This is a genomic window from Treponema sp. (assembly GCF_045641405.1).
Lineage (GTDB): Bacteria > Spirochaetota > Spirochaetia > Treponematales > Treponemataceae > Treponema_D.
In genome coordinates this window covers 1-56,005 of the sequence record NZ_JAZUGX010000035.1, presented here as the reverse complement: position 1 = coordinate 56,005, position 56,005 = coordinate 1, and the positions used below count along the sequence as shown (strand labels likewise).

The window sequence follows — 56,005 nt, the reverse complement described above, 5'->3', positions numbered from 1 at the left end:
ATCACCTTATTAGTTATTTTATGGTCTTTATTTTCAGGTCCTTTTGGATTCGTTAACGGAGTGTCGTATAAAAATTCATCAAAATCAAACCAATCCCAACACCATTCATATACATTACCCGTCATATCATATAAACCAAGCTGATTACATTTCTTTGTTGCAACAGGAGAAAGATCATATTTAATCATTTTCGCATCGACTTCCCTTGAATTGTTACTTCCACTAAAGGAAAAACCTTCGTCATATTTTCCTCCGATTGCAGCATAATACCACTCTGCTTCCGTAGGAAGTCTATAACCATCTGCAGAAAAATTACATGAAACATCTTCTCCATCAAAAGAATAGCATTTTTCAAAGCCGTCTTTTTCACTCAAACGGTTACAAAATTCTACAGCCTCGTACCATGTAATAAGTTCCACAGGATAATCTGGACTATAGAAGTCATAATCGTCTCTTTCGCCCATAAGCTGTTTATACTGGCTTTGAGTTATTTCCGTAGTGCTCATCTTAAAGTCATCAAGTGTTACTTTTCTTGGTACTGAACAAAGCTGAATTATTCCGTTTACATTCTCATAGTCAGTATATCCCATCATAAAGGCTCCACCTTCAATGTAAACCATATTCAAAGGTGTAACTTTTTCTTGTTCCTGTTCAACTGGAACTTGTTTTTTCTGACATGAAATAAAAAATAAACCTATTGTTAATATTAAAATTATTTTTTTCATATATTTTTCATAATCACGCCAGTGGCGTGTGAGCATATCATAATCTTAAACAGTTTGCGGCTTGTCCGCAAATCTGCTTTGAACTGCTTGTTATGTGATATATTCCCCATCGATTTTACATTAGAAAAACTATTTACCCAGCTGCAATGAGTTTACGCTTACGAATGAACATCCATCTAAGTAAAATTTATACCAATTTCTTATTTTATAATTCTTTGAAATTATTAGAAAATCCATATCATTTAAGAAATCAATTTCCGAAAGACTTCTACTTATTTCATGCAGCTGATCCCAAGCGTTTTCATCATATGAATCAATGTAATAGTCCATATTTGCTAAAACAGACTCAAGGCTTTTTTCAAGGGCATTATCATAATTTAAAAAATTAATTTTATTTTGAATTCTTTCTAATTCTTCATTAAGAATAGAATAATCATAATACTGAGAATATTCCAGTTTATAAAAATATCCATTATTATGTTGCCCTTTTAATTCAGGAAAAACTTTCCAGAATAAATCATAGCATGGTGAGTCTTCTGTAATATGGCTGATTTTTATATTTACTTCTTCTATGTCTTCTTTCGTATTATCACATTTAAAAGCATAATAAAAATACTGATTATATTCTGTTGAAGCATAGAATATCAGATTGTATTCATTATCAACAAGCACGTATTTTTTTATTTTCCGAAAGGATTCTTTAATATTTTTTTTATCACACAAATTAGCATTCGGATTCTTCAATCTGCTTTCTATTAAATTTTCTATAGCCATATATTTTCTCCTCAAAAAGTGCACCAGTGGGCAATCCACATGACAAAAATTCTAACTATCCTCACTGTTTTTGACAGCATAAAATTTAATAGATACGGATATTTCCTCATTATATATGTAAATATAATCCGCTTCTATGGTGACATCTGTATCCGCATAAGTTACAAATCTACTGCCATCAACTTCAATTTATCTCTATGTTTATTGTAGACTTCGGCAATTCAATATATAATTGCTATTTATGATAAATGCCGAGAATCCGCTTATAGTTCAGTCTGACAGGACGCTTCTGCTTGATGTTCATGCACCAAGGGCAGAAGAGTGCCGCAACGCATTGATTCCTTTTGCTGAACTTATCCGTTCTCCTGAACACCTCCATACATACCAGATTTCTCCACTTTCGCTTTGGAATGCCGCAAGTGCAGGTTTTACGGGCGCACAGGCTTTGGAAACTTTAAGGGAATTTTCACGTTATGAAATTCCTCAGGCTGTGGGAGTATGGATTTCCGAGACGGCGGAAAAATTCGGCAAGCTTCGTCTTGTGGAAGCTCCAAAAGAAAAAAATGAAAATGGTCAGGAAGAAGAATTCCTTTATCTGGTCTCAACTTCTCCTTTCGTTTTCAAGCAGATAGAAGCAAATCCTTATGCAAGGAAACAGCTGGTTCCATGCGATTATGTTGCGCCAGAAAATGCAAGCGTTGAACTTACGGAAGACGAAAAGAAATTCTGCTTCCGCCTTTTGCTTGTTGACCGCGGAACAGTAAAGCAGAACCTTCTGAAATTGGGATGGCCTGTTAAGGATGATGTTCCTCTTGTTGACGGAGCTCCCCTTGAAATAAACCTTAGGAAAACAACTGCTGCAGGAAAGCCTTTTGAAATCCGCGGATACCAGAAGGAAGGTGCTGCAGCCTTCGTTGGCGACAAGGGTCCTGGCACCGGTTTTGGAACCATCGTTCTTCCTTGCGGTGCGGGCAAGACAATCGTCGGCATGACCATCATGTCCATGCTCAAGACCAACACATTGATTGTCACTACAAACATTACGGCAGTCCATCAGTGGATTGACGAGCTTCTGGACAAGACGGACCTTACAAAGGAACAGATTTCAGAATACACGGGGGAATCAAAGACAATTTCTCCTGTAACTGTTGCAACATATCAGATCCTTACCTGGAGACCAGAAAAGACAGGTCCTTATCCTCATTTTGATCTTTTCAGAAAGAACAACTGGGGCCTCATAATCTATGACGAGGTCCACATGCTGCCAGCTCCAGTATTCCGTGTTGCGGCAGAAATCCAGGCTGTGCGTCGTGTAGGCCTTACTGCAACTTTGGTTCGCGAAGACGGATGCGAAGGAAATGTCTTCTCCCTTGTTGGTCCTAAGCGCTACGATGTTCCGTGGAAAGAGCTTGAAAAAGCCAAATGGATTGCAACTGCAGAATGTGTTGAAGTTCGCTTTGGCCTCCCGATGGACCGTGAAATTGAATATGCAGTTGCCGCAACCCGCGAAAAGCACCGCATAGCAAGTGAAAATCCACTCAAGGTTCAGATCGTAAAGGAACTGGTTGAAAAATATCCAGAAGACAAGATCCTTGTCATAGGGCAGTTTCTTTCCCAGCTGGATGAACTTTCAAAGGAACTAGGTGCGCCGATCATTACGGGAAAGACAAAGAATGCCGAACGCGACAAGATATACGCCGATTTCCGTGCAGGCAACATACATGTCCTTGTTGTAAGCAAGGTTGCAAATTTTGCCATCGACCTTCCGGATGCAAGCATTGCCATTCAGGTAAGCGGAACTTTCGGAAGCCGTCAGGAAGAGGCCCAGAGACTTGGAAGAATTCTCCGTCCAAAAGAGAGGACTTCAAGATTCTTTACCTTGATCACAAAAAATTCTGTGGAAGAAGATTTCGGCACAAACCGCCAGAAGTTCCTTGCGGAACAGGGGTACAGCTACAGGATCATCAGATACAACGACAAGAGCAGCTTTGACGAACTGGACGAGCCATTGGCGCTTGAAGGATGTGGATTGTGAAGCTTGATCCAAAAGTAGAGCGCATAATTGAATGGCGCGAAAGTTTTACTTCTCTTCCAGACGATTATTTCTTTGATGTAATCCACATGTATCTTGGAGAAATCAAGACTCCATACAACAAGCCTAAGCTGATAGAAGAGTTGAGTGTGATTCTTCGCAAAAAAGAAAACAAGGAAACCCTCGTTGCATATCTTGATGAGGTGGATATAAAGATTCTTACTGCAGTGCGTTTCATTCCAGAAGTGGATGTGACCAAGCTTGAGAAATTCTTTGTGCCTGCCATGAGCCAGGGTGATCTCTATGAAGAAATAGCAAGCCTTGAAGAACGCCTCATAATCTACAACCGTGAAAACAAGACGACTGGAAAGAAGTCCATAGCCTTGAATCCCCACCTTGAGGAAGAGCTAGAAAAGGTTCTTGAACTTGGAAATCTTATTGCAGAGGAAGAAAAGCCTGAGTCAGAGGTTTTGCCAGGTGGTATGACTTTAACTCCACAGATTATCGCCGTGTTCATCTCCTATGTTCTGTCCCATCCTGATTTCTGCAAGGCAAACGGTGACCTTAAAAAGAAGACCGATTCCGACCTTAAGGAAATCTGTGGAATTGAATCCACGGAAATTTTCGCAAGGCTTTTCATAGGCATGAGGAATCTGGTGCTCCTTCGCGAGCTTGATGACGGCAAGGGCTGGGAACCAGACTGGAAGAGGCTTGAGGCATTCTGTGAGCTTCCGTTCAAAAGCCAGGCAGTATATCTATGTGCTGCGGGAGCAGGAGTCTTTTCCCGCCGTGCTCTGGTTTCAAATGCATCATTCTTTGCGAGCACCATTGATTTTGCCAGAGGGAAATATTTTACAAAGGAAAAGCTGTTTGCCGTTGCGTTCCTGATCAAGGAAAAAAGCGGAGATGAGGATTTCAGTACAAGAAGATTTTCTAGAATTCTTTCAGGCTCAGGTTCCAGGGAAGATGAGAACCTTGGTTCCGCAATGATTGAATCCATGATAGACAGTGCCATTGCCTTTGGACTCATGTCTGTCAGGGGCAGTACCAGTGATGGCAGCCAGTTGGTCTACACGGAATCTGACGGCTACCAGGAAAATACTGCCATGGACAGAAAAGTCCTGAGTGTTGATACAGGATACACCGTTACGATTCTTCCAGGGCTTACTACGGGAGAATTCATTCCGCTGGTAAAATTCCTTGATGTCGTCCGCTGCGATGTGACCAGCAACTTTGAGATAAACAGACAGTCCGCAATACGCGGATTTGACCTTGGATATACAAAGGAAAGCATGGAAGAAATCCTTTCAAGGTATTCCTCGTTTCCTCTTCCACAGAACCTTAAGGTTTCCCTTGATGAATGGGCTCTGTCCTATGGTTCAGCTTCATTATACAAAGGCTATGTACTCAAGCTTTCGGAGGACAATGCCTACAGAGCCGAAAACAATCCTCTTTTCAGCGCTCACATCAGGGAAATTCTTGCACCAGGAGTATACCTTCTTGATTTCATCAGTGATGCTGAAGCTCAGGATGCGATTAAAAAAACAGGAATCGATGTAAACGGAAGGATAAGATCAGTGCACAAGGAAGATGAAGTCATGGGGCTTCCTCCTGCAAAGGGAACTTCGGTTTCCCTTGATGACGGCGGTATTGGCAGATTCATCATCGACAGCAAGGTGCGTGTTGGAATCCTCGATAGGTTCAAGTCGATCCTCGATGGAATGGAAACAACAAGCGACCAGAAGGACGGCTTGCTTGACAGAATTGCGCGTAGAATTATCATTGAAGAAGATCAGCTTAGACCTGAAAGCGTTCGCTTTGAATTGATGGAAGCCTTCGGCATGAACTTTACGGGCAAGGTCCATGTTCTTGAAAGCGCCATCCAGAAGAATTCCCTTGTGGAGCTTGAGCTTACGGGGCATGATGAAATCATACTTGGCATTCCTAAGGGAATCGTAAAGAATACAGAAATTCCTGTTGTATTCCTTTCTGTGGAAGACAAGGATACAAATGAAATTACTGACATTGAGATAGAAATAGCAAAAATTTCACGCGTAAGAAAGATCAGGAATGCTCTTTCTCTTCGCAGACAAAAATAAAAAAGACGGAGTACAAAAAAATGGAAAGACCAAAGATTTGTCTTACCTTGACAGGAACAACAATCAAGGAGAACCTTGATACCCTTGAAAAATACAGGGACAAGATTGACATGGCAGAGCTTCGTGTCGACTATCTTAATACAGATGAACGTCTTTATGTGCGCCGTTTCCCATCCCTTGCAGGAATTCCTTGCATCCTGACAATCCGTAGACAGATAGACGGTGGAAAATTCGTTGAAGGTGAGGCTGCCCGTACAGTTCTCTTTGCACGCGCACTTTCCTTTGCCGACGAGGACAAGTCCCAGAATTTTGCCTATGTTGACTTTGAGGAAGATTTCCATATTCCAAGCCTTGAGGATGCAACCCTTGCGTTCGATACAAAGGTAATCAGAAGCTTCCATGACATGCATAATCCTGTCTCTGATGTGATCGGAAAGCTCAAGCAGATGACAACTTCTGGATTTGAAATTCCTAAGATCGCCTTCATGCCGCACAGTCTTGATGATGTTACAAATCTTTTCAAGGAAGCATCCAAACTTCGTGACAACAACCACATCCTTCTTGCCATGGGACCTATGGGAATCCCTTCAAGAATCCTCGGAAACAAACTCAAGAATTTTTTGACCTATACTTCTTCTCCTGAATCCATCGCCAATACGGCAAACATCGCCCATCTTGATGCTGTAAAACTGAATGAGATCTATAGAATCAAGAGCATCAACGAGAATACAAAAATATTTGGAATTACTGGTTGGCCTCTGTCTGGAACTTCAAGCCCAGAACTTCATAACACAGGCTATAACCGCCACGATATGAATTCTGTTTATATTCCATTCCCTGCGGAGAATTTTGAGCAGGCAATGAATTTTGCAGAGACCGTCGGGGTGCAGGGATTTTCAATTACGGTTCCCCACAAGGAAGCGGTTCTGGAGAAGGCAAGTTTCATTTCTCCAGAAGTTCTGGATATCGGTGCAAGCAACACCATGGTTCTCGATGAAGGTAAGTGGTCCTGTTACAACACCGATGCAGACGGATTTGCAAGATCACTTTTTGAATTTACAGAGCTCAAAAACCTTAAGCATAAGAAGGTCGCCATCATCGGTGCAGGAGGAGCTGCAAAGGCAATCGCATACGCAGTTCACAAGGCTGGGGCAAAAGCCTGTGTATTCAACCGCACGCTCGGAAAGGCAAAGGCCCTTGCGGAAAAATATGATTTTGAATACGGTCCACTTTCACCTGAGGCTGGCAAGCTTCTACGAAAATATTCAGACATAATCATACAGACAACTTCAAAGGGAATGCACTGCAAGGAAAGTGCCAATGCAGAAAATGATCCAATATATTTCTATGAATTTTCTGGAAAGGAAGTTCTCTTTGACATCGTCTACATGCCGGAAGTTACACCGGTGATGGCCCGTGCAAAGGCTGCCGGTTGCCATGTCTGCAACGGATACTACATGCTTCGTTACCAGGGGTACAAGCAGTTTGAATTATTTACAGGAGATGAATACTAATGGGTATTTCAAAGGATGAACAGAAAGTGCTCGCTGCCACAACAGCAGTGGACACATTGATTGCTGAAGAAAAAATTTTCAGCGGAATGAAGATCGGTCTTGGAACAGGATCAACTGCAATGCCTGCAGTTAAGCGCCTTTCGGAACGCATTGCCGACGGAACACTCAAGGATGTCAAGGCTGTCGTAACAAGTTTCCAGACACAGCTTGCCTGCGAAGAATACGGTATTCCAGTCTACACCCTTAATGATAAGGCAATCGAAGGTCACCTTGACCTTGCAATCGACGGTGCGGATGAAATTGACCAGAAGAACAACCTCATCAAGGGCGGCGGTGCAGCTCACCTCCGTGAAAAGATCGTTGAATACAATGCAGGTTTTCTTGCAATCGTAGCAGACGGCTCAAAGGATGTTGATACACTCGGAACAAAATTTCCTCTTCCTGTGGAGATCATCGCCGATGCCCGTGTTCCTGTAATCAAGGCCCTTGAAAAACTCGGTGCAACATGTACAGTGCGCGAAGGCGTAAAAAAAGCAGGGCCTGTAATCACAGACAACGGTAACATGATCGTTGACTGCGTATGGAAGTCTCCAGTAGACCCTGCCGAAATGGAAGATAAGATCGATGCAATCACAGGTGTCGTTGAATGCGGTTTCTTCACAAAGAACAAGCCTGTGGCATTCATCGCAAAGGAAGACGGTTCCGTGGTTCGCCGCTGATCGGATTCCGCTGGATGTCCCAAAAGCATAAAACAGGGAGGCACTGCCTGAGGTGGCTTTGTCATCCCTGTTTTTCATTTAGCTGCACTTAGATCGTAGATTCATCGACAAAAAAAACGGCTGCCCGAATTGAGCAACCGCTAGATATGTCAGATTGTCGATGGAAGGATGTTTCTTACATCCAAAGTTCCGTCACCTGAAAGATGGGTTTCATACCCCTTGCCTTCATAGATGATGAAAAGATTTTTGCAGAAGGCGATGCCTGGTTCTACATGGAGCAATGCATTTTCAAGCTTCAGGTCCTTCCATTCGATGTCGCATGTGATGTTTCCCATAAGCTGAACGTTCTTGAGCGAACCGTTTTTCCAGTCTTCAGGAATTGATTCAAGAAGCGTTATTTCAACCCTGCCGTTGTTCATCCTGCACTTGATGATGGAATCCCTTGCAGAACAAAGCCAACCGTCAAAATCTTCGGTGTCGGTTGTTCTATTTTCTGCACTCTGGCATTCAGCTACATCCAGCTTTTTCTCTGCATCGGAAATGTCAAATGCCAGGGAATCTGAATTTTTACCAAGGTATTTCATTGCGCGGAGGGTAAGTGCAAAAATGTCCCTTATGGCTATGGAATCCTCCCTTGAATTTTCCGCCATGCAGGATTCGGTGAATGCAGGGGTAAGGACGAGGTGCTTTTTTTCATCGACAGGAACAAGCTGGTTCAGGAAGAATGTGGAAGCTGCCTTCAGGATTTTGAAATATTTTTTCAGAACCTTCATGTCCAGTGTATATTCATAGTATTCAATCAGAGCCTTTGCAAAAGCAAGTGCGCCCAGAGGAGAATAGGAAGTCGAAAGGTCTGTTCCACATGGTGCGGCATCACCCCAGATGTCTGTTGAACCATGGCACACAAAACCTTCGGAACCATACATCGATTCTGAGGTCGCCTTTCCGTGCCTGTAAAGTCTTGCTGCAAATTTAAAGAGGGTTCCGTTGAGCCTTGAAAGGCCTGCCATTCCTGCGGCGTGCCTATAGATGGAATTGTCGGTCAGACAGAATCTCTCTCCTCCATTTTCCGACCAAAGTCCATACTTTGTCTTTGGAAGGGTTGCCTGAGGATGGAGGTCGCAAAGGAGCTTGTATTTTGCATATTCCCACTCAGGGTTTTCCTTCCCGTCGATGGAAAGAATTGCCTGGGAATTCCATGAGGACCAATCCGCAATATGGTCTGACTTAAGGTTTTCGTATGAAGTTCCAGATGCAAAGCAGATTCTCTTGAGGGCGAGGTCTGCGCATTTTGAAGCCGCCGCAAGAGGTTTCTTGTGGACATCGCCCTGCTTTGACCTGAAGTGGCCTCTTCTGTATCCCGTCTCAACATCGATGTAAAGGGTAACATAGTCTGACTTTTCAACGACAAGGTATTCACCTTTTACGGAAACCGCTCCTCCAGAAGCAACTGCCGTCATCATTATGCATGAGGGAAAACCGTTTACATCAAGGACAGAAATGGTGTCGTTGGTAAGGGCATACTTTTTTGCGCATCCAGATTTCACTATGGAAGCACGTAAGTAGATGCTTTTTGGAACGCTTGATGAGATGTGGTAGACAAGAACGTTGCCGCTGCCACTGGCAAAGCATTCCCGTGTGTAGGTGATGGATCTGTCAGATGAACCCCTTGAAAAATCCTTTTCACCAGAGATGGAAGACTCGATGGAAAATTCGGATGTGACTATTCCTGTCTCAAAGTCTATTTCCCTCCTGTAGGAATCATGCTTGTCAAAGCCTTTGCTTTTGCTGTGCTCTGCATCGTAAAAGTCCAGATGTATTTCACCAGAGGGGCAGCAGCATGCCTGTTCTTTAGGTATTCCACTGAGGCTTTCGAGTACCTGTTCCTGTGCTTCCACAAGGCGGTCCTGGGAAACGAGGGTGCGTATGTCCTTTATTGCCTTAAGGCTTTGAGGGTTGTTTCTATCATAGAATGCCTTTGACCAAAGGGACTCCTCGTTGAGTTTAAGTATTTCATGACCTGGATTTCCGTACACTTTTGCGCCGATTCTTCCGTTTGCGACAGGGAAGGCGTCCTTGAAATTCTGTGCAGGTGTCTTATCGATAAGTTTGCTCATACTGACATTTTATCATAGTAATGTTGCAATTTAAACCGTGAAAATCAAAGCAAAGGATTCCTTGACTGAATCCAGGGAGTATGAAAGGAAAATTTTATTTTCTCACTCTGAGTATGTCTACCAAATGGCTTCCAGCCCCTAAAAGCTCTGGGCGTTCTGCATTTACCATCTGGTACCGCACAAAGCGGCTGAAGGTTTCTTCGCTCATGGCGTTGAGTTCCCTCCTCATGTAGTCGGAGGGACCGTCAGGAGAAAAGATTTTGATGCGCTCCAGTCCTGCAAGGGAATTCAGCCTGTCCACATCCTCAAGCCTGACATACTCATAGAGTTCCTCTTCCGAAGGTCTTACATGGAAGGTGTCGTCTATGTGTCCCGTCTCAAAAAGGCCGTTCATTCTTTCTTCCCTGAAACAGTAGGTTATTACGCTGTAGTCGTTCATTACATAGGCCGCAAGGATTATTCCGTCAGGCTTTGTTATTCTCTTTACTTCGCTGAAGGCATTGAGCCTGTCTTCATCGCTGTGCAGGTGATAAAGTGGTCCGAAAAAAATCGTCAGATCAAAGGTGTTGTCGGGCAAAAAAGAAAGATCCCTTGCATCGCCTGGCCAGCATTTGACTTTCGCATGCTTGCTTTCAAGGATTTCAAGATTGTGCTTGACGAGCTCCACGGCAGTGACATCATAGCCTTCATTCGCAAGCGCCACGCTGTAGCGTCCAGTTCCAGCTCCGATGTCTGCGATTTTAAAATCCTCCGTATGTTCTGGAAGATAGTCGTGGATGTATTTCATTGAAACAAGATATTCCACCATGCCATGTCTGGTTGTCAGGCGATGGTCTTCCTTGTGCTTGTTGTAATATTTTTCTATTGGAGTCATAGGATCATTTCTGCAGGGTGTTCTGCTTCTTCTTGTTCCAGAACCAGGTCCCGATGATGATGGCAATTCCGCCCGTAATCATGAGGAAACAGAGTATCTGCCCTGTGCTTATGTTGAGAAGTGAAGTGTTGGTATAGAGGGCGGTGCTTCCGTCCGCAGAAATTCTGTATCCTATGTCCGCGTCAGGTTCACGGAAATATTCGATTATGAAACGAACGAGTCCGTATCCGACCGTGTAGCATCCACCGAGGAATCCATCGAATTTCTTTGCCTTGCGGAGGTTCCAGAGGACGATGAAAAGGAAAATTCCTTCAAAGAAAGCCTCGTAAAGCTGGCTTGGGTGGCGTGGAAGGTTTACAAGCTTGCTGTTCAATTCCATTCCGATGGAAGCTGCAAATTCCTGCACCCATCCAAGGCTTGAAGAAAAATGTTCAGCCCTTGGGAAAACGACTCCCCATGGCATTGTCGTGATTCTTCCGTAAAGCTCACCGTTGAGGAAATTTCCAAGGCGACCAAAGGTATAGCCAAGTGGAATTGCAACTACCATAGCATCGATCCATTTCCATACAGGCTGCCTGTGGATCCTGCACCAGACGATCATTCCGATCAGACCGCCGATGAAGCCTCCGTGGTAGCTCATTCCTGCAAGCCCCGTAAATCTTTTTGTCACCGTGTCAAAAGGCCAGAAAATAAGCCATGGCTTTTTCCAGTATAGTCCGCTTGTATCATAGACCAATGTGGAGAAAACCCTCGCACCGATGAGGAGAAAAACGATTCCACATGAAATGAAGCTGAATATGTCGTCTTCCGTCGCCTTTTTTTCAGGCGTATCAAGGGCACCTTCCTTGAGCAGCTTCTTGAGGACAAGGAAAGCTCCTGAGAAGGCAAATATATACATTAGTCCGTACCAACGGATCAGACCAAGCAAAGGAACTCCTGGGAAAATCTCAGGATGGATCCATGAAGGATAGTTTACATATAGAAAGTTGGTCATACCTTGAATCCCTGTGCGGCCGCTTCCAGAAGCTTCTTCTTGAGGAGGTTGTTTTCGTTCTTGAGAGCGGTGAGCTCGTACTGTTGCTGTTTCAAAGTCTCTGCAAGTTCCCCTGGTGTGAGTGCTCCAGTACCTGCAAGCTCCTCGATGTAAGCCATCTTCTGACCGAAGTCATCCGTTGCTTCTTCCGTTGCGATTTCAAATGAAGTTTCCGCTGCCTGAGTCATGTCATAGTCTTCGTCGAACTTTAATGTCTCGGACTGAATGATCTTGTCTGCCACGCGGAATATGGCCTGTCCGATGATGGACTGAGGTTTATATACGATTACAGGAAGCCTTGATGCAAGGGCCTTGTCCTGAAGTGTGTCACGGTATACAACGCCAAGGTGTTCCAGGTCCAGGTCAAGGTACTGCTGGCATGAGCGTCGGATCCTGTGGGCGCGTTCTGCGTCCTTTGGATCGTCAATCATGTTGAGTACAAGGCGTGGATGGAATTCCTTCATCCTGCGCTTGAAGAGTTCCGTTGCCTCTGGGTCTTCCTTCTCAAGGATCTCTATGAGCTTTGGAATGTAAAGCCGCTGCAGCGAAGCGGAATCCTTTTTGAGTGTCTCAAGATAGTTGTATGCAGGAGATCCCTTCTTGAACGTGTTGTACATCATGCGGAACACGACGTTCTTGAGGAAAAGGTAACCATTCAAAGTTGCCGTCACCGTAGGAGCTGTAACGACGATTCCCTGAGGTGAAAGAAGGAACATGTCCAGGATTGTCAGGTGTGTACCTGCGCCAAGGTCAAGTATAAGGTAGTCGTAGTTGCCGTCTACCTTGTTGAAGCTCTTTATGAGCTCATTCTTCTGGCTTACCTTGAGTGATGTTAGGCCTGGAATTTCAGAATCGCCCGCAATGAAGGATACGTTCATGTAGTCAGTCTGGTGGATGATGTCCTCAAACCTGGACTGTCCCGTAAGGAATGTTCCTATGCCTTCCTTTGCACCTGGGTGCCCCAAAACAAGGTGGAGGTTGGATGCTCCAAGGTCAAGGTCAACCAAAAGGACCCTTTTCCCTGCCTGACCGAGCGCAATGGCAAGGTTCGCACTCAAAAGACTTTTTCCGACGCCGCCTTTTCCGCTGGCTACTGGTATTATCTGCATGAAAATATCTTAACATAAATAGTATGGTCTAGCAATTGAGAAACCCGTTCTCCATGTGGAAGTCAATTTTCTTGTAAATTCCCCCAAAACCATCTAGAATGAAGCATATTGTATTTTAAAGACAAGAGGATCTAGAGGTTATCTTAACAATGAAAATCATCAGAAAGTACTTTTTCGTAGCGGTAAATATATTTTTCCTTTCCATATTTGCATCACAATGCTTTGCCCAGTCCCAGTCGGCGACGGCAGATTCATCAAAGGCCCAGAACAGCAAGTACCTGGGAATCATCAACCAGCTTTATTATTTCATCCAGCAGAACTACGTTGAAGAAGTGGATCCTCAGATTCTCTATGAAGGTGCCCTGCGCGGAATGCTTCAGGCCCTGGATGACCCCTACTCAGTCTATATGGACAAGTCTGAGTGGCGTAATATTTCCGACACAACCCAGGGAAGCTTTGGTGGTGTTGGACTTCAAATTTCAAAACCTTCAACATCGACAAAGGATAAGCCTGCATATGTAGAAGTTGCCCAGCCTATAGATGATACTCCAGGTGCACGTGCGGGCATTCAGCCTGGTGATTTCATCATCAGGATTGACGGTGTGGATACAAGCACCATCACAATGGATGAAGTTCTTGGCATGCTCCGCGGAACAATTGGCGAAAGCGTCACCGTAACGATCAAACGCAAGACCGTTGAATTCGACCGCGTTCTTGTCCGTGCCCTTATTGAAAATCCAACCGTAAAGTTCGGCATGATCGACAGCATCGGTTACATCCGCCTTTCGGAATTTTCTACAAATACCGCAGGACATGTCCAGGAAGCCATAGATTCATTCAAGAAGCAGAAGAAGCTTGCGGGCATCATTCTTGACCTAAGGAACAATGGTGGAGGACTTCTTTCTTCCGCAGTGGAGATTGCGGACAAGTTCATAGACAGCGGGATCATCGTTCAGACAAAGAGCAGGATCGACTATGAGAATTCCGTTTACCATGCAAATGCAGGCAAGACAGAGGTAAAGGACATGCCTGTGGTCGTGCTCATAAACAGAGCCTCGGCAAGCGCAAGTGAAATTCTTACAGGTGCCCTAAAGGATACACGCAAGGCATACCTGGTTGGAGAGAAGAGCTACGGAAAGGGCAGCGTCCAGATTCCAAACGGGCTTGTAAACAAGGACGGGTTCAAAATCACCGTTGCCCGCTATTATTCTCCGCTTGATGTCAACATCGACAAGCGCGGCATCAGGCCTGATCTTGAGGTCCTCTATCCTGAGTTCACCGATGAGCAGAGAAAGGAATGGGAGCGGCTTGAAAAGGACAGCGTCGTTCCAACCTATGTAGAATCCCATGCGGACATGACGGAGCCTCAGATCGCAGCCTATGCAAAGCAGCTTAAAAAGACATATAACCTTGAGGAATCTTTCCTCCGTAAGATAATACGCAACGAGGTGGGCAGGACAAAACCCGCACTTCTCTATGACTTGGACTATGACATCCAGCTCAACGCCGCCATCAAGGTGATCAAGCAGGGCAACTTCGACAAGCTTATGAAGGAAACAAAGACCCTTAAGGATCAGCTTGCTGAGGATGAAGCAGACAAGAAAGAAGAATGAGGCAGTTCGTAGCAGACTGCGGTCTTGAAAAAGGCTGTCTATATGTCGAAGGAAAGAAATTTCGCTATCTCAATTCCGTTCTCAGGGTGGAAGAAGGGGATATGATAGATGTCCGCCTTCCTGGTGGAACTCTTCAGCCTATGACCATCGCCAAGATTGACCGTAATGCCAGAAAAATTGTCATGCAGGTTGCGGGCGTAGAGGTTTCGGATGATTCCTTTGGTGTCCACGCAAGGGCCGCGGGTTCTGAGCTTTTTCCATACGAGCTTTGGTTGTTCCAGTTTGTCGCAAAGCCACCAAAGATGGATCTTATAATCCGACAGGCTGTGGAATGCGGAGTTGCAAAGATCGTTCCTGTGGAAGGAATTTTCTGCCAGAAAGGAAATCTGGAATCTGCAAGAAAAAAGTCGGGCGGCGATGATGACCGCTGGCAGCGCATCGTTACGGAAGCAAGGGAACAGAGCGGTTCCCCTGTGGAAACGGAGATACATCCCTGTGTCACTGTGGAAGAGGTCTGCAGAATGGCGGAATCCTTTGACGGTGAAAAGGCTGGTGTGGTTCTATATGAGCGTTCCGAGGAAACCCTTTCGATGAAGGAGGCTCTTGGCAGCCACGCTGATGCGAAGAAAATTTTTCTTGTGGTAGGTGCAGAAGGTGGAATTTCACCTGAGGAAATCGACCTGCTAAAGAAATCAGGCTTTTATGCCGTCCATATAAAGACAAACATCCTTCGTTGTGAAACGGCTGCGCTTTACGGGGCGGCTGCGGTTCAGACAGTGATGGATTCAGTATTAGGAGAATGAATAAATGTCGGTTCAGCGCATCAATATTCTTGGCGTTCCTGTTGACGTATGCCAGAAACCAGAACTTGAAGAAAAAATCCTTGAGCTCATGGAAAAAGACGGGCCTGCCCAGATAATCTTCCTTTCGATATGGGATCTCATCAAGGCCCGCGGAAAGAATGAGTATGCTGAATGCGTTAAGAATGCGGATCTTGTTCTCCCTGTGTCAAAGAGCATCCTCAAGGGAGCAAGGTTCCTCAAGAAGACCGTTCCTGTCCGCTATAATCCATTCGACGCAACCATCAGCATCCTTGGTCTTCTCGAAAACCGCTACAAGTCTTTCTATATGTTCGGTGGAAGAAAGAAGGCGCTTGTCGAGGCTGAAAAAAATGTAAAGAAAACCTTCAGGACCCTTCGTGTTGTGGGCCGCTATGTAGGCTATTACAAGGCTCAGGCGGAGGAAGGAATCATAGAGGCAATCCGAAAATCAAGTCCATCCCTCGTCCTTCTCAGTGAAGGCGTAAAGAACAAGGAGCTTTGGCCATACCACAACCGTGACAAATTCACTACAAGCATCTTCATGTATTATCGTGACGCGGTTGGAATTTTTGGCCGCAGAATCAAAAGGGTGAATCCAAAGACGTTTGAGAAGGGAAATGAAATCTGGGGAGAGGTCGTAAGAAATCCCCTCAAGTTGTTTTTGCTTTTCCCATACAGTTGGTATATAATTTCCCTCGTCTGGAACCGTCTTTTCAAAAAAGAAGACCAGTAAAAAAAGTTGATAAAAAGAAAACTTCTACTCATTTCTGACAACAGGGAATTGTACTGGTTCTGTTCAAGAAAGCTTTCAGGACGCTGTGAAATTCTTCATGCTGAACTTAAGCATTATGGTGAAGTTCTGTCGGTTTACGATGCCCTTTCGATTTTTTGTGTTCTTCTGGACACTTCTTCCCTGGATTCATCAACGGTCAACGGGATAAGGAATTATGTGGCAGACAGAATGGACTGTCCTTTCTTTACCATTGATTCCAATGACGGATCCTTTCCATCCCAGGTTGAATTCATGTGTGCTTCAGTCGGAGAGGAACCATCTCATCTTCTGGAATCTCCTATTTCATCTTTTTCAGCGGTTCCAAGAAAACCTTATCTCATCCAGCTGGAAAAATTCGCCGCCCATGAGGAACCCGTTCTGCTCCTGGGTGAAAGCGGCTGCGGAAAGAGCCATGGAGCAAGTCTGATTCATCTTAATTCTTCAAGGAGCTCTAGACCCTTTGTCCATAGGAACATTGCGGAACTGAATCCTTCCCTCATCGAGAGCGAGCTTTTTGGCTGCGTTAAAGGTGCATATACCGATGCCATGGAACGGGAAGGACTTTTTGAGAAGGCAAAGGACGGAACGCTGTTCATTGACGAGATAGGGGAGCTTTCCATTGAAAACCAGGCAAAGCTTCTCGGAGTCCTTGATACAGGTAAATTCTGCAGAGTGGGAAGCACAAAGGAAATTCCCGTGCGTTGCAGGCTTGTGTTTGCCACGGACGCCGATCTTGAGGCCAGGATGAAGGAGCATACTTTCAAAAAGCAGCTTTACTGGAGGCTTTGCAAATTCGTTGTCAGGATTCCGCCTTTGCGAGAAAGACGCGATGAAATCGTTCCTCTGTCCCTTGAATTTGCCAAGGCATGTGGAAGGAAGCTTTCAGAAGATGCCCTTGCTTTTCTTGAGTCTCAGGATTGGGAAGGAAACATAAGGCAGCTCATGTTCTGCATCCAGCGTTCTGCGGTTCTCTCCGACAGCGAAATGATCTTCAGAAAGGACCTGGTTCTGTAGGGGACTATTTTTTCTGTGCAAGACCCGATGCCTTGTCAAAAATCTTTTCAAGGTATTGGGCCTCTCCTTCGCTTAAGGCGGCGCGGGAAAGGATGTCTCTCCAGAATCGTTCCATGTCTCCTCTTCCCGTCACCTTGAAGAATCCTATTTTCTGGAGGTTGTCGGCGATTGAAGCAACGGTACCTTTAAGTCTCTTTTTGTCGATAGGTGTGTATCCAGTCTTTCCTTTTCCGTCGTGGCGGAACAGTGTGTAGCAGATGATCTGGACTGCATGGCTAAGGTTCATGGAACCGAATTCATCGCTTGAAGGAATCGTTACCCCCATGGTGCATTCGAGAATTTCATTGTCATCGAGACCTGTCCTTTCGTTTCCGAATACGACAGCAACCTTTCCGCCCTGGTCCTTTTTCTTTCCTGTGGTAATCTTGTCGGCGGTAATGGCAAATTCTTCGGGCAGCAGCAGCTTTCCCTTGCGTTTCTTTCCACGGCGGCGTGTCGTTCCAGCTGCACATACGCAGTCCGCGGTTGCTTCCGTGATCGAAGGAAAGAACTCAGCGTTGTCAAAAAGATAGGCTGCATGGATCGCAAGGACGTGGACCTTCTCTATGTCGATTTCTTCCTTTTTGCCTACGATGCGCAGGGTGTGTATGTTGCTGTTGGCCATGGCACGGCATACGGCGCCGATGTTGCGTGGCTCTTCTGGTCTGTCTAAAACTATTACAATGTTGTCTAGATTCATGAGATTTTCCTTAAAGTAAATATAAAACCAGCTCCCGCATGGAACCGCATCAAGCCTGCTCCAGTGCGCCCAGGAGTTGGCAAAAGCTTCGGGACAAGCCCTCAGGGTGCAGATGGGTTGCAAGTCGCAATTTGATGCGAACCCATGCTCCGCTGGTTTTATAGTCCAAAAGCAGTACGGCAATCAAGAGCAGGAGCGAGAAGCTCCCGCATGGAACCGCATCAAGCCTGCTAAAACTTGCCTCTAAATAAAAAAAGCGCCCTTAAGGACGCCTTTGTAAATCCATGTTTTCCGACATCAGCCGAGGAATACATTACCGCTCTGGTCGATTGCGAGGATTGCCTTGCAGTCAGAACACTTGAATCTTCCGCTTCTTGCAGCCTTGAGTTTTCTTGAACACACAGGACAGCTGAAAACCTTAGGGAACACAGATGTCGTTCCGACTGTGTTGTCCTGCTTGAAGTGTGCTACTGCATCTTCAATCGTTTCCTTGATGTTGAAGAACTGACTAAAGCCGAGAAGCTGGAAAACTTCGTAGACCTTTGGCTGTATGTTGAGGAGGACGATGTCTCCATTCTTTGGCTTTACAAGCTTGAGAAAGGCGGTGAAAGAACCGATACCTGTCGATGAAACATAGTTGAGATTGGAACAGTTGAAAATGATGTTCACAAGTCCCGCACCTACAATTTTGTTAACCTGTTTCTGGAAATAGACAGAATTATAAGTGTCGATATATCCGTTGAGAATTACTAAAACTGCATTATCAATTCCGTCAATTTTCTCGAGAGAAATCTTAAGGCTGTCGTCCTTTTCGTCGTTGAAGCCTGGAACTAAATCGTTGCTATTCATAAAAATCTCCACACCAGGAAAAACACTCCCGGATTCTACACTTTAAATAACTAAATAATAAGAATAGTATAATTCAATTATTGTGTCAAACAAGCATTGAATATATAGAAATTAGAGTTTCTGTAGATTTTTTCGGCATAACGCACGATTTTCTTTAGTTTTTTTCCCTTAGAAATTGCAAAATAAATGAATATTATGTATTTTATGGCGTAAAATCATTGACCTAGACGGAGTAAATGCTATGAAAGAAATGGAATTGAAGTATGGCTGCAACCCTAACCAGAAGCCAGCCCGCGTTTTCATGGAAGAGGGAGAACTTCCTGTTACTGTCCTGAACGGAAGACCAGGTTTTATCAATCTTCTTGATGCCCTCAACGGATGGCAGCTTGTAAAGGAACTTAAGGAAGCAACAGGGATGCCTGCAGCAACATCGTTCAAGCATGTTTCTCCTGCTGGAGCTGCCATCGGCCGTCCTTTGAGCGATACACTCAAGCAGATCTACTATACAGATGATGTAGAGCTTACACCTCTTGCCTGTGCCTATGCCCGTGCCCGTGGCGCAGACCGCATGTCGTCTTTCGGTGATTTCATTTCACTTTCGGACAAGTGCGACAAGGCGACAGCTCTCCTCATCAAGAAGGAAGTCTCGGACGGAATCATTGCTCCAGACTACGACGACGATGCCCTGGAAATCCTTAAGGCAAAGAAAAAGGGCGGATACTGCGTCCTCAAGATCGATCCAGACTATGTTCCTGCCGCAACAGAGAAAAAGCAGGTTTTCGGCGTGACTTTCGAACAGGGCCACAACTTCATCAAGCTTGATGAAAATGCCCTTTCCAACATCGTTACGGAAAACAAGTCCCTCACAAAGGAAGAAAAGGACAACCTCATCATTGCCCTCATCGTCCTCAAGTACACTCAGTCAAACTCAGTCTGCTATGTAAAGGATGGTCAGGCCATCGGTATCGGTGCGGGTCAGCAGTCTCGCATCCACTGTACCCGTCTTGCAGGCGACAAGGCAGACAAGTGGTGGCTCCGTCAGGCTCCACAGGTTCTCGGTCTTGACTTCAAGGCAGACATCAAGCGTGCTGACCGCGACAACACGATCGATGTGTACACGAGCGACGACTACGATGACGTTCTTGCAGAAGGTGTATGGCAGAACTTCTTCAACACAAAGCCAGCCGTATTTACACGCGAAGAGCGCAAGGCTTGGATCGCAAAGAATACGGATGTTGCCCTCGGTTCGGACGCATTCTTCCCATTCGGTGACAACATTGAACGCGCACACCGCAGCGGCGTAAAGGTTATTGCACAGCCAGGTGGATCGGTTCGCGATGACAATGTCATTGAATGTGCAAACAAGTACAATATGACGATGTGCTTCAACGGAATCAGGCTTTTCCACCATTAATCTGTTGATTCTCCACTTTTTGTGCGCAAAAGTTGCGCATATGTTAAAAAAGTGTGAAGATTTTCTTAAAATAGTATTGACTTAAAAGGATGTCGGAATTATATTGTAGGCGGCTTGTAAAAAGCTGATAAACTCTCTCCGATGTCCGAGCAATCGGACGGTAGCAGCGCCGGAATTTTTCTGGTGCTGCTATTTTTTTTGTCCGTACAATCTGATATAGTGTATCAGTCATTTGCAAAACAGGGGTGTAGAATGAATACAACGATCGACAGTGCCGTTCAGGGAATTCTTGATTCCTATGAAAAATACGGTGGAATCAACCTTGAGGAGTCAAAAAGTTTTCCCAACAGAGAGAATGTCATTTCGGTCCTTCATGACCTTCAATACCTGATTTTTCCAGGCTATAGGACTGCTGAGGAGCTGGATTCTGTGACCTTGCGCTTTGTCACTGGAGAACGCGTCAACCGTATTCTTTCAATGCTCACAAGGGAGATAAAAAAGGCTCTTTTCTTTGTGATACAGGACAGCAAAGTTGAGCAGACCCATTGCTTCAACCTTGCGGAGAAGGCTGCCCTTGCCCTTATAGAAGAAATTCCTGAAATCAGAAGAAAGATTGGGCTTGATGTTCAGGCGGCAAATGCTGGGGATCCAGCTGCTAAATCAAACGAGGAGGTGATCGTTTCCTATCCAGGTCTTGAGGCAATAACGGTCTATCGTCTTGCAAATTTCCTGTGCCGCAATGGAATTCCTGTCATACCGAGAATCATGAGTGAATATGCCCATAGCCGTACAGGAATCGATATCAATCCTGGCGCCACTATAGGAGAAAGCTTCTTCATCGATCACGGAACTGGTGTTGTAATCGGCGAAAGCTGTATCATCGGCAATAACGTCAAGATCTATCAGGGAGTTACCCTAGGTGCCCTTAGTGTCAAAAAGGAGCTGATGAACAAGAAGCGTCATCCTACTATTGAAGACAATGTGACGATATATGCAAACGCGACTATCCTGGGTGGTTCCACTGTGATCGGGGAAGGAAGCGTGGTCGGCGGCAATACCTGGATCACAAAGTCGGTTCCACCGCATACTACAGTGCTTCAGAACGAGCAGTAACGGTCGGCTGCGGGAATTTGAGAGGAATTCCTCGAAATTCAGACTGAATTTGGATGAATTTCCTGTGAATTCAGAGAATTCTTATTGACTTAATTATTTTGTTAATATATATTTTCGAAACATTCATTTTTACGGGATTATTGTAACCCGAACACGCTCTTATAGCTCAGTCGGTAGAGCACATCGTTGGTAACGATGAGGTCAGCGGTCCGATTCCGCTTGGGAGCTATAGGAAAAAAAGAACTTTTAGGAGTAAATAAAATGGGAAGCAAGAAAAAGACTGCTGTTGAAATCATCGCTTTGCAGTGCACAGAATGCAAGCGCAAGAACTACACAACATACAAGAACCGCAAGAACATCACAGGAAAGCTCGAAAAGAACAAGTACTGTCCATTCTGTCGCAAGTCTCTCCTTCACAAGGAAACAAAGGCTAAATAATATAGCCATCAGCTAAAGAAACTAATTTATATTCATATAAATTAATTTAGGTCAGTAGCTCAGTTGGTAGAGTCCCGGTCTCCAAAACCGGTTGTCGCGGGTTCGAGTCCTGCCTGGCCTGTTACTATTTTTCATATTAGAGGATGAAGATGAAAAAGTTTATTCAGTTTGTAAAGGAATGCGCAGGTGAACTCAGAAAGGTTACATGGCCTACACGCAGCGATGTTCTTTCTTCAACAAAAGTAGTTTTCATCTCTACAATTGTTGTAGCAGTAATTCTTGGTCTTCTTGATTGGCTCTTTACAAAGGGTCTCATGTTGGTATTCTAATTCAACCGTAAATTTACAAGGAAAAACTTATGGCAAGAAACTGGTATATCGTTCATGTCTTCACAGGGTACGAACAGAAGATTTTCCGTACTCTCTCAGAAATGATCACAGAAAACAAAATCGATTCCTCAGTTCTTATCCAGGTTAAGGTTCCTACAGAAGAGATTACTGAAGTGCGCAACAACAAGAAGCACACAAAGAACAGTCTTCTTCTTCCAGGCTACATCATGGTTGAAATGGACCTTCCTCAGATCGGCTGGAAGGATGTTTGTTCGCAGATCCGCCGTATCCAGGGTGTTACAGGTTTCGTAGGTACAAGTCCTTCGGAAAGACCTCGCCCAATTTCAGCAGAAGAGGCAAAGAGAATGCTTCAGGCTGCAGGTGAGCTTAAGGGAGACAAGACGGTTCGCGTTAAGCAGTCTTACGATGTCGGCGACAAGGTTAAGATTACTGAAGGTCCTTTCGCAACATTCAGTGGTTCCGTAGAGGAAGTTATGGCTGAAAAGAACAAGCTTCGCGTAAGCGTTCAGATCTTCGGTCGCGTAACTCCTGTAGAAGTTGACGTTCTTCAGGTAGAAAAAATCTAGATTAGCATAAGCTCGCATCGATGCGGGCTTTTGTCGTCTATGGACGAGATATATGACACATCCAGTGTCCTGATATTTGATAAGTAATTGATGATTGACCGCCAGGTTTCTCATCTTTTTCTTAATATTTGGGAGAAGTACAAGTCCGTTGGACAAAGGTGCTTCGCTAGAATCTCTTCCGCATGGAAGGGAATTCACACCAATTCTTAAGGAGCTATATTATGGCTACAAAAAAGGTACAGACTTACATCAAGTTACAGTGCCCAGCAGGCGCTGCTACTCCTGCACCTCCAATCGGCCCTGCTCTTGGACCTCACGGTGTTCCTGCACCAAAATTCGTACAGGAATTCAATGACCGCACCAAGAACATGGAAAAGGGACTCATCATCCCTGTTGTTATCACTGTTTATCAGGATAAATCATTCACTTTCATTCTTAAGACACCTCCAGCAGCTGTTCTCATCAAGAAGGCAGCAGGTATCCAGAAGGGTGCTGGAAATCCTCTCCGCGACAAGGTTGGAAAGATTTCTGCTCAGGCTCTTGAAGACATCGCAAAGCAGAAGATGCCTGATCTTAACGCAACAGATCTTGAAGCAGCAAAGAAAATCATCGCCGGTACTGCACGCAGTATGGGTGTAGAGGTGGAGGCTTAAAATGAAACACGGAAAGAAATACATGGATTCATTGAAGAAGTATGATCCATCTAAGGCTTATGATGTTCCAGCAGCTTGCCAGCTCGTAAAGGATCTTCACTACGTTAAGTTCGACGAAACAGTTGAACTTTCTGTAACTCTCAAGCTCGAAAAGAACCAGACTGTACGTGATACACTCGTATTCCCACACCAGTTCACAGCTGAAAAGCGTGTTCTCGTATTCTGTAAGGAAGAACGTGCAAAGGAAGCTCTTGATGCAGGTGCTACATACGCTGGTCCAGAATATCTTGAGAAGGTTAAGGGTGGTTGGCTCGACTTCGACGTTGCAGTTGCTACACCTGACATGATGAAGGACGTTGGACGTCTCGGTATGGTTCTTGGCCGCAAGGGTCTCATGCCAAACCCAAAGACAGGTACAGTTACACCAGACATCGCAGGTGCTGTTGCAGAACTCAAGAAGGGACGTACAGAATTCCGCGCTGACAAGACAGGTGTTGTACACATTCCAGTAGGAAAGGTTTCAATGGATACTGCTAAGACAGCAGAAAACGTTGACACATTCCTTTCTGAACTTCAGAAGAAGAAGCCTGCTGATGCTAAGGTTGGATTTATCCGCTCAGTATCAATCAGTTCATCAATGGGTCCTGGCGTATGGATCGACTTCAAGGAGGCAGAATAATGGCTATCATGGGTAAGACACAGCCAGCTAAGACAGCTGCTATTGAAGAAGCAAAGAAGATTCTTAGTGAATACAAGGAATTCATCTTTGTTGAATACCGCGGACTTACAGTTGAACAGATCACAAAGCTCCGTAAGTCACTTCGCGAAAAGGATGCAACAATCAAGGTTATCAAGAATAACTTTGCACGCGTAGCATTCAGCGAAATGAACAATAACGATGTTGCACAGTTCCTTTCAGGACCTACAGCAATCGCTATGGTAAAGGATGAAGCAAACGAATCTGCAAAGATCCTCTTTGACTTCATTAAGGAAGCTCCATCACTCGTAGTAAAGGGTGCATGGGTTGAAAACGAAGTATACGATGCTGCAAAGATTGAAGCTCTTTCTAAGCTCCCTGGAAAGAAGCAGCTTATCGCTATGCTCATGTCTGCTATCAATGGACCTGCTCAGAAACTCGCAGCTACATTGCAGGCATATGTTGAGAAGCTTGAAAAGGAAGGACCAGCAGCAGCTGCACCAGCAGCCGAAGCAGCTCCAGCCGCAGAAGCTCCAGCACCAGCAGCTGAATAGTCAGCCGCTAAAACAACATATTTTCAGAGCTGATTTTTCTGTTCTGAAAAACTGCAGTTAGGCTTCTATGTGCTGATTACTATCTGCAGATAAATAAACTGTATGCGGGCAAAGGAAAGCCGTAGGCTTTTTTCCGCAACAAAACAAAAAACCCTTGAAAGGGTAGCCCTTAGGGCAAAGGAAGACAATTATGGCACTTTCAAATGACGAAATCCTCGAAGCAATCGCAGCAATGACAGTTCAGCAGGCAGCTGACCTCGTAAAGGCTATGGAAGAAAAGTTTGGTGTAACAGCAGCAGTTGCAGTTGCAGCAGCAGGTCCAGCAGCAGGTGGAGCAGCAGCAGAAGAACAGACAGAATTCACAGTTACTCTTGAATCATTCGGTGACAAGAAGATTGATGTTATCAAGGCAGTTCGTGCAATCACAGGTCTCGGACTTGGTGAAGCAAAGGCACTTGTTGAAGGTGCTCCAGCTGTTCTCAAGGAAAATGTATCAAAGGCAGATGCAGACAAGATGATCGCAGACATCGCTGCAGCTGGTGGTACAGCATCAAAGAAGTAAGCTAAAGCTTGCTGTGAGCAGGCATTTCCTAGGATTTGCCTGCCTTGTTTCTACATTTCTATATGTAAATCAGGCTTCAGGGTAGTGCTAAATTATCCTGAAGCTTTTGTCGTATAAAACGGCATCCATCAGGAACGGAAGGTTTCCTGTGAGGACACTGGATCTCGTGCTGAGCGAAGTTTTTGCTTGTAGCGGTTCCTTGTGTACCAAACCTTCAAAGATATTAGGGGACCGTTAATGTTTGCTAAAAGCAAGACAATCAAGCGTACGTATTTAGGCAAAGACATCCAGGATTTCATGGAGTTGCCTAACCTTATCGACATCCAGCTTTCATCTTTTGAGTACTTCATTCAGCGCGAAAGACTCGAAAAAGGTGAACCTCTCTTGAATCAGGGACTTCAGGAAGTTTTCACTTCTACATTCCCTATTGAAAGCCCAGACGGAACCATGTCGCTCGAGTTCGATCACTATGAGATTGATTTCAAGAATCCAAAATTCTCAGAACTCGAATGCAAGAACAAGGGTGTAACTTACAGTGTGGCACTCAAGGCTATCATCAACCTTCACTTCAAGGAAACTGGTGCCATCATGGAAAGAAACGTCTTCATGGGTGATATTCCTCTCATGACAGACCGCGGTACATTCATCATCAATGGTGCTGAACGCGTTGTTGTTTCTCAGATCCATCGTTCGCCTGGAGTTATCTTCCAGAATGAAAAGGGCGTTCTTTCAAGCCGCATCATCCCTTATCGTGGATCATGGCTTGAATTTGAAATTGACCAGAAAAAAGAACTTATCTATGCAAAGATCGACCGCAAGAAGAAGATTCTTGGTACAATCTTCCTCCGTGCTCTCGGATACACGACTCGTGAAGACATCATCAACTGCTTCTATGTGACAGAAGACATCAAGATTCCTTCTGATGCAGAAAAGCGCGAGGAACTTGCAGGAAAGGTTCTCGGAAAGAACATATTCATAAAGGACGAAGAATCTGGCGAAGAGAAGAAGCTCTTCCGTGCAGGTGACAAGCTTCATCCACATGATCTTGATGCCCTTGTTGCAAACAACATCAAGGAAATCAATGTCATCAAGTTCAACACAAAGAAGAACAAGGACGACAGGAATCTCTCTCTTGACAGCGAGATGATCGTAAACTGCTTCGACAAGGAAGAAATTACATTCTCTAAGGATGGCTGCGCTACTCCAGAAGAACCATCTAAAGAAGAATGCATTTCAAAGGTATACTCAGTTCTTCAGCCTGGAGAACCAATCACAATTGAACAGGCAGAACGTGACCTTACAACAATGTTCTTCAGCATCCGCCGCTATGACCTCGGTCGTGTAGGACGCTACAAGCTCAACAAGAAATTCGGATACGAAAATCCCGTGGAAGACCTTACTCTCACAAAGGAAGACATCATCAACACAATGAAGCACCTTGTGGAAGTATATATCCGCGCAGAGGATACAGACGATATCGATCACCTTGGACGCCGTCGCGTTCGTTCAGTTGGCGAACTTCTTACAACATCATTCAAGGCAGCTTTCTCCCGCATGGAACGCATTGCCAAGGAACGTATGAACGGTAAGGAAATTGAGACACTCAAGCCTCAGGACCTTATCTCAATCAAGCCTTTGCAGTCGGCAATCCGCGATTTCTATGCTTCAAGCCAGCTGTCACAGTTCATGGATCAGTGTAACCCACTTGCTGAGCTTACACACAAGCGTCGTATGTCAGCCCTCGGTCCAGGTGGTCTTTCACGCGAACGCGCAGGTTTCGAAGTTCGTGACGTTCACTACACACACTATGGACGTATGTGTCCTATCGAAACTCCTGAAGGTCCAAACATCGGTTTGATTGTTTCTCTTTCAATTTTCACAAGAGTTAATGATTACGGATTCCTTGAGGAACCATATCGTAAGGTTGTAAACGGTAAGGCTACAGATGAAGTTGATTATCTTGATCCAGATGATGAAGACAAATACTACATTGGACAGGTAACAGAAGGAATGAAGAAGGACGGTTCGTTCCCAACAGACCTCGTTTCTTCACGCCGCCGTGGTGACTATACAAACCGTTCACCAAAGGATATCCAGTACATGGATGTTTCTCCACGCCAGGTTATCTCTGTTTCAGCATCCCTTGTTCCATTCCTTGAACACGATGATGCTAACCGTGCCCTCATGGGTTGTAACATGCAGCGCCAGGCAGTTCCTCTCTTGTTCCCAGAGCCACCACATGTTGGAACTGGCATGGAACGCAAGACAGCATATGACTCAGGCGTTCTCGTAAAGGCTCGCCGCGCAGGTGAAGTTGTTTGGGTAGAATCAGACCTCATCAAGGTTAAGCCAGAAGGTGTAAGAGGACAGATTGATGAATATCCACTCCTCAAGTACCAGAAGAACAACTCGGACACATGTAACCATCAGCGTCCTGTTGTCCAGGTCGGCGAAAAGGTAGATGCAGGAGCAGTTCTTGCAGACGGACCAGCAACATTCAACGGAGAACTTGCCCTCGGTCGCAACCTTCTTGTTGGTTTCGTACCTTGGAACGGTTACAACTACGAAGACGCTGTTCTCATTTCACAGCGTGTAGTTAGAGAAGATATGTATACATCTATGCATATCCACGAATTTGAAATCGATATCCGCGAAACAAAGCTTGGACCAGAGCGTATTACTCGTGATATTCCAAGTGCACCAGAAAAGCTTCTCGATAACCTCGACTCAGAAGGTATCGTACGCATCGGTGCAAAAGTACGCTCAGGCGATATTCTTGTCGGTAAGGTTACACCAAAGAGTGAAACTGAAACAACTCCAGAATTCAAGCTCCTTAACTCGATCTTCGGTGAAAAGGCTAAGGAAGTTCGCGATTCTTCACTCAAGCTTCCACACGGCAGCCAGGGTGTAGTCATCAACATCCAGCGTCTCAAGAGATCGGAAGGCGATGAGCTTTCTCCAGGAGTTGATGAAAAGGTAAAGGTTATCATCGCAGAAAAGCGTAAGCTCGTTGTCGGTGACAAGATGGCTGGTCGTCACGGAAACAAGGGTGTTGTTGCACGTATCCTTCCTATCGAAGACATGCCATACCTTGAAGACGGTACTCCACTCGACATCTGTCTTAACCCACTCGGTGTTCCATCTCGTATGAACATCGGTCAGGTTATGGAAAATGAACTTGGTATCGCAGGACACTTCCTTGATGAATGGTATTCATCACCAGCATTCCAGACACCAAGCCAGGAACAGATTGCAGAAAAGCTTGTTCAGGCTGGACTTTCACCAGACTGTAAGCAGATCGTTCATGATGGATTTACAGGAGAACCATTCCTTAATCCGATCTTTGTTGGATGTACATACTTCATGAAGCTGCATCACCTTGTTGATGATAAGATGCATGCCCGTTCAACAGGACCTTACTCACTCGTTACTCAGCAGCCACTTGGTGGTAAGGCTCAGTTCGGTGGTCAGCGTCTCGGAGAAATGGAAGTTTGGGCTCTCGAAGCTTACGGTGCATCAAACACACTTCAGGAAATGATGACAATCAAGTCCGATGACATGAACGGCCGTTCAAAGGTCTATGAATCAATCGTTAAGGGAGAACCTGCAGCACCAATCGGTGTTCCAGAGTCATTCAACGTTATGGTTCAGGAACTTCGCGGTCTTGCATTGAACTTTACAATTTACGATGACAAGGGCAAGCAGATTGCTCTTACAGAACGTGACCAGGAACTTATCGATAAGGTAGGATCTGGATTCGATAAGGAGGAGAATGAAAATGCGTGATATTCAGGATTTTTCAAGCCTTAAAATTACACTTGCTTCACCAGAAAACATCCGTTCATGGTCATATGGCGAAGTAAAGAAGCCTGAGACAATCAATTACCGTACACTCCGTCCAGAGAGAGAAGGTCTTTTCTGTGAAAAAATCTTCGGTACTACAAAGGAATGGGAATGTTACTGCGGTAAGTTCAAGTCTATCCGCTATAAGGGTGTGGTATGTGACCGCTGTGGTGTTGAAGTTACACACTTCAAGGTTCGCCGCGAACGCACAGGACACATTGAACTTGCAGCTCCTGTTAGCCACATCTGGTACTATCATTCAGTACCAAGCCGCATGGGTCTTCTCCTCGATCTTCCAGTGGCTTCATTGCGCTCAATTCTCTACTATGAAAAGTACATCGTTATTGAGCCAGGCGACACAGACCTTAAGAAGAACCAGCTTCTCACAGAAGAAGAATATCAGGTTGCAGAAGAACGCTTCGGTGGATCTTTTACAGCTGGTATGGGTGCAGAGGCTATCAAGACATTGCTTGAAAACCTCAACCTTGACGAAATCGCTGCCGAACTTCGTGCAAAGATGATCGAAAAGGGACCAAAGAGCGACAAGCGTCTTCTTAAGAGAATTGAAATCATTGAGAATTTCCGCAATTCTGAGAACAAGCCATCTTGGATGATTCTTGACGTAATTCCTGTAATTCCGCCTGATCTTCGTCCAATGGTTCAGCTTGACGGTGGACGTTTTGCTACATCTGACCTTAATGACCTCTATCGCCGCGTTATCAACCGTAACAACCGCCTTAGAAAGCTTCAGGGTCTTTCTGCACCGGACATCATCATCCGTAACGAAAAGCGCATGCTTCAGGAAGCTGTTGACTCATTGTTCGACAACTCTAAGCGCAAGCAGCGTGTCCTTAAGGGTGCTGCCAACCGTCCACTCAAGTCCATCTCTGACATGCTCAAGGGTAAGCAGGGTCGTTTCCGCCAGAACCTTCCCGGTAAGCGCGTAGACTATTCAGGACGTTCAGTTATCGTTGTTGGTCCAGAACTCAAGCTCTGGCAGTGTGGTCTTCCAGAAAAGATGGCGCTTGAACTTTTCAAGCCATTCATCATGAAGAAGCTTGTCCAGAACGGTATCTGCGGCAACATCAAGAGAGCAAGAGCTCTTGTAGAAAGTGAAGACGAAGCAGTATTCAACATTCTTGACGAAGTTGTTCGTGAACACCCAGTTATGCTTAACCGTGCTCCGACACTTCACCGTCTTGGTATCCAGGCATTCGAACCTGTTCTTGTTCCTGGAAAGGCTCTTAAGCTTCATCCGCTTGCATGTAAGGCTTTCAATGCGGACTTCGATGGTGACCAGATGGCAATCCATGTGCCTCTTACACAGGCTGCACAGATGGAATGCTGGACATTGATGCTTTCAGCACGCAACCTTCTTGACCCTGCAAACGGAAGTACAATCGTAGCTCCATCTCAGGACATGGTTCTTGGTATCTACTACATGACTTCAATCAAGCCAAATGCTAAGGGAACTGGAAAGTTCTTCTCATCGGCAGACGAAGTTCGTCTTGCAGCATCATCTGGCGCAATTGACTGGCAGGCTAGAATCAAGGTTCACAAGAGCATTCTCAACAAGTGTGTTCAGTTTGATGAAAATCCTGAATCAGAATACATCCTTACTTCTGCTGGTCGTATGGCTTTCAATGAAGCAATGCCAGAAGAAGTTGACTTCATGAACGATCAGATCGTTGACCCTAAGAAAAAGATCACAGCAGACAGTGGTCTTGGAGACAAGGGCATCAAGGCAATGATCGAACGCGTTTACCATAACGAGCAGACATCCGACAAGCGCATCAGGGCCCTCATCGAAGAGAAGTTCGGTGTGACGACAATGGATGCTGAAACTCTCGACAAGGTTATGGCTGATGCTGAGACTGTTGCTGCAATCAACAAGATTTTCAACAGAGAAATTCCAATGGAAGAGAACAAGCTCAGAAAGCTTATTCCAGGTCTCTATGGAATCGACCGTGCATGGCTCACAGTCCAGATGCTTGATGCAGTCAAGGCAACTGGCTACAAGAACGCTACATTCTACGGTGCTACTATTTCAATGGACGACATCATCGTTCCAGAAGAAAAGAAGCAGATGATCAAGGAAGCCAACGATGAAGTAAAGAAGATCGTTGAACAGAACCAGAACGGTGTCATCACAGATGATGAACGCTACAACCGCTCTATTGCGGTCTGGGAAAGAACAACAAAGGATCTTACTGCAAAGATGATGGAAAAGATGAAGTCTGATAAGGACGGATTCAACACTATCTACATGATGGCCAACTCTGGTGCTCGTGGTTCGGAAAAGCAGATTTCTCAGCTTGCTGCTATGCGTGGTTTGATGCAGAAGCCTAACGGCGCGATCATCGAACTTCCAATCCAGGCAAACTTCAAGGAAGGTCTTTCGGTTATCGAATACTTCATTTCATCTAACGGTGCCCGTAAGGGTCTTTCCGATACAGCTCTTAAGACAGCCGATGCAGGTTACATGACACGACGTCTTGTAGATGTTGCACAGGATGTTGTCGTTAATGAAGATGACTGTGGTACAATCAACGGTATCTACTACTCGGCAATCAAGGAAGGCGATGAAGTCAAGGTTCCACTTGCAAAGCGCATTGCTGGACACTTCCCAATTGAACGCGTAATCGACCCATTCACTGGAGAACTTATCTGTGATGTCAACCAGTACATCGATGAGCATCTTGCAGAAAAGATCGATGCAGCGGGTGTTGAAAAGGTTAAGCTCCGCACTGTTCTTACTTGCGAAAGCAAGCACGGTATCTGCGTTAAGTGTTACGGTAAGGACCTTGCACGCAACAAGATCGTTGAAATCGGTGAAGCAGTTGGTACAATCGCAGCGCAGTCAATCGGTCAGCCAGGTACACAGCTTACACTCCGTACATTCCATACTGGTGGTGCCGCTGAAGCAAGCCAGAAGGATAACCATATTGTAATGAAGTACGATGTACTCATCACAAAAGTTGAAGGTACTCACGTAGAAATGAAGAAGACTGGAGACTGGCTCTTTACTCGTAAGGGTAAGATGGATGTTTCAAAGATCTTCAACACTTACACAATCAACGCAGGTGACGATGTGCTTGTTTCTGACGGTGGAAAGATCCGTAAGAACAATGCAATCCTCAAGCACAAGGGACAGGATGTTCTTGCATCTGACGATGGTCGCATCATCATCAGGGACAAGACAATCTACCTCTTGAGTAGAGAAAACCAGAAGGTTGAAATTGCCAACGGTTCCATCGTTTACTCTAAGTTCGTCAAGGGTGAATGTGTAGCAAAAGCCAATGAGGAAATCGGTGAATTTGACCTCTATTCTGAACCAATCATCGCAGAACAGTCAGGTTACATCCACTTTGATGACATCATCGAAGGCGTTACGCTCAACGTTAAGGAAGACAAGCTTACAGGAATGAAGGAATGCCGCATTTCCGACCTCCACATCGATGTTAAGCAGCCACGTATCCGCATCACTGATGAAGATGGTAACGAATATGCTTCTTACAACATGCCTGTTGGAGCTCTCTTGAGCAACGACATCAAGGACAAGGGTAAGGTTGAGGCAGGTACAACACTTGCAAAGATGCCAAAGGAAGCTGCAAAGGCTAACGATATTACTCTCGGTCTTCCACGCGTTTCAGAACTCTTTGAAGCTCGTCAGTCAAAGAAGAACCCACCTGCAATCATATCAAAGATCAAGGGTGTTGTTTCTTTCGGAAAGATCGTCAAGGGTAAGATTACGGTTATTGTTACAGATGAATACGATGTTAAGTATGAACACCTTGTTCCTGTAGTAAGACGCCTCCTTGTTCGTGAAGGTGACAAGATCGAAGCTGGAGAAAAGATCTGTGACGGTTCAATCGATGCACACGATGTTCTTACAGTCCTTGGTGAAGACAAGCTCCAGGAATTCCTTATGGAAGAAATCCAGAACGTTTACCGCGGACAGGGTGTAGACATCAATGATAAGCATATCGGTACAATCATCCGTCAGATGCTTAGAAAGGTTGAAGTTATCTCTGTAGGCGATACAAAGTTCAGATATGGACAGCAGATCGATAAGTATTCATTCCGTGAAGAGAATGAACGTGTAATCGAAGAAGGTGGACAGCCTGCAGTTGCCCGTCCAATGTTCCAGGGAATCACAAAGGCAGCTCTTGCCGCAGATTCTTTCATCTCTGCATGTTCATTCCAGGAAACAACACGCGTACTTACAAATGCTGCAATCGCAGGATCTGTGGACAACCTCCATGGTCTTAAGGAAAACATCATCATTGGACACAGAATTCCAGCTGGTAGTGGTATCCGTCAGTACAGCAACGTCAAGCTTTCCGACGACTCTGCAACAGACCTTGATGCAAAGATGAAGGAAATCCTTGAACTGCGCAAACAGGAGCAGAAGGAAGCAGAAATGGCACAGGCAAACCAGCCAATGATCGATTCTGCTTCAGATGAGGAATAAAAAGGGAATTTACGGAAAATTCCGTAGAATTTCAGGGAATTTAGCAATGAATTCCCTGAAATTCCCTTGAATGAATTTTTAGAATTCATTAGACTTTTGAAACTAATTTTGTTTTATTTTTGGGAGTGCTGCCCAATTAAAATAGGAGAATAGGCGATGCCTACAATTAATCAGTTAATTCGTAAAGGTCGTCAGTCATCTGCAAAGAGAACTAAGGCTCCAGCCCTTCAGTCATGCCCACAGAAGCGCGGCGTTTGCACTCGCGTTATGACAATGACACCTAAGAAACCAAACTCGGCTCTTCGTAACATTGCTCGTGTTCGGTTGACCAATGGTATTGAAGTAACAGCTTATATTGCAGGTATTGGACACAACCTTCAGGAACACTCAGTTGTTCTCGTTCGTGGTGGACGTGTTAAGGACCTTCCTGGTGTACGCTATCACATCATTCGTGGTACAAAAGATACACTCGGTGTAGACGGACGCAAGCGCGCTCGTTCTAAGTACGGTGCTAAAAAGCCTAAGGCATAATTTTTAAGAGGAGTTTAACTATGGGAAGACATAAGAAATCAGTTAATCGTCCAGTTATGCCGGATGAAAGATACAACAGTGTGGTAATCTCTAAGTTCGTTTGCCGCATGATGCTCGATGGAAAGAAAGCAGTTTGCCAGCGCGTTGTTTACGATGCACTCGACAAGCTTAAGACAAAGACTGACAAGGATCCTCTCGAAGTATTCTTGAAGGCTCTTGATAATGTAAAGCCAAGCGTAGAGGTTAAGTCTCGTCGTGTTGGTGGTGCAACATACCAGGTACCTATCGAAATCCGTGAAGCTCGTCGTGAAGCCCTCGGAATGAGATGGATGATCGCAGCTGCTCGCGCACGCAACGGTCATGGTATGGCAGAAACACTTGCTGCTGAAATCTTTGATGCTTTCAACAACACAGGTTCTGCATACAAGAAGAAGGAAGATACACACAAGATGGCAGAAGCAAACAAGGCTTTTGCACACTTCCGCTTCTAGTCAAGGGGAATTCCCCAAGACGGACAAAGGCGCCCTTTCGGGCGCTTTTTCTATTTTAAGGCTTGAAAGAATTTGACGAAAAATTACTTTGACCACTTGAATATATTTCAAATAAATTGTATAAATGTGCAACTGTATACCGCCCATATTGGGTTTGCTGTGCGCTCGCATGGCAGGGTTCTTTGAGAAGTCAGACGGACGGTTTGGATGACTGTCTGGTAGAAATCGTAAAGCCAACTTGAGATAGTTCGCAGGTTTTTACACCCGGATACAGAGAGGAAGACTGTTAGTTTTCTTCTATAAATGAACTGAGATTCGGAGATTCTGACGGATTTCACGCCAGTGAATGAAAGTTCTTGATGTCATACCGATTTCCAGAGTTTGGGAATGGCAGGTGATACGGAACAACTGCTTCGAATTGATGAAACAGGTGAATATAAATTGTCAAGACAATCTATTCATCTCATAGCATAGGTAAAGTGTGATTGCGAAAGTGTCGTTGCCTTTTAGGTGCGATATTTTCTGGCTTAAAGTGCAACACATTAAATAATTTTATATGCCGCAGAAAGAAAATCTGAAAGGCAAGGAGAAAAATCATGGCTAAGGAAGAGTTCAACAGAACAAAACCTCACATGAACGTTGGTACTATCGGTCACGTTGACCATGGTAAGACTACATTGTCAGCTGCTATCACAACATATTGTGGTAACAAGTACGGTGACAAGGTTCTTAAGTACGATGAAATCGACAATGCTCCAGAAGAGAAGGCACGTGGTATCACAATCAACTCTCGCCACCTTGAGTATCAGTCAGACAAGAGACACTATGCTCACATCGACTGTCCAGGACATGCTGACTACATCAAGAACATGATCACTGGTGCTGCACAGATGGATGGTTCTATCCTCGTTATCGCTGCAACAGACGGTGTTATGGCTCAGACAAAGGAACACCTTCTTCTCGCTCGCCAGGTAGGTGTACCAAAGATCATCGTATTCCTTAACAAGGTAGATGCTCTTGACGGTGATGAAGAAATGCTCATGATGGTTGAAGAAGATGTTAAGGATACAATCCAGTCATACGGATTCTCAGCTGACACACCAATCATCAAGGGTTCTGCATTCAAGGCTCTCAATGAATCTAGCCCAGAAAACACAGCTTGTATCGAAGAACTCCTTACAGCTATGGATACATGGTTCGATGATCCAGTTCGCGATGATCAGAAGCCATTCTTGATGCCAATCGAAGACATCTTCACAATCACAGGTCGTGGTACAGTTGTTACTGGACGTATCGAACGCGGTGTAATCCACATGGGTGATGCTGTTCAGATCGTTGGTATCCGTCCAACACAGGATACAACAGTTACAGGTATCGAAATGTTCAACAAGACACTCCAGGAAGGATGGGCTGGTGACAACGCTGGTATCCTCGTTCGTGGTATTGAAAAGAAGGACGTTATCCGTGGACAGGTTCTTGCTGCACCAAAGTCAATCAACCCACACACAAAGTTCGAAGCTCAGATCTACGTTCTTACAGAAAAGGAAGGTGGACGCCACAGCCCATTCTTCACAGGTTATCGCCCACAGTTCTACTTCAGAACAACAGATATTACTGGTACAGTAAATCTCGAAGCTGGTGTAGACATGGTTAAGCCAGGTGACAACGTTAAGATCAACGGTGAACTTATCCACCCAATCGCTATGGACGAAGGTCTCAAGCTCGCTATCCGTGAAGGCGGACGCACAATCGCTTCTGGCCAGGTTACAAAGATCATCGAATAGTTTTTTAATGAACGAATGGAGGGGTTCGCAAGGGCCTCTTCATTCAAGTGGAGTAAGTCATGGCAAACGGCAAGATTCGTGTACACCTTCGTGCATTCGATGTATCACTCATCGATCAGAGCGCTAAGGATATCGTACAGCAGGTAAAGGCAGCAGGAGCTGAGGTTTCAGGACCAATTCCGCTCCCTACAAGAATCAACAAGATCACAGTGCTTCGTTCAGTTTTCGTAAACAAGAAGTCACGTGAGCAGTTCGAAATGAGAACACACAAGCGTCTCATCGACATCATCGAACCTAGCTCAGAAGTAATGGATTCTTTGATGAAGCTTGAACTTCCTGCAGGTGTTGACGTAGAAATTAAACAGTTTTAATAGCGGCTCGTAGAGCGGCTTAAAAAAAACGGTAACGGTCCCCTGGATCGGGGATGGCGGCCGATGGGAATACAGACAAAAGGTTTGTACTTCCAAATAGGAGATTCAGATGAAAGGTCTGATGGCAAAAAAAGTAGGAATGACACAGGTTTTTGACGAAAACGGCAATCTGATTCCAGTAACCGTGATCCATGTTGAACCTAACACTGTTGTTGCTACAAAGACAAAGGAAAAGTGCGGTTATGACGCTGTTGTTCTTGGTCTTGGCGAAATGAAAGCTAAGCATGTAACAAAGCCATATGCAAAGCAGTTTCCAGAAAACATTACACCAAAGCGCCAGTTGAAGGAATTCCGCGATTACGAAGTGGAAGTAAACGTAGGCGATAAGCTCGGTGTAGAATTGTTTGAAAAGGTTCGTTTCATCGACGTAACTGCTACCTCTAAGGGTAAAGGTTTCCAGGGTGTAATGAAGAGATGGGGTTTCCATGGTGGACGCGCAACTCACGGTTCAAAGTTCCACAGAGAAGCCGGCGGTACAGGTGCTTGTACAACACCAGGACATACATTTAAGAACATTAAGATGCCTGGTCGTATGGGTTCTGATCGCGTAACAGTACAGAATCTCAAGGTTATTAAAGTTGACCCTGAGCTGAATGTTTTGATGGTTCGTGGTGCAGTTCCAGGTGTTAAGAATTGTACTCTTATCGTTAAGACAGCAGTTAAGAGAAAGTAGGTCGGGGGAATAGTATTATGGAAAAGAAAGTCTATTCAATCGATGGCAAAGAACTCAGAACAATCAATCTTGATGACAAAGTTTTCAACCTTCCAGTCAACGAAGATGTAATCTACTATGCCATCACAAACGAATTGGCAAATAAGCGTGTTGGTACAGCTTGTACAAAGACACGTGCAGAAGTTCATGGTTCAAATGCAAAGCCTTACAAGCAGAAGGGAACAGGTAATGCTCGTCGTGGTGATAAGAAGTCTCCACTTTGCGTTGGCGGCGGTACAATCTTTGGACCAAAACCACGTGATTACAGCTATGCAATTCCTAAGAAAGAGAAGCGTCTTGCAATGAAGACAATCCTCAGCATGAGAGCACAGAGCGACATCCTTACAGTAGTTGAAGACTTTACTGTAGAAAGCGGAAAGACAAAGGATCTCGTAAAGATCCTCAACAACTTCGCTAAGGACACACGCACAGTAATCCTTCTTAAGGATGATGATGCAAAGATCAAGCTCGCAGGAAGAAATATTCCTACACTTTCATTCTTGTCTTTCAATCGTCTTCGCGCACACGATCTCTTCTACGCTAGAAAGATCATCATGCTCGAAAGCGCTGCAAAGAATCTTTCTGAATTCTATGCTGATGAAAAGGAGGCTAAATAATGACATTCGAAGATGTACTTATTAGACCAGTTCTTTCTGAAAAGGCAACAGCACTTCGTGAACAGAATAAATATACATTTATTGTTGCTCCATCTGCTACAAAGATTCAGATCAAGGAAGCTGTACGCAAGCTTTTCAATGTAAAGGTTGTAGACTGCACAACAGTTAACGTACAGGGAAAGATGAAACGTCTCCGTGGCCCAGCAGGACGCACTGCTTCTTACAAGAAGGCAGTTGTTAAGTTGGCACCTGGTGAAACAATTAAGGTATTCGAAGGCGTTTAAGCCTTTGATTAATTAACAAAGGGGAACCTTATGGCTCTTAAGATATTCAAACCTTATTCAAAAGGTACACGCGGCCGTGTTGACTTGGTACGCGAAGAAATTACAGCCGACAAACCCGAGAAAAGCCTCACATCTGGACGCAAGGCTTGCGCTGGACGTGGACAGGGCGGACGCATTTCCGTTCGTCACCAGGGTGGCGGTCACAAGAGAAAGTATCGTGAAATCGACTTCAGACGCGATAAGCACGGTATTCCTGGAACAGTAAAGACAATCGAATACGATCCATTCCGCAGTGCAAACATTGCTTTGATTGCATATGCTGATGGTGAAAAGCGTTACATTATTGCTCCACAGAAGCTTACAGTTGGTCAGAAGATCATGTCTGGTGAAAATGCAACTCCTACAGTTGGAAATGCACTTCCACTCAACGCAATCCCTGTAGGTTTCATCATCCACAATGTTGAACTTACACTCGGTCGTGGTGGACAGCTTGTTCGCTCTGCAGGTGCTGGTGCACAGGTAGCTGGTGTTGACGGTGAATACGTAACAATCAAGCTCCCATCTGGTGAACTTCGCCGTGTAAATGGAAAGTGCTATGCAACAATCGGTATTGTTGGTAACGAAGAACGTATGAACACAAAGCTTGGAAAGGCTGGACGCAACAGATGGCGTGGTGTTCGCCCAACAGTTCGTGGTATGGCAATGAACCCAGTTGATCACCCACTTGGTGGTGGTGAAGGCGCAGGAAAGGGTCACCTTCCTGTTACTCCTTGGGGTCAGCCTTGTCGTGGATATAAGACACGCAACAAGAGAAAGACTTCAAGCCGCTTCATTATTAGCCGCCGTAAGAAGTAGGATAGGAGTTAATCGTGTCAAGATCAGTTAAGAAAGGACCTTTTATTGAGAAGTCTCTCTATAAGAAGGTTTTAGAAATGAACAAAGCATCAGCAGCTGATAAGAAAATGATTAAAACTTATTCCCGCTGCTCAACAATTATTCCTGAAATGGTTGGAAACACTATTTCAGTTCACAACGGAAAGTCATGGATTCCTGTATATGTTACAGAAAACTTGGTAGGCCACAAGCTTGGTGAGTTTGCTGCAACAAGAACATTCAAGGGACATGGCGGCGACAAAGCTGCAAAGAAATAAGGGAGTGTGACATATTATGGCAGAAAAGAAAGGCTATGTAGCCACAACAAAATTCCTTATTGCATCACCTACAAAGGTTCGTCCTGTAGCTAACGTAGTAAAGAAGATGTCATGCTCAAAAGCATTGGCAACTCTTGAAGTTATGCCACAGAAGGGTGCAAAGCTCATCAGCGGTACATTAAAGTCTGCTGTAGCTAATGCTCTTAACCAGAACAAACAGCTTGACGAAGATATGCTCGTAATCAAGGAAATTCGCATTGACGAAGGTCCAAGACTCAAGAGAGTATGGTTCCGCGGCCGCGGTCGTGCAGATCAGCTCCTCAAGAGAATGTGTCATATCACAGTTGTAGTTGACGAAAAGGCGGGAAAATAATGGGTCAGAAAGTTAATCCTATCGGTTTACGCCTTGGTGTAAACAAGACATGGCAGTCTCGTTGGTATGCTAATTCACGTGATTATGCAGACCTTTTCTTGGAAGATATGAAGATCCGCAAGATTGTCGGTGAACTTCCAGAATGCAAGAACGCAGACATTGCTGAAATTGAAATCGTACGTCACCCACAGCGTGTTACAATCGTAATTCACACTGCACGCCCAGGTGTTATCATCGGTGTTAAGGGTGCTACAATCGAAAAGATAAGTGCAGATATCCAGAAGCAGCTTACAAAGAAAGTTGTAATCAAGATCAAGGAAATCAAACGTCCTGAAGTTAATGCTTCTCTTATCGCACAGAATGTTGGACGTCAGCTTATGGGTCGCGGTTCATTCCGCAAGGCTCTCAAGCAGTCAGCTTCTAACTGTATGAAGGGCGGAGCACAGGGTATCAAGATCCGTATCTCTGGCCGTATCGGTGGTGCTGATATGACTCGTTCAGAAGAGATTAAGGAAGGACGCGTTCCACTCCACACTCTTCGTGCAGACATCGACTATGGTACTTTTGAAGCTCTTACAACTTACGGTAAGATCGGTATCAAAGTTTGGGTTTACAACGGTATGAACTACGGTCACGAACAGAATGAAGATGCTGGTGAAGTAGTAAAGAGACCTCGCCGCAACAACGGCGATCGTAAGCCACGTGGTCCTAAATCTGAGGGAGGAAAAGTAGAAAATGCTTAGTCCTAAGAGAGTAGCTCACCGCAAAGTACAGCGCGGTCGCCCAACAGGCAATGCTACACGTGATAACTACCTTGACTTTGGTGAAGTAGCTCTTGTAGCTCTTGATCCAGCTTGGCTTTCTGCTAAGCACATCGAGGCAGCTCGTGTTGCTATCAACCGTTGTATTAACCGTCAGGGACAGTTGTGGACACGCGTGTTCCCAGACAAGCCTATTTCTAAGAAGCCTGCTGATACTCGTATGGGTAAGGGTAAGGGTTCTCCAGAATTCTGGGCTGCAGTAATCAAACCAGGTATGATCTTGTTTGAAGTAGGTGGAGTTGACAGAGCTCTTGCTGCTAAGGCAATGAGTCTTGCTGCTAGCAAACTTCCAATCAAGACAAAAGTGGCATTCCGCCCAACAGTAGAGTAGGAGTAAGAAAATGGCTAAAGACAAGAAGAACGACGTTAAAAACCTTTCTTATGACGAAATGGTTGCAAAGCGCAATGAACTTAAAAAACAGTACATGGACCTTCGCTTTCAGAGCGTACTTGGCCATGTAGAAAATCCAATGCAGAAGCGTGCAATCCGCAAGGACATCGCTCGCTTGAATACATTGATTCACATGCAGGATCTGGAGAAGTTCAGAGCAGCAGCACGTGAAGCAATTTCTGCAAAAAACTAGGAGCTGACCCGTGGAAGAACAGAATGTACAGTCAAAAGGTGCAAAGCGTTCATTCGTAGGTATCGTCACTAGCGACAAGATGGACAAAACTATCGTTGTTTCTATCGATACAAAGAAGATGGACCGCCTTTATAAGAAATACGTTACACGTACAAAGAAGTGCAAGGCCCACGATGAAAAGAACGAAGCACACACAGGTGACACAGTTCGTATCGTAGAATGCAGCCCGATCAGCAAAGATAAGTGCTGGCGTCTCGATGCTATCATCGAGAGAGCTAAATAAGCGAGGAGTAGAAGATTATGCTTCAGATGCAGTCAAAAATGGTTGTAGCCGATAACTCCGGAGCTAAATTAGTTCAGTGTATCAAGGTACTCGGTGGTTCACACCGCCGTTATGCCGGAATCGGTGACGTAGTAGTGGTAGCTGTTAAGGAAGCAATTCCAACATCTACAATTAAGGAAGGTTCAGTACAGAAGGCAGTAATCGTTCGCGTAGCAAAGGAATACCGCCGTCCTGATGGAACTTACATCCGCTTCGATGACAACGCTTGCGTTATCGTTGATGCAGATAAGAACCCTAAGGGAAAGCGTATTTTTGGACCAGTAGCTCGTGAGCTCCGTGATATGGACTACATGAAGATCGTATCACTTGCTCCGGAAGTACTCTAAGGAGTTGTCTAATGGAACACAAATACTCAATCCGTAGAGATGACAATGTAGAAATTCTTGCTGGAAAGGACAAGGGCAAGCGTGGAACAATCGTTCGTGTATTCGAAAAGAAGGGCAAGGGACGTGTAATTGTTTCAGGTTGTAATATTGTAAAGAAGGCAATGAAGAGAAGATCTCAGCAGGATGCTGGCGGAATCGCTGAAGTAGAAGCACCTCTTGATATCTCGAATGTAGGGATCGTATGTAAAAAGTGCGGTCGTCCTGTTAGAATTGGTTATAAACTTGACGGCGACAAGAAAGTTCGCGTTTGCCGCAAGTGTGGAGAAACACTGTAATGGAAAATTACGTACCACGGCTTAAGAAAGTCTATAAGGAAAAAATCGCTCCAGAGCTCTTTAAGGAACTCGGATATACATCCGCAATGCAGATTCCAGCAATCAAGAAGATTGTTGTAAGCATGGGTGTTGGCGAAGCTCTCACAAATAAGAAACTTCTTGATGCTGCAGTTACAGATCTCACTCAGATTACCGGCCAGAAAGCTGTTAAAACAAGAGCTAAGAAAAGTATTGCAAACTTCAAGCTTCGTGAGGGTCAGGAAGTAGGTGCTATGGTAACACTTCGTGGAAACATCATGTATGAATTCCTCGATCGTCTTATCAACGTTGCACTTCCTCGCGTTAAGGATTTCCGCGGAATCAAGGCAACTGGCTTTGACGGACACGGAAACTTCTCTCTTGGTATCACAGAACAGATTATCTTCCCGGAAATCGACTTTGATAAGATTGTCAAGATTTCTGGTATGAACATCTCGATTGTAACTAGCGCTCGTACTGATAACGAAGCACGTGCACTTCTTACAAAGTTCAACATGCCGTTTAGAAAGTAAGGAATAGTTCATGGCTAAGAAATCAATGATTATCAAAGCAAACCGCACTCCTAAATACAGCACACGTCAGTACAATCGCTGTAAGATCTGCGGTCGTCCACATGGATATTTGCGCAAGTTCAAGATTTGTCGTATCTGCTTCCGCAAATTAGCAAGTGAAGGCCTCTTACCAGGCGTCACAAAATCATCTTGGTAGTGACAGGAGAAAAGAATGGCAGCTTCAGACCCAATTGCAGACATGCTCGCAAAAGTCCAGAATGCGGCAAAGGCCGGTCATGAGAAAGTAGATGTACCTACTTCTAAGATGAAACTGGAAATTGTGAAGATCCTTAAGACAGAAGGATACATTAAGAACTTTAAGAAGGTTCAGGACGAAAATGAACACTCAATCATCCGCATCTTCTTGAAGTATGATGATTCAAACAAGGCAGTAATCCATGGAATGAAAAAGATTTCAACTCCAGGTCGCCGTGTTTACTCAGGTTACAAGGAATTACCACGCGTTTATAACGGTTATGGTACTTTGATTGTTTCAACATCTAGCGGTGTGACAACTGGCAAGAAGGCATCTGAAAAGATGGTTGGCGGCGAGTTGATCTGCCAGGTATGGTAATAGGAGGTTAGTATGGCATCTAAGATCGGAAAACTTCCTGTGGCTATTCCAGCAGGTGTTACTGTGTCAGTTGCAGACAATGTTGTAACTGCTAAGGGAGCTAAGGGCGAACTTACACAGAAGATCAATGACCTTGTAAAGGTTGAAGTTAAGGGAACAGAAGTAGTAGTTAACCCTTCAAATGAATCAAAGGCTGCTAGCGCAGCTCACGGTTTGTTCCGCGTGCTCATTGCCAACATGGTAAAGGGTGTAAGCGAAGGTTATACAAGAGTTCTCGTAAAGACTGGTGTTGGTTATCACTGGGAAGTTTCTGGTAATGTAATCAACATGAACCTTGGTTTCTCTTCTGACTTCGTAGTTGTAATTCCTGAAGGAATCACAGTTACTATCGACAAGGAAGAAAAGCTTACAATCACTGGAATCGACAAGCAGAAGGTTGGTGAATTCAGTGCTCAGATTCGTAAATTGCGTGCTCCAGAACCTTATAAGGGAAAGGGTATCCGCTATGAAAACGAAGTTATCAGACGCAAAGTTGGTAAGACTGGCGTAAAATAATAAGGTGAATTGATATGATCAGAAAACTTAGTGATAAGCAAAGAAAACGCCTGCATAGAAAGATTCACATTCGTAAGTCAATTTACGGAACAGCTGAACGTCCACGTTTGACAGTATTCAAGTCTGGACGCAATCTTTATGCTCAGGTTATCAACGACGATGAAGGCAAGACACTTGCTGCCATCTCAACATTGGAAAAGGATTTTGTTGCTCTCAAGGCTAACGTTGAAAGCGCAACAAAACTCGGAGAAGCTTTGGGTGCTCGCCTTAAGGAAAAGGGAATCGAAAAGGTTGTTTTTGACCGCAACGGTTACCTCTATCATGGTGTTGTAAAGGCCCTTGCTGACGCTACCCGCGCTGCCGGGATTGTATTCTAGGAGTGGCTATGGAACACCAGAAGAATTTTGACAAAAAGCCAGCTGACGAATTCGTAGAAAAGCTTGTTAAGCTTAACCGTACTGCAAAGACTGTAAAAGGTGGACGCAGAATGTCTTTCTCTGCACTTACAGTAGTAGGTGACAGAAAGGGACGCATCGGTTTCGGATTCGGTAAGGCTAATGATGTTACTGAAGCTATCAGAAAGAGCCTTGATAAGGCAAAGTCAAACCTTATCACAGTTCCAATGAAGAACGGAACTCTTCCACACGAAATGATTGGAAAGTACAAGAGCTCTGAGGTATTGCTCAAGCCTGCATGTCCTGGTACTGGTATTATTGCCGGTGGTCCTGTACGTGCAGTACTCGATGCATGTGGTATCACAGATGTTATCTCTAAATCACAGGGATCTCGCACTTCTGTAAACGTTGTACGTGCAACATTCAATGCTGTTGAAAAGATGATGGATGCACGTGCAGTAGCACAGAACCGCGGAAAGACTCTCAAGGACATGTGGGGCTGATTATGGCAAAAGTACGTATTACACTTGTTAGAAGCGTTATTGGACAGAAGCCTGAAAAGAGAGCTACTGTTAAGAGTCTTGGTCTTAAGAAGATCAGTTCTTCAGTTGAGCACGAAGCAAACGATGCTATCAAAGGCATGATCGCTTCAGTTGCTCACCTTGTAAAAGTAGAGGAGATTAACTAATGGCTAACGAAAATATGTTTGAATTGCATGCTCCTCGTGGTGCTAATAAAAAGCCAAAGCGTGTAGGTCGCGGTTCTTCATCTGGTCTCGGTTCTACAGCCGGTAAGGGTAACAAAGGACAGCAGTCACGCTCTGGTAGTGCAGTACCATACGTAGGATTCGAAGGTGGACAGATGCCTTTGTTCCGCCGTATTGCACGCCGTGGTTTCTCTAACGCTCCATTCAAGAAGATTTTTGCTTGCGTAAATCTTTGTGATCTCGAAGCAAAGTTCGCTGATGGAGAAACAGTAAACCGTGAGTCTTTGAAGGCTAAGGGTCTTATTGGTAAGGTTGTTGACGGAGTTAAGGTACTCGGAGACGGCGATATCACAAAGAAGCTTACAGTTGAAGTAGAAAAGATTTCTGCTTCTGCAAAGGACAAGGTTGAAAAGGCTGGTGGCTCAGTAAAGATTATTGAGAAAGCAGCCAAAGAATCAAAATAAAAACGTTGGAGTGACAAGATGGCAAACAATGCTATTGTAAACATGTTCAAAGTAAAAGAATTGCGCTCACGCCTTTTCTTTACATTGCTCATACTTGCTGTTTTCCGCTTGGGTAGTGTTCTTACTATCCCAGGCATCAATGCCACTTTGCTTCTGCAGTACTTCGAGAACATCGCAAGTGGTGCAGAAAGTGCGTTTGCCAGTTACATGGACTTTTTTGCGGGCGGTGCCTTCGAAAAATTCTCTGTATTGATGCTTGGTGTAATGCCTTACATCTCAACACAGATTATTCTTCAGCTCGCCCTCGTAATTTTCCCATCACTCAAGAGAATCGCTCAGGAAGATGGTGGTCAGCAGAAAGTGCAGTCATGGACAAGAATCGGTACAATCTTTGTATGTCTGATTCAGTCTATGGCAATAACAGTTTATGCTGATTCCATCAACCAGCAGGTTCCAGGTGCGATAATTTTCGACAATAAAGTCTATTTTAATCTTCTTGCCATCCTTACAGTAACCACAGGTTCTATGATTGCTGTATGGCTTGGTGATCAGATTACTGCACGTGGTATCGGTCAGGGTATCTCAATGATCATCTTTGCCGGTATCGTCGCACGTCTTCCAAGTGCTGTATATGAATTGGTTAAGAAGGTACAGAGCGGAGACATCAATGTTGTTTTCGTTATTGTGGCAGTATTCCTCTTCCTTGCAATCATCGGTTTTGTCGTATTTGAACAGTCTGGTGAACGCAAGATACCTGTACATTATGCAAAACGCGTTGTAGGACGCAAGATGTACGGTGGACAGAGCACATACATACCTTTCAAGATCAATCCATCGGGAGTTATTCCAATCATCTTTGCTTCTGCATTCCTTACATTCCCACTTCAGATTGCAAACAGCCTTTCTTCTAAAGCTACATGGCTTTCGAAGGTTGCAGCAACTTTGAACCCACTTGGATTCTGGTATAATTTTATTGAAGTTTTGTTGATCATCTTCTTTGCATACTTCTACACTCAGGTAACACTGAACCCTACAGAAATCGCAAAGAATATCCGTGAAAACGGTGGTTCTATTCCAGGAATCAGAACAGACATGACTGAAAAATATCTTCAGAAGGTTTTGAACCGTCTGATTCTTCCTGGTTCTTTGTATCTTGCAGCAATCGCATTGTTGCCTACAATCATCCAGATCATCTTCAAGTTCCCAGCACAGATTTCTATGCTCATGGGTGGAACTTCGCTCTTGATTCTGGTTGGTGTTGATATCGATACAATGGCACAGGTTGAGGCTCTTCTTAAGATGCATCACCATGATGGTCTTACAAAGAAGGGATTGAAGTCTCGCGGACTCTAGTTTCTGAATGTTTACTGCCAGTGATTATGTCACTGGCTAGTATTATTTTCAGAAAAAGTGTCTTAAGGACTAGATTAAGTAAGGAAAAACTTGTATACTAGCGCACCGCTATCTAGGTTGATTTGCGGTGTTGCCAAATTGTAGTTCATGGTGAAACTATGTCACTTCGAACTGCCATGATTTGGTAAGTAGAAAATGTTTTTTCAAGGGGACTTTTATGAAAGTACGCACAAGCGTGAAGCCCATCTGCGACAAATGTAAGGTAATCAAGAGAAACGGCGTAGTTCGTATTATCTGTGAAAACCCAAAGCACAAGCAGAGACAGGGTTGAGGAGTAACTGATGGCACGTATTTCGGGAGTTGACCTCCCAAACAAGCATGTCAACATTGCATTGACATATGTATATGGTATTGGACGCTCATCAGCTAACAAGATTTGCGAAGAAACAAAGGTAGATCCAAATGTTCTCATCAATGACCTTTCGGAAGACGACCTTACAAAGCTTCGTAAGTACATCGATGAAAACATTAAGACTGAAGGACGTCTTCGCTCAGAAATCGGTCTTAACATCAAGCGTCTTATCGACATTGGAAGCTATCGTGGACAGCGCCACCGCAAGGGATTGCCTGTTCGTGGACAGCGCACTCGCACTAATTCTCGCACACGCAAGGGTAAGAAGAAGACCGTTGCTAACAAGAAGAAGGCTTAAGCGGAGGTAGACGATGGCAGCAACAAACGGAAAGAAAAGAAAAGAGAAAAAGAGCGTTTTTGAAGGTAACATCTACATTCAGGCTACTTTCAACAACACTATTGTTACAATCACTGATCTTAGAGGAAACGCAATTTCTTGGGCTTCTTCTGGTGGTCTGGGATTCCGCGGAGCAAAGAAATCAACTCCATTTGCAGCTCAGTCAGTAGCAGAAACAGCTGTTCAGAGAGCAGCAAGCTATGGTCTTCGTGAAGTGCATGTGTTTGTAAAGGGACCAGGAATGGGTCGTGAAAACGCAATCCGTGTTCTTGGAACTTTGGGACTCAAGGTTAAGTCAATTTCTGATATTACACCTATCCCACACAATGGATGTCGTCCACGCAAGACACGCCGTATGTAATGACTGGGTTAACCTATTCCAACGGTTTCGGTTGGGTTATAGGTTAATAGTTCAAACGCTTGGAAGGGACATTGTTCTTTTCAAGAAAATTAAAGGAGTTCAGATTGGCTCGCAAAAATCTGCTTAAGGGTTTTAAAAAACCAAAGGGAATTACATTTGAACATCTTGAGAACAATCCAAATTACGGAAAGTTCACTGCTTATCCTTTTGAACCAGGATTCGGTACAACAGTAGGAAACACACTCCGCCGCGTACTTCTTTCTTCAATTCAGGGATATGCAATTTCTTCAGTTCGCATCACATCATATGATGCAGACGGTGTTCCACATGTTATTTCAAGTGAATTCGAAACAATTCCAAATATTTCTGAAGATACTTTGGAAGTTTTGAACAGCTTAAAACAGATTCGCTTGCGTTTGCCGCGGGATGTAGAACAGGAAACATTCACCTACGAATTCAAAGGACCAGGCACTGTAAAAAGTGATGATCTTGAGAAGGAAGGTCAGCTTGAAATCATGACTAAGGGTCTTGAGATCTTTACAATGATGGACGGTGCCCACTTGGATATCGAATTCCAGGTTGACCTTGGTAGAGGCTATGTTCCTGCAGAAGTAAACGAGCACTACATTGAAGTTGTCGGTACAATTGCAATGGACTGTATCTTTACTCCTGTTCCAAAGGTTAAATATTCCATTGAACCTTGCCGCGTAGGACAGCGTAACGATTACGATAAATTGGTTCTTGAGATTTGGACTGATGGATCAATCACTCCAGAAGATGCTCTTGCTGAGGCTGCAAAGATTGCAAAGGATTATTTTGCTATCTTCGTTAACTTCAACGAAAGTGACTACCCAACTGGTGATGACCCAATTGAAGGTGACGAGCAGATTCGTAAGCTGCTTACAACTTCAGTAGAAGAACTTGAACTTTCAGTTCGCAGTTCAAACTGCCTTAAGAATGCAGGTATTAAAACTATTGGTGAGTTGACTAAGAAGACAGAGGATGAACTTTCGAAGACACGTAATTTCGGAAAGAAGTCTCTCGAGGAGATCAAGGGCAAGCTCGAAGAGCATGGTCTTAATCTTGGAATGACTGATTACAGCCACGTTAAAGACGTTGACTTGGTTAACAGACACAAGGAAGAAAACGAATGAACCACAAGAATGGATTTAATCCGCTTTCACGTACAACAGCCCACCGCCGTGCAATGACACGCAATATGGTAACTTCTCTTTTCAGATACGAACGTATCACAACAACAGAAGCTAAGGCTAAGGAAGTACGCAAAGCTGCAGAAAAATTGATTACACGTGCAAAAGTAGATTCTGTTCACAACAGAAGAGAAGCTGCTAAATTCATCGCTGATGAAAAGATCCTTAACAAGCTTTTCACAGAAATCGGTCCACGCATGAAGGATCGCAACGGTGGATATACTCGCATTCTTAAGCTTGGCTTCCGCCAGGGAGATGCAGCAGACACTGTAATTTTTGAATTGGTTGACTACAAGTTGCCAGAAGCAGGTGCTGAAGATGCTAAGGCATCAAAGAAGTCTGCAAAAAAGGCTGAAGCTGAAAAGGCTGAAGCATAAGGAGTAAGCTATGTCTAAAGCACATCGTGGAACTGGAATCCGCAAAGAAGTAAACCATGGCCGTGGAACATGCCCAGTTTGTGGTAAAACACAGATCAAGGTTCTCTACGATCAGGATGTTGACGGAAAGAAAGTAAAGGTATGCAAGGTTTGTAAAGCTGCTCTTAAGAATAAGGCACAGAAAGAAGCAAGACTTGCTAAGAAAGCAGCTGCCGCTGAAGCTCCAGCAGAAGCACCAGCTGAGACACCAGCAGAAGCATAAGCTAATCGCTTAGAATTTCTGTTCAAGCCGCTCTTAATTCAAGGGCGGCTGTATTTTTTTAAACGGTATTGTCATGGTGAGTAAATGTAAAAAACGGCGCTGCATGAAATTGCATTTGCGTAGAAACTTTACATGTACTGTTAATTTCATTAAAATCATATAAAACAAAGGAGGAAAATTACATGAAATTTTCTAAGGTAATTTTTAATGGTATGATGGCTCTTGCAGCTGCCGCAGCTTTTGCTGCACCAAAGGCAGTTAAGATTGGTGGAGTTGCTCCACTTTCAGGCCCAGTTGCCGTATACGGTGTTGAATGCAAGAACGGTATTGACCTTGCTGTTGAAGAAATCAATGCAGCAGGTGGAATCAACGGTGCAAAGATCGTTTTCATCTGTGAAGATGATGAAGGTGATGCTGCAAAGTCTGTCAACGCATACAAGAAGCTTGTTTCAAAGGACAAGACACGTATCGTGATCGGTTCCTTGACATCTGGTTGTACACTTGCAATCACACAGCTTGCACAGGCACAGAATGTTCTTCAGGTTGCTCCAGCTGCTACAGCACCAGCAATCACAGATGCAGGTAACTTTATCTTCAGAACATGCTTCATTGACCCATTCCAGGGACGCGTTGGCGGTAAGTTTGCTGCTGACAATCTTGGATGCAAGAAGGCTGCAATTCTCTATGATATCGGAAATGACTACTCAGTAGGCCTTATGGAAAACTTTGAAAAGGAATTCAAGGCACAGGGTGGAGCAGTTGTGGCAAAGGAATCATATGGAACAGGAGATAAGGATTTCAATGCTCAGCTCACAAAGATCAAGGCTGCAAAGCCAGATGTAGTTTATCTCCCAGATTATTACGGAACAGTTGCCCTCATTGCAAAGCAGCTCCGTGCTCAGGGAATCAACACACCAATCGTTGGTGCTGACGGATGGGATGGACTTACAGAAAACGCAGGTGATGAAGTTCTTAATGGATACTACTCTAACCACTATGCAGAAGACTCAACAAGTCCAGCTGTTCAGAAGTTTGTAAAGGCATTCCAGAAAAAGTACAACAAGGCTCCAAACTCATTTGCAGCTCTTGGATACGACAGCGTATACATGCTCAAGGATGCAATGCTCAAGGCTGGAACAACAACAGATGTTGCAAAGATCCGTGCAGCATACGAAGCAACAAACGGTGACTATGTAACAGGTCACATCACATTCGATGCAAAGCGCAACCCAGTTAAGTCTGCAGTTATGATCAAGCTCGTTAAGAAGGACGGAAAGCTTGCTGCTGCCTACGAAGCAACAGTTGACGTAAAGTAATCGGTTGTAGATAATATTTACAGTTGAACAAAGGGGTTCATTTCGTTTATTCGGGATGAACCCTTTTTTATTTTAAAAAGTTAGGGTATAATATTCTGTCATATTTTGATGTAAAAATTTGGAGGAAACGGTGGATACATTCTTGAAACAATTTGTCAACGGACTTTCCCTTGGCAGTATCTATGCGCTTATAGCTCTTGGTTATACCATGGTTTACGGTATCGTTAAACTCATCAACTTTGCACATGGTGATGTAATGATGGTTGGTGCGTATACCGGTTATTTCATTCTTCGTGCAGTGGGTGCAACTCCATTTGGACTGTGCCTTGCATTTTTTGGTGCTATGATTGTCTGTTCAATTTTGAGCCTTGTAATTGAACGCTGTGCTTACAGACCTTTGCGCAATGCACCTCGACTTAATTCGCTTATTACGGCAATCGCTGTGGAACTTATTCTTCAGAATGCAATGCGTGTCATTCCTTTTGTTGGACCTAATCCTCGGCAGTTTCCGACAATGGATACAAAATTCTTCAACCTTGGGATCGTTCAGATTTCAAACATTCAGATCATCGTCATCGTTGCATCTGCAATCCTTATGGTTGTACTTAACTATGTAATCAACTATACAAAGACAGGTAAGGCAATGCGTGCCGTAAGCTACGACATGGGTGCTGCAAGTCTTATGGGTGTAAATGTAAATAAGACAATTGCAATTACATTCGTCATCGGTTCAGTTCTTGCTGGTGCTGGTGGTGTTCTCTATGCAACTGCATATCCACAGGTTGATCCTCTCATGGGTTACATTCCGGGCCTTAAGGCTTTCGTTGCTGCTGTTCTTGGTGGAATCGGAAGTGTGCCTGGTGCCATGGTTGGCGGTGTAATTCTTGGTATCGTTGAGACAATGACAAAGGCATATATTTCTTCTCAGTATGCCGATGCAATTTCATATTCAATCCTCATCATCATTCTCCTTGTAAAGCCAGCAGGTTTGCTTGGAAAGAAGAATGTGGTTAAGGTTTAAGGAGGACGAAAAATGAAAGATAACTTTATTAAAAATACAATAATTCTTGCAATTACTGCTGCGGTCCTTCTTATCGTTCCAGGGCTCTTGATGGACATTCCGTTGATTGAAGATGAATTCGGCGACAAGAATCCTTTGATCGATGCATATGTTGCGCAGATTCTTACTCTTGGTGGAATAAACGCAATCATGGCTTTGAGCGTTAACATGGTCTGCGGAATTACTGGTCAGCTTTCCCTTGGTCAGGCTGGATTTCAGGCTCTTGGTGCTTATGCTGTAATTCTTCTTACAACAAATTGTCATGTTCCGCTTCCTTTGAGCATCATTCTTGGTGGTCTTATAGCAGCATTCTTTGGCTTTCTCATCGGCTTTCCAACACTTAAGCTTGAAGGGGACTACCTTGCAATTGTAACTTTGGCATTCGGTGAAATCATCAGAATTTTCCTTGTGAATTTCAAGAATATAACTGGTGGTCCTAACGGAATGCAGTTCAGTACAATCTTTACGACTTCCCTTGATCACGGTCCAATCATTTCGTACACAGCAATCGTTGGAACTTTGATTGTGATCATCGTGCTTTTGCAGAACTTCCTTCGTTCAACTTACGGACGCGCAATCCTTGCTGTTCGTGAAGATGAAGTTGCCGCAAACAGCAGCGGCGTTGGAGTTTTCCGCTATAAGATGACAGGTTTTGTAATCGCATCCTTCATAGGTGGTATCGGTGGTGCGCTCTATGCTCCATTCATCGGTTTTGTTAAACCTGATCTTGCTTCATTCAACAACAGTATAAACCATCTGATCTATGTTGTTCTTGGCGGTATGGGTTCAGTTACTGGCGGAATCGTTGCAGCATTCGTCCTCACAATTCTTCAGGAAGCCTTGAGATTCCTCCGCGACTACAGACTTTTGATCTATCCTGTAATCCTTATCTTTGTAATGCTCTTTAGGCCTCAGGGACTTTTGGGAACAAAGGAACTCAGCTTTATAAAAACATACAACGGACTCTTTGGCTGGATCAAAGGTCTTTTAAGCAAGAATAAAAACAAGGGGGCAGAATAATGAGTGAAAATAAAGAACTGCTTCTTCGTGCAAAAGATATTTCCATAGTTTTCGGTGGACTCCGCGCAGTAAGTGACTTTAACCTTGAGCTATATCAGGGAGAACTCATAGGTCTTATTGGACCAAACGGTGCAGGAAAGACAACTGTATTCAATATGCTTAGCGGCGTTTACAAGCCAACTGAAGGAACAATCACTTTTGTTGACCGCAAGGGAAATCTTCAGGTAACAAGCGGAAAATCTCCAGCTCAGCTTAACGGAATTGGAATTGCCCGTACTTTCCAGAACATCCGTCTTTTTGGAAACCTCACTGTTGCAGAAAACATCAAGATTGCCCTTCATCAGACAAGAAAGGTTAATCCAATTGACGTTCTTTTCAGGACAAAGAAATTCCGCAAGGATGAAGAAGTGATGCAGGAACGCTCAAAGATTCTTCTCGAACTGTTCCACATGGAAGGCAAGATGAATGAACTTGCAAAAAATCTTCCTTACGGTGAACAGAGAAAGCTTGAAATCTGCCGTGCCCTTGCTTCCAATCCAAAGCTTCTTTTGCTTGATGAACCTGCAGCTGGTATGAACGAACAGGAAACTCATGAGCTTATGGAAATGATTTCTTTCATCCGTGAAAAGTTCAATCTTACAGTTCTTCTTATTGAACACGACATGAAGCTTGTCATGGGAATCTGCGAAAGGCTTCTGGTCCTTAACTATGGACGCGTTATTGCAGAAGGGTTGCCTGCAGAAATTCAGGCTAACGAAGAAGTAATCAAGGCATACCTTGGTTCTGGTTACACTGGAGGTAAAAAATGAGCATGCTTGAAGTAAAGGATCTTGTAGTATCTTACGGTGCAATCAAAGCTTTAAAGGGAATTTCTTTTAAAGTTGAACAGGGTGAAGTAATCACTTTGATCGGAAGCAACGGTGCTGGAAAAACAACAACACTCCACAGCATCAGCAATCTTATAAAAAAGGAAAGCGGTTCAATTCTTTTTGAAGGCGAAGACATTACAAATGTAAGCGCAGACAAAATCGTAAACCGTGGACTTATTCAGGTTCCAGAAGGACGCCGTGTTTTTGCAAACATGAGCGTTAAGGAAAACATTGAAATGGGTGCTTACCTTAGAAAGGACAAGGAAGAAATCAAAAAGGACATGGAATGGTGCTATGAACTATTTCCACGCCTTAAGGAACGTCTTGCTCAGATGGCGGGAACCCTTTCTGGCGGTGAACAGCAGATGCTTGCCATGGCCCGTGCATTGATGTCCAAGCCTCGCCTTCTTTTGCTTGATGAACCTTCAATGGGTCTTGCTCCAATTCTTGTTGATGAAATTTTCAACATCGTGCAGAAAATCAGCGCTGGCGGAACGACAATTCTTCTTGTTGAGCAGAATGCTTTCAAGGCACTCTCAATCGCAAACAGGGCATACATCCTTGAGACCGGTTCAATTGCAAAGGAAGGAATTGCTTCTGAACTTGCAAACGACGACGCTGTCAGAAAGGCATACTTGGGCGGCTGATAAGGTTCAGCATAAAATTCAAAAAATTTGTTGAATAATAAATTCAGTGGTATAATTTAAAGCATCTGCGATGTTCTTTTGCAGGTGCTTTTACTTTTAGGAGGTGCAGCTATGTTGGTTAAAGATGTAATGAATGATCATCCTCTTGTTATTGGTCCTGAAGCAAGTGTTCTGGATGCAAAAGAAATCATGACAAAAAACAAGGAAACAAAACTTGCGGTTGTTGATAAAAACGGAGTTCTTGTTGGCCTTTTGACAAACGCTGATTTGATAAAGGTAAGTCCAAGCAATGCAACGACTCTGGATATGTATGAACTTGGATACCTTTTGAGCAAGATGTCTGTTGAAAAAGCAATGGTCAAAAATGTAAAGACAACGACCGTTGAACAGACTGTGGAAGAAGCAGCTCGTCTTATGAAGGACTACGGAATCACATGTCTTCCTGTTGTTGACGGTGACATTCTCATCGGCATGATTACGCAGACAGACCTTTTTGAATGCTTCATCGAAATGTTCAGTACAAAGAATCCTGGAATCCGTGCAGTTGTAATTGTTGACGAAAAGCCTGGAATTCTTGCAAAGATTGCAGAAGCCGTTGCTGCAAAGAACGGTAACATCGTTTCTCTTGTGACATCTGATGTTCCTGATGAAAAGAGAAGGAAGATTACAATCAAGATTTCAGGAATCACAGAAACAGAGACAAAGAATCTTCTTGTGGACTGCTGTTGCCAGATGGAAGATGTAAGAAGCGTGTGATTATATTGCATGACATTAAAAGCGTGTTAATTAGACTGCAGGAGATTTATCGATTTAATTTTCTGCAGTTTTTTTATTAAGGCTATGTACGGAAATAGTGTTGCTGCGCCGATTGAGCCTGTCGAAATCAAGCAATATCCACAAAATATATGTGGTAGTTTCGAGGGCCTCAACCACCACAAATCATATAGCAACACTTTCTGCAGACATAGCCTTTATTATTAAAAGACAACCATTTCTTTTAAATCTAAATTTTAACATCAATAGTCGAAAAATATATAATAAAAAGGTCGAAAAATTTATATTAAGCTTGTAAACATAAAGAAAAACAGAAAAAATTCACGAATCTAAGATGTTGAAACGAGTTGGTTCTGATAAGTCTGGTAAGTGGGAGATCATTAATGACAGAAAATAATACACAATTGTTGATGTATGAATCAGCAGATGGAATTACAAAAATTGAAGTTAAAATGCAGGATGAAACTGTAT

General features: G+C 44.2%; 64 protein-coding genes and 2 tRNA genes (1 of these 66 cut by a window edge). 58 read left to right on the top strand and 8 right to left on the bottom strand.

Going from position 1 to position 56,005, the window contains the following annotated elements; genetic code table 11:
* Both ACKI39_RS05285 and ACKI39_RS05280 read right to left on the bottom strand, forming a co-directional pair.
* A protein-coding gene (locus ACKI39_RS05285) for a formylglycine-generating enzyme family protein (RefSeq protein WP_407398354.1) crosses the window boundary here: on the bottom strand, positions 1-725 show its 5' portion. Its footprint begins 148 nt before the window's first position; 725 of the gene's 873 nt are visible here — the first part of the coding sequence; the start codon lies at positions 723-725; the stop codon falls past the left edge of the window.
* Between the two features lie 129 nt (positions 726-854).
* The gene (locus tag ACKI39_RS05280) at positions 855-1,499 is read right to left on the bottom strand and encodes a hypothetical protein (protein WP_407398352.1); all 645 of its coding nucleotides are present in this window, start codon (positions 1,497-1,499) and stop codon (positions 855-857) included.
* Between the two features lie 241 nt (positions 1,500-1,740).
* Here ACKI39_RS05280 and ACKI39_RS05275 point away from each other — a divergent pair, with 241 nt between their 5' ends.
* From ACKI39_RS05275 to rpiA, 4 genes are read left to right on the top strand one after another with little or no spacing between them, the layout of a single operon-like run.
* Positions 1,741-3,534, top strand: coding sequence for a DNA repair helicase XPB (locus ACKI39_RS05275; protein ID WP_407398350.1), 1,794 nt, complete (start codon positions 1,741-1,743; stop codon positions 3,532-3,534).
* Positions 3,522-5,630 (top strand): helicase-associated domain-containing protein, encoded by a 2,109-nt coding sequence (locus ACKI39_RS05270; protein ID WP_407398348.1) that lies wholly within the window; start codon positions 3,522-3,524, stop codon positions 5,628-5,630. Before ACKI39_RS05275 ends, ACKI39_RS05270 begins: the two co-directional genes overlap by 13 nt.
* Before the next feature lie 20 nt (positions 5,631-5,650).
* Positions 5,651-7,144 carry a type I 3-dehydroquinate dehydratase gene (locus tag ACKI39_RS05265; RefSeq protein WP_407398346.1) on the top strand — a complete coding sequence of 498 codons (1,494 nt, stop codon included), beginning with the start codon at positions 5,651-5,653 and terminating at the stop codon, positions 7,142-7,144.
* The gene (gene rpiA, locus ACKI39_RS05260) at positions 7,144-7,863 is read left to right on the top strand and encodes a ribose 5-phosphate isomerase A (protein ID WP_407398344.1); all 720 of its coding nucleotides are present in this window, start codon (positions 7,144-7,146) and stop codon (positions 7,861-7,863) included. The genes ACKI39_RS05265 and rpiA overlap by 1 nt, the downstream gene beginning before the upstream one ends.
* Positions 7,864-8,012: 149 nt before the next feature.
* Here the strand turns inward: rpiA and ACKI39_RS05255 are convergent, their stop codons facing one another.
* From ACKI39_RS05255 to ACKI39_RS05240, 4 genes are all read right to left on the bottom strand, one after another.
* Entirely contained in the window at positions 8,013-9,980 is a 1,968-nt protein-coding gene (locus ACKI39_RS05255) for a glycoside hydrolase family 95 protein (RefSeq protein ID WP_407398342.1), read from the bottom strand.
* 94 nt (positions 9,981-10,074) lie between these two features.
* Positions 10,075-10,854 carry a class I SAM-dependent methyltransferase gene (locus tag ACKI39_RS05250; protein ID WP_407398340.1) on the bottom strand — a complete coding sequence of 260 codons (780 nt, stop codon included), beginning with the start codon at positions 10,852-10,854 and terminating at the stop codon, positions 10,075-10,077.
* 4 nt (positions 10,855-10,858) lie between these two features.
* Positions 10,859-11,848 carry a prolipoprotein diacylglyceryl transferase gene (lgt, locus tag ACKI39_RS05245; RefSeq protein WP_407398337.1) on the bottom strand — a complete coding sequence of 330 codons (990 nt, stop codon included), beginning with the start codon at positions 11,846-11,848 and terminating at the stop codon, positions 10,859-10,861.
* Positions 11,845-12,996, bottom strand: coding sequence for an AAA family ATPase (locus ACKI39_RS05240; RefSeq protein WP_407398335.1), 1,152 nt, complete (start codon positions 12,994-12,996; stop codon positions 11,845-11,847). Before ACKI39_RS05240 ends, lgt begins: the two co-directional genes overlap by 4 nt.
* Before the next feature lie 149 nt (positions 12,997-13,145).
* On the opposite strand from ACKI39_RS05240, the gene ACKI39_RS05235 reads away from it, so the two are divergent.
* Genes ACKI39_RS05235 through ACKI39_RS05220 form a run of 4 tightly spaced genes read left to right on the top strand, consistent with a single transcriptional unit; the run spans position 13,146 to position 17,216 of the window.
* On the top strand, positions 13,146-14,609 hold the full coding sequence (locus ACKI39_RS05235; protein ID WP_407398333.1) for a S41 family peptidase: 1,464 nt from the start codon (positions 13,146-13,148) through the stop codon (positions 14,607-14,609).
* Positions 14,606-15,412, top strand: coding sequence for an RsmE family RNA methyltransferase (locus tag ACKI39_RS05230; RefSeq protein ID WP_407398331.1), 807 nt, complete (start codon positions 14,606-14,608; stop codon positions 15,410-15,412). Before ACKI39_RS05235 ends, ACKI39_RS05230 begins: the two co-directional genes overlap by 4 nt.
* A 4-nt stretch (positions 15,413-15,416) precedes the next feature.
* On the top strand, positions 15,417-16,163 hold the full coding sequence (locus ACKI39_RS05225) for a WecB/TagA/CpsF family glycosyltransferase (protein WP_407398329.1): 747 nt from the start codon (positions 15,417-15,419) through the stop codon (positions 16,161-16,163).
* Between the two features lie 6 nt (positions 16,164-16,169).
* Positions 16,170-17,216, top strand: coding sequence for a sigma 54-interacting transcriptional regulator (locus tag ACKI39_RS05220; RefSeq protein ID WP_407398327.1), 1,047 nt, complete (start codon positions 16,170-16,172; stop codon positions 17,214-17,216).
* 4 nt (positions 17,217-17,220) lie between these two features.
* On the opposite strand, the gene ACKI39_RS05215 is transcribed toward ACKI39_RS05220, so the two are convergent.
* Together ACKI39_RS05215 and ACKI39_RS05210 are read right to left on the bottom strand one after the other, a co-directional pair.
* The gene (locus ACKI39_RS05215; protein ID WP_407398325.1) at positions 17,221-17,955 is read right to left on the bottom strand and encodes an RNA methyltransferase; all 735 of its coding nucleotides are present in this window, start codon (positions 17,953-17,955) and stop codon (positions 17,221-17,223) included.
* Between the two features lie 297 nt (positions 17,956-18,252).
* Positions 18,253-18,804 (bottom strand): STAS domain-containing protein, encoded by a 552-nt coding sequence (locus ACKI39_RS05210; RefSeq protein WP_407398323.1) that lies wholly within the window; start codon positions 18,802-18,804, stop codon positions 18,253-18,255.
* 241 nt (positions 18,805-19,045) lie between these two features.
* Between ACKI39_RS05210 and ACKI39_RS05205 the strand changes: the two genes are divergently transcribed.
* From ACKI39_RS05205 to ACKI39_RS04960, 50 genes are all read left to right on the top strand, one after another.
* Positions 19,046-20,218 carry a phosphoribosylaminoimidazolecarboxamide formyltransferase gene (locus ACKI39_RS05205; protein WP_407398321.1) on the top strand — a complete coding sequence of 391 codons (1,173 nt, stop codon included), beginning with the start codon at positions 19,046-19,048 and terminating at the stop codon, positions 20,216-20,218.
* Between the two features lie 252 nt (positions 20,219-20,470).
* Positions 20,471-21,331, top strand: coding sequence for a serine O-acetyltransferase EpsC (gene epsC, locus ACKI39_RS05200; RefSeq protein ID WP_407398319.1), 861 nt, complete (start codon positions 20,471-20,473; stop codon positions 21,329-21,331).
* A gap of 155 nt (positions 21,332-21,486) precedes the next feature.
* Positions 21,487-21,559, top strand: a tRNA-Thr gene (locus tag ACKI39_RS05195).
* 33 nt (positions 21,560-21,592) lie between these two features.
* Positions 21,593-21,769: a 50S ribosomal protein L33 gene (gene rpmG / locus ACKI39_RS05190; protein ID WP_407398317.1), complete on the top strand. Its 177-nt coding sequence runs from the start codon at positions 21,593-21,595 to the stop codon at positions 21,767-21,769.
* 48 nt (positions 21,770-21,817) lie between these two features.
* Positions 21,818-21,890: transfer RNA gene (locus ACKI39_RS05185), tRNA-Trp, on the top strand.
* A gap of 28 nt (positions 21,891-21,918) precedes the next feature.
* On the top strand, positions 21,919-22,098 hold the full coding sequence (gene secE, locus ACKI39_RS05180) for a preprotein translocase subunit SecE (RefSeq protein ID WP_407398315.1): 180 nt from the start codon (positions 21,919-21,921) through the stop codon (positions 22,096-22,098).
* Between the two features lie 29 nt (positions 22,099-22,127).
* Positions 22,128-22,685 carry a transcription termination/antitermination protein NusG gene (gene nusG / locus ACKI39_RS05175; protein WP_407398313.1) on the top strand — a complete coding sequence of 186 codons (558 nt, stop codon included), beginning with the start codon at positions 22,128-22,130 and terminating at the stop codon, positions 22,683-22,685.
* Positions 22,686-22,903: 218 nt separating this feature from the next.
* Positions 22,904-23,338, top strand: a complete 435-nt coding sequence (gene rplK, locus ACKI39_RS05170; RefSeq protein WP_407398373.1) for a 50S ribosomal protein L11 — start codon at positions 22,904-22,906, stop codon at positions 23,336-23,338.
* A gap of 1 nt (position 23,339) precedes the next feature.
* Complete coding sequence (gene rplA / locus ACKI39_RS05165; RefSeq protein WP_407398311.1) at positions 23,340-24,017, top strand: 50S ribosomal protein L1; 678 nt, start codon at positions 23,340-23,342, stop codon at positions 24,015-24,017.
* Positions 24,017-24,589, top strand: coding sequence for a 50S ribosomal protein L10 (gene rplJ / locus ACKI39_RS05160; RefSeq protein ID WP_318690963.1), 573 nt, complete (start codon positions 24,017-24,019; stop codon positions 24,587-24,589). The genes rplA and rplJ overlap by 1 nt, the downstream gene beginning before the upstream one ends.
* A 187-nt stretch (positions 24,590-24,776) precedes the next feature.
* Complete coding sequence (gene rplL, locus ACKI39_RS05155) at positions 24,777-25,151, top strand: 50S ribosomal protein L7/L12 (RefSeq protein WP_486396771.1); 375 nt, start codon at positions 24,777-24,779, stop codon at positions 25,149-25,151.
* Between the two features lie 237 nt (positions 25,152-25,388).
* Positions 25,389-28,937, top strand: coding sequence for a DNA-directed RNA polymerase subunit beta (gene rpoB, locus ACKI39_RS05150; protein WP_407398307.1), 3,549 nt, complete (start codon positions 25,389-25,391; stop codon positions 28,935-28,937).
* Positions 28,930-33,468 (top strand): DNA-directed RNA polymerase subunit beta', encoded by a 4,539-nt coding sequence (gene rpoC, locus ACKI39_RS05145; protein WP_486396752.1) that lies wholly within the window; start codon positions 28,930-28,932, stop codon positions 33,466-33,468. The genes rpoB and rpoC overlap by 8 nt, the downstream gene beginning before the upstream one ends.
* A 156-nt stretch (positions 33,469-33,624) precedes the next feature.
* Positions 33,625-33,999 carry a 30S ribosomal protein S12 gene (gene rpsL / locus ACKI39_RS05140; RefSeq protein WP_407398303.1) on the top strand — a complete coding sequence of 125 codons (375 nt, stop codon included), beginning with the start codon at positions 33,625-33,627 and terminating at the stop codon, positions 33,997-33,999.
* Positions 34,000-34,019: 20 nt separating this feature from the next.
* The gene (gene rpsG / locus ACKI39_RS05135; protein WP_407398301.1) at positions 34,020-34,490 is read left to right on the top strand and encodes a 30S ribosomal protein S7; all 471 of its coding nucleotides are present in this window, start codon (positions 34,020-34,022) and stop codon (positions 34,488-34,490) included.
* Between the two features lie 596 nt (positions 34,491-35,086).
* Positions 35,087-36,274 carry an elongation factor Tu gene (gene tuf, locus ACKI39_RS05130; protein ID WP_407398299.1) on the top strand — a complete coding sequence of 396 codons (1,188 nt, stop codon included), beginning with the start codon at positions 35,087-35,089 and terminating at the stop codon, positions 36,272-36,274.
* 59 nt (positions 36,275-36,333) lie between these two features.
* Positions 36,334-36,645: a 30S ribosomal protein S10 gene (gene rpsJ, locus ACKI39_RS05125; RefSeq protein ID WP_318690968.1), complete on the top strand. Its 312-nt coding sequence runs from the start codon at positions 36,334-36,336 to the stop codon at positions 36,643-36,645.
* A gap of 109 nt (positions 36,646-36,754) precedes the next feature.
* On the top strand, positions 36,755-37,378 hold the full coding sequence (gene rplC, locus ACKI39_RS05120; RefSeq protein WP_407398297.1) for a 50S ribosomal protein L3: 624 nt from the start codon (positions 36,755-36,757) through the stop codon (positions 37,376-37,378).
* Positions 37,379-37,395: 17 nt separating this feature from the next.
* Positions 37,396-38,034 carry a 50S ribosomal protein L4 gene (gene rplD / locus ACKI39_RS05115; protein ID WP_407398295.1) on the top strand — a complete coding sequence of 213 codons (639 nt, stop codon included), beginning with the start codon at positions 37,396-37,398 and terminating at the stop codon, positions 38,032-38,034.
* The gene (locus tag ACKI39_RS05110) at positions 38,034-38,318 is read left to right on the top strand and encodes a 50S ribosomal protein L23 (protein WP_407398293.1); all 285 of its coding nucleotides are present in this window, start codon (positions 38,034-38,036) and stop codon (positions 38,316-38,318) included. Before rplD ends, ACKI39_RS05110 begins: the two co-directional genes overlap by 1 nt.
* A gap of 30 nt (positions 38,319-38,348) precedes the next feature.
* Entirely contained in the window at positions 38,349-39,173 is an 825-nt protein-coding gene (gene rplB, locus ACKI39_RS05105) for a 50S ribosomal protein L2 (protein WP_407398291.1), read from the top strand.
* A gap of 14 nt (positions 39,174-39,187) precedes the next feature.
* On the top strand, positions 39,188-39,469 hold the full coding sequence (gene rpsS / locus ACKI39_RS05100) for a 30S ribosomal protein S19 (protein WP_318689304.1): 282 nt from the start codon (positions 39,188-39,190) through the stop codon (positions 39,467-39,469).
* A gap of 16 nt (positions 39,470-39,485) precedes the next feature.
* A complete protein-coding gene (gene rplV / locus ACKI39_RS05095) occupies positions 39,486-39,842 on the top strand; it encodes a 50S ribosomal protein L22 (protein WP_318717931.1) in 357 nt (118 codons plus the stop codon).
* Entirely contained in the window at positions 39,842-40,585 is a 744-nt protein-coding gene (gene rpsC, locus ACKI39_RS05090) for a 30S ribosomal protein S3 (protein WP_407398288.1), read from the top strand. Before rplV ends, rpsC begins: the two co-directional genes overlap by 1 nt.
* On the top strand, positions 40,578-40,994 hold the full coding sequence (gene rplP, locus ACKI39_RS05085) for a 50S ribosomal protein L16 (RefSeq protein ID WP_407398286.1): 417 nt from the start codon (positions 40,578-40,580) through the stop codon (positions 40,992-40,994). Before rpsC ends, rplP begins: the two co-directional genes overlap by 8 nt.
* A 10-nt stretch (positions 40,995-41,004) precedes the next feature.
* Entirely contained in the window at positions 41,005-41,247 is a 243-nt protein-coding gene (gene rpmC / locus ACKI39_RS05080) for a 50S ribosomal protein L29 (protein ID WP_318717934.1), read from the top strand.
* 10 nt (positions 41,248-41,257) lie between these two features.
* Entirely contained in the window at positions 41,258-41,530 is a 273-nt protein-coding gene (gene rpsQ, locus ACKI39_RS05075; RefSeq protein WP_407398283.1) for a 30S ribosomal protein S17, read from the top strand.
* A 17-nt stretch (positions 41,531-41,547) separates the two neighbouring features.
* Positions 41,548-41,916 carry a 50S ribosomal protein L14 gene (gene rplN / locus ACKI39_RS05070; RefSeq protein WP_318689310.1) on the top strand — a complete coding sequence of 123 codons (369 nt, stop codon included), beginning with the start codon at positions 41,548-41,550 and terminating at the stop codon, positions 41,914-41,916.
* Between the two features lie 11 nt (positions 41,917-41,927).
* On the top strand, positions 41,928-42,251 hold the full coding sequence (gene rplX, locus ACKI39_RS05065) for a 50S ribosomal protein L24 (protein ID WP_407398281.1): 324 nt from the start codon (positions 41,928-41,930) through the stop codon (positions 42,249-42,251).
* Complete coding sequence (gene rplE / locus ACKI39_RS05060) at positions 42,251-42,802, top strand: 50S ribosomal protein L5 (protein ID WP_407398279.1); 552 nt, start codon at positions 42,251-42,253, stop codon at positions 42,800-42,802. Before rplX ends, rplE begins: the two co-directional genes overlap by 1 nt.
* A 10-nt stretch (positions 42,803-42,812) precedes the next feature.
* Positions 42,813-42,998 carry a type Z 30S ribosomal protein S14 gene (locus tag ACKI39_RS05055; RefSeq protein WP_318689313.1) on the top strand — a complete coding sequence of 62 codons (186 nt, stop codon included), beginning with the start codon at positions 42,813-42,815 and terminating at the stop codon, positions 42,996-42,998.
* A gap of 15 nt (positions 42,999-43,013) precedes the next feature.
* Positions 43,014-43,415 carry a 30S ribosomal protein S8 gene (gene rpsH / locus ACKI39_RS05050; protein WP_318689314.1) on the top strand — a complete coding sequence of 134 codons (402 nt, stop codon included), beginning with the start codon at positions 43,014-43,016 and terminating at the stop codon, positions 43,413-43,415.
* Positions 43,416-43,427: 12 nt separating this feature from the next.
* Complete coding sequence (gene rplF / locus ACKI39_RS05045; protein WP_407398277.1) at positions 43,428-43,970, top strand: 50S ribosomal protein L6; 543 nt, start codon at positions 43,428-43,430, stop codon at positions 43,968-43,970.
* 14 nt (positions 43,971-43,984) lie between these two features.
* Complete coding sequence (gene rplR / locus ACKI39_RS05040; RefSeq protein ID WP_407398275.1) at positions 43,985-44,347, top strand: 50S ribosomal protein L18; 363 nt, start codon at positions 43,985-43,987, stop codon at positions 44,345-44,347.
* Between the two features lie 8 nt (positions 44,348-44,355).
* On the top strand, positions 44,356-44,868 hold the full coding sequence (gene rpsE / locus ACKI39_RS05035; RefSeq protein WP_407398273.1) for a 30S ribosomal protein S5: 513 nt from the start codon (positions 44,356-44,358) through the stop codon (positions 44,866-44,868).
* A 2-nt stretch (positions 44,869-44,870) separates the two neighbouring features.
* Positions 44,871-45,053 carry a 50S ribosomal protein L30 gene (rpmD, locus tag ACKI39_RS05030; RefSeq protein ID WP_318689318.1) on the top strand — a complete coding sequence of 61 codons (183 nt, stop codon included), beginning with the start codon at positions 44,871-44,873 and terminating at the stop codon, positions 45,051-45,053.
* Positions 45,053-45,535, top strand: coding sequence for a 50S ribosomal protein L15 (rplO, locus tag ACKI39_RS05025; RefSeq protein ID WP_407398271.1), 483 nt, complete (start codon positions 45,053-45,055; stop codon positions 45,533-45,535). The genes rpmD and rplO overlap by 1 nt, the downstream gene beginning before the upstream one ends.
* A gap of 18 nt (positions 45,536-45,553) precedes the next feature.
* Positions 45,554-46,888: a preprotein translocase subunit SecY gene (gene secY, locus ACKI39_RS05020; RefSeq protein WP_407398268.1), complete on the top strand. Its 1,335-nt coding sequence runs from the start codon at positions 45,554-45,556 to the stop codon at positions 46,886-46,888.
* A 217-nt stretch (positions 46,889-47,105) separates the two neighbouring features.
* Positions 47,106-47,219 carry a 50S ribosomal protein L36 gene (gene rpmJ, locus ACKI39_RS05015; RefSeq protein WP_318689321.1) on the top strand — a complete coding sequence of 38 codons (114 nt, stop codon included), beginning with the start codon at positions 47,106-47,108 and terminating at the stop codon, positions 47,217-47,219.
* A gap of 10 nt (positions 47,220-47,229) precedes the next feature.
* Entirely contained in the window at positions 47,230-47,598 is a 369-nt protein-coding gene (rpsM, locus tag ACKI39_RS05010; protein WP_318688978.1) for a 30S ribosomal protein S13, read from the top strand.
* 13 nt (positions 47,599-47,611) lie between these two features.
* Positions 47,612-47,998 (top strand): 30S ribosomal protein S11, encoded by a 387-nt coding sequence (gene rpsK, locus ACKI39_RS05005; protein ID WP_318688979.1) that lies wholly within the window; start codon positions 47,612-47,614, stop codon positions 47,996-47,998.
* Between the two features lie 104 nt (positions 47,999-48,102).
* On the top strand, positions 48,103-49,152 hold the full coding sequence (locus ACKI39_RS05000) for a DNA-directed RNA polymerase subunit alpha (RefSeq protein ID WP_407398265.1): 1,050 nt from the start codon (positions 48,103-48,105) through the stop codon (positions 49,150-49,152).
* Positions 49,149-49,586, top strand: a complete 438-nt coding sequence (rplQ, locus tag ACKI39_RS04995; RefSeq protein ID WP_407398263.1) for a 50S ribosomal protein L17 — start codon at positions 49,149-49,151, stop codon at positions 49,584-49,586. The genes ACKI39_RS05000 and rplQ overlap by 4 nt, the downstream gene beginning before the upstream one ends.
* Before the next feature lie 10 nt (positions 49,587-49,596).
* A complete protein-coding gene (locus ACKI39_RS04990; RefSeq protein WP_318690986.1) occupies positions 49,597-49,848 on the top strand; it encodes a hypothetical protein in 252 nt (83 codons plus the stop codon).
* 182 nt (positions 49,849-50,030) lie between these two features.
* Positions 50,031-51,164, top strand: a complete 1,134-nt coding sequence (locus ACKI39_RS04985; protein ID WP_407398261.1) for an ABC transporter substrate-binding protein — start codon at positions 50,031-50,033, stop codon at positions 51,162-51,164.
* 130 nt (positions 51,165-51,294) lie between these two features.
* Positions 51,295-52,185 carry a branched-chain amino acid ABC transporter permease gene (locus ACKI39_RS04980; protein WP_407398259.1) on the top strand — a complete coding sequence of 297 codons (891 nt, stop codon included), beginning with the start codon at positions 51,295-51,297 and terminating at the stop codon, positions 52,183-52,185.
* A 12-nt stretch (positions 52,186-52,197) separates the two neighbouring features.
* On the top strand, positions 52,198-53,244 hold the full coding sequence (locus ACKI39_RS04975; RefSeq protein WP_407398257.1) for a branched-chain amino acid ABC transporter permease: 1,047 nt from the start codon (positions 52,198-52,200) through the stop codon (positions 53,242-53,244).
* Positions 53,244-54,053 (top strand): ABC transporter ATP-binding protein, encoded by an 810-nt coding sequence (locus ACKI39_RS04970; RefSeq protein WP_318690990.1) that lies wholly within the window; start codon positions 53,244-53,246, stop codon positions 54,051-54,053. Before ACKI39_RS04975 ends, ACKI39_RS04970 begins: the two co-directional genes overlap by 1 nt.
* 2 nt (positions 54,054-54,055) lie before the next feature.
* Positions 54,056-54,760: an ABC transporter ATP-binding protein gene (locus ACKI39_RS04965; RefSeq protein WP_318691015.1), complete on the top strand. Its 705-nt coding sequence runs from the start codon at positions 54,056-54,058 to the stop codon at positions 54,758-54,760.
* 111 nt (positions 54,761-54,871) lie between these two features.
* The gene (locus tag ACKI39_RS04960; protein WP_407398253.1) at positions 54,872-55,516 is read left to right on the top strand and encodes a CBS domain-containing protein; all 645 of its coding nucleotides are present in this window, start codon (positions 54,872-54,874) and stop codon (positions 55,514-55,516) included.
* The last annotated feature ends 489 nt before the right edge of the window (positions 55,517-56,005 follow it).

What these genes read in the sequence shown, in the direction of transcription:
- ACKI39_RS05280 (WP_407398352.1), bottom strand. Translation starts at nt 1,499, where the DNA reads ATGGCTATAGAAAATTTAATAGAAAGCAGATTGAAGAATCCGAATGCT.
- ACKI39_RS05275 (WP_407398350.1), top strand. Translation starts at nt 1,741, where the DNA reads ATGATAAATGCCGAGAATCCGCTTATAGTTCAGTCTGACAGGACGCTT.
- ACKI39_RS05270 (WP_407398348.1), top strand. Translation starts at nt 3,522, where the DNA reads ATGTGGATTGTGAAGCTTGATCCAAAAGTAGAGCGCATAATTGAATGG.
- ACKI39_RS05265 (WP_407398346.1), top strand. Translation starts at nt 5,651, where the DNA reads ATGGAAAGACCAAAGATTTGTCTTACCTTGACAGGAACAACAATCAAG.
- rpiA (WP_407398344.1), top strand. Translation starts at nt 7,144, where the DNA reads ATGGGTATTTCAAAGGATGAACAGAAAGTGCTCGCTGCCACAACAGCA.
- ACKI39_RS05255 (WP_407398342.1), bottom strand. Translation starts at nt 9,980, where the DNA reads ATGAGCAAACTTATCGATAAGACACCTGCACAGAATTTCAAGGACGCC.
- ACKI39_RS05250 (WP_407398340.1), bottom strand. Translation starts at nt 10,854, where the DNA reads ATGACTCCAATAGAAAAATATTACAACAAGCACAAGGAAGACCATCGC.
- lgt (WP_407398337.1), bottom strand. Translation starts at nt 11,848, where the DNA reads ATGACCAACTTTCTATATGTAAACTATCCTTCATGGATCCATCCTGAG.
- ACKI39_RS05240 (WP_407398335.1), bottom strand. Translation starts at nt 12,996, where the DNA reads ATGCAGATAATACCAGTAGCCAGCGGAAAAGGCGGCGTCGGAAAAAGT.
- ACKI39_RS05235 (WP_407398333.1), top strand. Translation starts at nt 13,146, where the DNA reads ATGAAAATCATCAGAAAGTACTTTTTCGTAGCGGTAAATATATTTTTC.
- ACKI39_RS05230 (WP_407398331.1), top strand. Translation starts at nt 14,606, where the DNA reads ATGAGGCAGTTCGTAGCAGACTGCGGTCTTGAAAAAGGCTGTCTATAT.
- ACKI39_RS05225 (WP_407398329.1), top strand. Translation starts at nt 15,417, where the DNA reads ATGTCGGTTCAGCGCATCAATATTCTTGGCGTTCCTGTTGACGTATGC.
- ACKI39_RS05215 (WP_407398325.1), bottom strand. Translation starts at nt 17,955, where the DNA reads ATGAATCTAGACAACATTGTAATAGTTTTAGACAGACCAGAAGAGCCA.
- ACKI39_RS05210 (WP_407398323.1), bottom strand. Translation starts at nt 18,804, where the DNA reads ATGAATAGCAACGATTTAGTTCCAGGCTTCAACGACGAAAAGGACGAC.
- ACKI39_RS05205 (WP_407398321.1), top strand. Translation starts at nt 19,046, where the DNA reads ATGAAAGAAATGGAATTGAAGTATGGCTGCAACCCTAACCAGAAGCCA.
- epsC (WP_407398319.1), top strand. Translation starts at nt 20,471, where the DNA reads ATGAATACAACGATCGACAGTGCCGTTCAGGGAATTCTTGATTCCTAT.
- rpmG (WP_407398317.1), top strand. Translation starts at nt 21,593, where the DNA reads ATGGGAAGCAAGAAAAAGACTGCTGTTGAAATCATCGCTTTGCAGTGC.
- secE (WP_407398315.1), top strand. Translation starts at nt 21,919, where the DNA reads ATGAAAAAGTTTATTCAGTTTGTAAAGGAATGCGCAGGTGAACTCAGA.
- nusG (WP_407398313.1), top strand. Translation starts at nt 22,128, where the DNA reads ATGGCAAGAAACTGGTATATCGTTCATGTCTTCACAGGGTACGAACAG.
- rplA (WP_407398311.1), top strand. Translation starts at nt 23,340, where the DNA reads ATGAAACACGGAAAGAAATACATGGATTCATTGAAGAAGTATGATCCA.
- rplJ (WP_318690963.1), top strand. Translation starts at nt 24,017, where the DNA reads ATGGCTATCATGGGTAAGACACAGCCAGCTAAGACAGCTGCTATTGAA.
- rpoB (WP_407398307.1), top strand. Translation starts at nt 25,389, where the DNA reads ATGTTTGCTAAAAGCAAGACAATCAAGCGTACGTATTTAGGCAAAGAC.
- rpoC (WP_486396752.1), top strand. Translation starts at nt 28,930, where the DNA reads ATGCGTGATATTCAGGATTTTTCAAGCCTTAAAATTACACTTGCTTCA.
- rpsL (WP_407398303.1), top strand. Translation starts at nt 33,625, where the DNA reads ATGCCTACAATTAATCAGTTAATTCGTAAAGGTCGTCAGTCATCTGCA.
- rpsG (WP_407398301.1), top strand. Translation starts at nt 34,020, where the DNA reads ATGGGAAGACATAAGAAATCAGTTAATCGTCCAGTTATGCCGGATGAA.
- tuf (WP_407398299.1), top strand. Translation starts at nt 35,087, where the DNA reads ATGGCTAAGGAAGAGTTCAACAGAACAAAACCTCACATGAACGTTGGT.
- rpsJ (WP_318690968.1), top strand. Translation starts at nt 36,334, where the DNA reads ATGGCAAACGGCAAGATTCGTGTACACCTTCGTGCATTCGATGTATCA.
- rplC (WP_407398297.1), top strand. Translation starts at nt 36,755, where the DNA reads ATGAAAGGTCTGATGGCAAAAAAAGTAGGAATGACACAGGTTTTTGAC.
- rplD (WP_407398295.1), top strand. Translation starts at nt 37,396, where the DNA reads ATGGAAAAGAAAGTCTATTCAATCGATGGCAAAGAACTCAGAACAATC.
- ACKI39_RS05110 (WP_407398293.1), top strand. Translation starts at nt 38,034, where the DNA reads ATGACATTCGAAGATGTACTTATTAGACCAGTTCTTTCTGAAAAGGCA.
- rplB (WP_407398291.1), top strand. Translation starts at nt 38,349, where the DNA reads ATGGCTCTTAAGATATTCAAACCTTATTCAAAAGGTACACGCGGCCGT.
- rplV (WP_318717931.1), top strand. Translation starts at nt 39,486, where the DNA reads ATGGCAGAAAAGAAAGGCTATGTAGCCACAACAAAATTCCTTATTGCA.
- rpsC (WP_407398288.1), top strand. Translation starts at nt 39,842, where the DNA reads ATGGGTCAGAAAGTTAATCCTATCGGTTTACGCCTTGGTGTAAACAAG.
- rplP (WP_407398286.1), top strand. Translation starts at nt 40,578, where the DNA reads ATGCTTAGTCCTAAGAGAGTAGCTCACCGCAAAGTACAGCGCGGTCGC.
- rpmC (WP_318717934.1), top strand. Translation starts at nt 41,005, where the DNA reads ATGGCTAAAGACAAGAAGAACGACGTTAAAAACCTTTCTTATGACGAA.
- rplN (WP_318689310.1), top strand. Translation starts at nt 41,548, where the DNA reads ATGCTTCAGATGCAGTCAAAAATGGTTGTAGCCGATAACTCCGGAGCT.
- rplX (WP_407398281.1), top strand. Translation starts at nt 41,928, where the DNA reads ATGGAACACAAATACTCAATCCGTAGAGATGACAATGTAGAAATTCTT.
- rplE (WP_407398279.1), top strand. Translation starts at nt 42,251, where the DNA reads ATGGAAAATTACGTACCACGGCTTAAGAAAGTCTATAAGGAAAAAATC.
- ACKI39_RS05055 (WP_318689313.1), top strand. Translation starts at nt 42,813, where the DNA reads ATGGCTAAGAAATCAATGATTATCAAAGCAAACCGCACTCCTAAATAC.
- rpsH (WP_318689314.1), top strand. Translation starts at nt 43,014, where the DNA reads ATGGCAGCTTCAGACCCAATTGCAGACATGCTCGCAAAAGTCCAGAAT.
- rplF (WP_407398277.1), top strand. Translation starts at nt 43,428, where the DNA reads ATGGCATCTAAGATCGGAAAACTTCCTGTGGCTATTCCAGCAGGTGTT.
- rplR (WP_407398275.1), top strand. Translation starts at nt 43,985, where the DNA reads ATGATCAGAAAACTTAGTGATAAGCAAAGAAAACGCCTGCATAGAAAG.
- rpsE (WP_407398273.1), top strand. Translation starts at nt 44,356, where the DNA reads ATGGAACACCAGAAGAATTTTGACAAAAAGCCAGCTGACGAATTCGTA.
- rpmD (WP_318689318.1), top strand. Translation starts at nt 44,871, where the DNA reads ATGGCAAAAGTACGTATTACACTTGTTAGAAGCGTTATTGGACAGAAG.
- rplO (WP_407398271.1), top strand. Translation starts at nt 45,053, where the DNA reads ATGGCTAACGAAAATATGTTTGAATTGCATGCTCCTCGTGGTGCTAAT.
- secY (WP_407398268.1), top strand. Translation starts at nt 45,554, where the DNA reads ATGGCAAACAATGCTATTGTAAACATGTTCAAAGTAAAAGAATTGCGC.
- rpmJ (WP_318689321.1), top strand. Translation starts at nt 47,106, where the DNA reads ATGAAAGTACGCACAAGCGTGAAGCCCATCTGCGACAAATGTAAGGTA.
- rpsM (WP_318688978.1), top strand. Translation starts at nt 47,230, where the DNA reads ATGGCACGTATTTCGGGAGTTGACCTCCCAAACAAGCATGTCAACATT.
- rpsK (WP_318688979.1), top strand. Translation starts at nt 47,612, where the DNA reads ATGGCAGCAACAAACGGAAAGAAAAGAAAAGAGAAAAAGAGCGTTTTT.
- rplQ (WP_407398263.1), top strand. Translation starts at nt 49,149, where the DNA reads ATGAACCACAAGAATGGATTTAATCCGCTTTCACGTACAACAGCCCAC.
- ACKI39_RS04990 (WP_318690986.1), top strand. Translation starts at nt 49,597, where the DNA reads ATGTCTAAAGCACATCGTGGAACTGGAATCCGCAAAGAAGTAAACCAT.
- ACKI39_RS04985 (WP_407398261.1), top strand. Translation starts at nt 50,031, where the DNA reads ATGAAATTTTCTAAGGTAATTTTTAATGGTATGATGGCTCTTGCAGCT.
- ACKI39_RS04975 (WP_407398257.1), top strand. Translation starts at nt 52,198, where the DNA reads ATGAAAGATAACTTTATTAAAAATACAATAATTCTTGCAATTACTGCT.
- ACKI39_RS04970 (WP_318690990.1), top strand. Translation starts at nt 53,244, where the DNA reads ATGAGTGAAAATAAAGAACTGCTTCTTCGTGCAAAAGATATTTCCATA.
- ACKI39_RS04965 (WP_318691015.1), top strand. Translation starts at nt 54,056, where the DNA reads ATGCTTGAAGTAAAGGATCTTGTAGTATCTTACGGTGCAATCAAAGCT.
- ACKI39_RS04960 (WP_407398253.1), top strand. Translation starts at nt 54,872, where the DNA reads ATGTTGGTTAAAGATGTAATGAATGATCATCCTCTTGTTATTGGTCCT.